Source organism: Bradyrhizobium sp. (genome assembly GCF_049519115.1).
Lineage (GTDB): Bacteria > Pseudomonadota > Alphaproteobacteria > Rhizobiales > Xanthobacteraceae > Bradyrhizobium.
On the sequence record NZ_JBEKRB010000012.1, the window covers coordinates 56,146 to 113,816 of the forward strand.

The 57,671-nt window shown below is 61.5% G+C and carries 44 protein-coding genes (2 of these 44 only partly in view); 18 read left to right on the top strand and 26 right to left on the bottom strand.

All coding sequences use genetic code 11. From position 1 onward, the window contains the following. The 6 genes from ABSE61_RS12190 to treS all read right to left on the bottom strand — a co-directional run. Window positions 1–52, bottom strand: the start of a protein-coding gene (locus tag ABSE61_RS12190) for a DUF3309 family protein (protein WP_423871361.1). 113 nt of this gene lie to the left of the window's left edge; only the first 52 of its 165 coding nucleotides appear in the window; its start codon is at window positions 50–52; the stop codon falls past the left edge of the window. A gap of 126 nt (window positions 53–178) precedes the next feature. Next, window positions 179–2,983: a malto-oligosyltrehalose synthase gene (gene treY, locus ABSE61_RS12195; RefSeq protein ID WP_423871362.1), complete on the bottom strand. Its 2,805-nt coding sequence runs from the start codon at window positions 2,981–2,983 to the stop codon at window positions 179–181. Beyond that, window positions 2,983–4,746: a malto-oligosyltrehalose trehalohydrolase gene (gene treZ, locus ABSE61_RS12200; protein WP_423871363.1), complete on the bottom strand. Its 1,764-nt coding sequence runs from the start codon at window positions 4,744–4,746 to the stop codon at window positions 2,983–2,985. Before treZ ends, treY begins: the two co-directional genes overlap by 1 nt. Further along, the gene (gene glgX, locus ABSE61_RS12205) at window positions 4,743–6,818 is read right to left on the bottom strand and encodes a glycogen debranching protein GlgX (protein WP_423871364.1); all 2,076 of its coding nucleotides are present in this window, start codon (window positions 6,816–6,818) and stop codon (window positions 4,743–4,745) included. The genes treZ and glgX overlap by 4 nt, the downstream gene beginning before the upstream one ends. A 165-nt stretch (window positions 6,819–6,983) precedes the next feature. Next, complete coding sequence (glgB, locus tag ABSE61_RS12210; RefSeq protein WP_423871365.1) at window positions 6,984–9,134, bottom strand: 1,4-alpha-glucan branching protein GlgB; 2,151 nt, start codon at window positions 9,132–9,134, stop codon at window positions 6,984–6,986. Next, the gene (treS, locus tag ABSE61_RS12215) at window positions 9,131–12,430 is read right to left on the bottom strand and encodes a maltose alpha-D-glucosyltransferase (protein ID WP_423871421.1); all 3,300 of its coding nucleotides are present in this window, start codon (window positions 12,428–12,430) and stop codon (window positions 9,131–9,133) included. Before treS ends, glgB begins: the two co-directional genes overlap by 4 nt. A 317-nt stretch (window positions 12,431–12,747) precedes the next feature. Between treS and malQ the strand changes: the two genes are divergently transcribed. Continuing rightward, window positions 12,748–14,721 (top strand): 4-alpha-glucanotransferase, encoded by a 1,974-nt coding sequence (gene malQ / locus ABSE61_RS12220; RefSeq protein ID WP_423871366.1) that lies wholly within the window; start codon window positions 12,748–12,750, stop codon window positions 14,719–14,721. Window positions 14,722–14,729: 8 nt separating this feature from the next. Next, complete coding sequence (locus ABSE61_RS12225; RefSeq protein WP_423871367.1) at window positions 14,730–16,529, top strand: glycoside hydrolase family 15 protein; 1,800 nt, start codon at window positions 14,730–14,732, stop codon at window positions 16,527–16,529. 46 nt (window positions 16,530–16,575) lie between these two features. On the opposite strand, the gene ABSE61_RS12230 is transcribed toward ABSE61_RS12225, so the two are convergent. Genes ABSE61_RS12230 through ABSE61_RS12255 form a run of 6 tightly spaced genes read right to left on the bottom strand, consistent with a single transcriptional unit; the run spans window position 16,576 to window position 24,012 of the window. After that, complete coding sequence (locus ABSE61_RS12230) at window positions 16,576–17,388, bottom strand: Cof-type HAD-IIB family hydrolase (protein ID WP_423871368.1); 813 nt, start codon at window positions 17,386–17,388, stop codon at window positions 16,576–16,578. Then, complete coding sequence (locus ABSE61_RS12235; RefSeq protein WP_423871422.1) at window positions 17,385–17,885, bottom strand: gluconokinase; 501 nt, start codon at window positions 17,883–17,885, stop codon at window positions 17,385–17,387. The genes ABSE61_RS12230 and ABSE61_RS12235 overlap by 4 nt, the downstream gene beginning before the upstream one ends. 38 nt (window positions 17,886–17,923) lie before the next feature. Then, window positions 17,924–18,664 carry a 6-phosphogluconolactonase gene (gene pgl, locus ABSE61_RS12240; protein WP_423871369.1) on the bottom strand — a complete coding sequence of 247 codons (741 nt, stop codon included), beginning with the start codon at window positions 18,662–18,664 and terminating at the stop codon, window positions 17,924–17,926. A gap of 5 nt (window positions 18,665–18,669) precedes the next feature. Then, the gene (gene zwf / locus ABSE61_RS12245; RefSeq protein WP_423871370.1) at window positions 18,670–20,181 is read right to left on the bottom strand and encodes a glucose-6-phosphate dehydrogenase; all 1,512 of its coding nucleotides are present in this window, start codon (window positions 20,179–20,181) and stop codon (window positions 18,670–18,672) included. Then, complete coding sequence (gene gnd, locus ABSE61_RS12250) at window positions 20,178–21,155, bottom strand: phosphogluconate dehydrogenase (NAD(+)-dependent, decarboxylating) (protein ID WP_423871371.1); 978 nt, start codon at window positions 21,153–21,155, stop codon at window positions 20,178–20,180. Before gnd ends, zwf begins: the two co-directional genes overlap by 4 nt. A 10-nt stretch (window positions 21,156–21,165) precedes the next feature. Then, the gene (locus ABSE61_RS12255) at window positions 21,166–24,012 is read right to left on the bottom strand and encodes a bifunctional transaldolase/phosoglucose isomerase (RefSeq protein WP_423871372.1); all 2,847 of its coding nucleotides are present in this window, start codon (window positions 24,010–24,012) and stop codon (window positions 21,166–21,168) included. Window positions 24,013–24,326: 314 nt separating this feature from the next. Between ABSE61_RS12255 and ABSE61_RS12260 the strand changes: the two genes are divergently transcribed. Beyond that, complete coding sequence (locus tag ABSE61_RS12260) at window positions 24,327–25,586, top strand: alpha-hydroxy acid oxidase (protein WP_423871373.1); 1,260 nt, start codon at window positions 24,327–24,329, stop codon at window positions 25,584–25,586. A gap of 147 nt (window positions 25,587–25,733) precedes the next feature. Here ABSE61_RS12260 and ABSE61_RS12265 read toward each other — a convergent pair whose 3' ends face one another. From ABSE61_RS12265 to pqqA, 10 genes are all read right to left on the bottom strand, one after another. Then, on the bottom strand, window positions 25,734–26,789 hold the full coding sequence (locus tag ABSE61_RS12265) for a 2-oxoacid:ferredoxin oxidoreductase subunit beta (RefSeq protein WP_423871374.1): 1,056 nt from the start codon (window positions 26,787–26,789) through the stop codon (window positions 25,734–25,736). Next, window positions 26,786–28,633, bottom strand: coding sequence for a 2-oxoacid:acceptor oxidoreductase subunit alpha (locus ABSE61_RS12270; protein ID WP_423871375.1), 1,848 nt, complete (start codon window positions 28,631–28,633; stop codon window positions 26,786–26,788). Before ABSE61_RS12270 ends, ABSE61_RS12265 begins: the two co-directional genes overlap by 4 nt. Then, window positions 28,603–30,402, bottom strand: coding sequence for an FAD-dependent oxidoreductase (locus ABSE61_RS12275; protein ID WP_423871376.1), 1,800 nt, complete (start codon window positions 30,400–30,402; stop codon window positions 28,603–28,605). Before ABSE61_RS12275 ends, ABSE61_RS12270 begins: the two co-directional genes overlap by 31 nt. A gap of 266 nt (window positions 30,403–30,668) precedes the next feature. Beyond that, complete coding sequence (locus ABSE61_RS12280; RefSeq protein ID WP_423871377.1) at window positions 30,669–31,349, bottom strand: hypothetical protein; 681 nt, start codon at window positions 31,347–31,349, stop codon at window positions 30,669–30,671. 157 nt (window positions 31,350–31,506) lie between these two features. Continuing rightward, window positions 31,507–32,499 (bottom strand): prolyl aminopeptidase, encoded by a 993-nt coding sequence (gene pip, locus ABSE61_RS12285; RefSeq protein ID WP_423871378.1) that lies wholly within the window; start codon window positions 32,497–32,499, stop codon window positions 31,507–31,509. Further along, the gene (pqqE, locus tag ABSE61_RS12290; protein ID WP_423871379.1) at window positions 32,489–33,691 is read right to left on the bottom strand and encodes a pyrroloquinoline quinone biosynthesis protein PqqE; all 1,203 of its coding nucleotides are present in this window, start codon (window positions 33,689–33,691) and stop codon (window positions 32,489–32,491) included. The genes pip and pqqE overlap by 11 nt, the downstream gene beginning before the upstream one ends. Beyond that, entirely contained in the window at window positions 33,688–33,999 is a 312-nt protein-coding gene (pqqD, locus tag ABSE61_RS12295; RefSeq protein ID WP_423871380.1) for a pyrroloquinoline quinone biosynthesis peptide chaperone PqqD, read from the bottom strand. Before pqqD ends, pqqE begins: the two co-directional genes overlap by 4 nt. Window positions 34,000–34,036: 37 nt before the next feature. Continuing rightward, window positions 34,037–34,792, bottom strand: a complete 756-nt coding sequence (pqqC, locus tag ABSE61_RS12300; RefSeq protein ID WP_423871424.1) for a pyrroloquinoline-quinone synthase PqqC — start codon at window positions 34,790–34,792, stop codon at window positions 34,037–34,039. Between the two features lie 20 nt (window positions 34,793–34,812). Further along, window positions 34,813–35,736 (bottom strand): pyrroloquinoline quinone biosynthesis protein PqqB, encoded by a 924-nt coding sequence (gene pqqB / locus ABSE61_RS12305; RefSeq protein WP_423871381.1) that lies wholly within the window; start codon window positions 35,734–35,736, stop codon window positions 34,813–34,815. 194 nt (window positions 35,737–35,930) lie between these two features. Beyond that, the gene (gene pqqA / locus ABSE61_RS12310; RefSeq protein ID WP_012029362.1) at window positions 35,931–36,011 is read right to left on the bottom strand and encodes a pyrroloquinoline quinone precursor peptide PqqA; all 81 of its coding nucleotides are present in this window, start codon (window positions 36,009–36,011) and stop codon (window positions 35,931–35,933) included. 308 nt (window positions 36,012–36,319) lie between these two features. On the opposite strand from pqqA, the gene ABSE61_RS12315 reads away from it, so the two are divergent. From ABSE61_RS12315 to ABSE61_RS12360, 10 genes are all read left to right on the top strand, one after another. Next, window positions 36,320–36,589: a DUF6894 family protein gene (locus ABSE61_RS12315; protein ID WP_423871382.1), complete on the top strand. Its 270-nt coding sequence runs from the start codon at window positions 36,320–36,322 to the stop codon at window positions 36,587–36,589. Window positions 36,590–36,795: 206 nt separating this feature from the next. Further along, window positions 36,796–38,064 carry a PQQ-dependent sugar dehydrogenase gene (locus ABSE61_RS12320; protein WP_423871383.1) on the top strand — a complete coding sequence of 423 codons (1,269 nt, stop codon included), beginning with the start codon at window positions 36,796–36,798 and terminating at the stop codon, window positions 38,062–38,064. 80 nt (window positions 38,065–38,144) lie between these two features. Continuing rightward, a complete protein-coding gene (locus tag ABSE61_RS12325; RefSeq protein WP_423871384.1) occupies window positions 38,145–38,720 on the top strand; it encodes a c-type cytochrome in 576 nt (191 codons plus the stop codon). Window positions 38,721–38,796: 76 nt separating this feature from the next. Continuing rightward, window positions 38,797–40,200: an amidase family protein gene (locus ABSE61_RS12330; RefSeq protein ID WP_423871385.1), complete on the top strand. Its 1,404-nt coding sequence runs from the start codon at window positions 38,797–38,799 to the stop codon at window positions 40,198–40,200. A 2-nt stretch (window positions 40,201–40,202) separates the two neighbouring features. Continuing rightward, a complete protein-coding gene (locus tag ABSE61_RS12335) occupies window positions 40,203–40,679 on the top strand; it encodes a glutathione peroxidase (protein ID WP_423871386.1) in 477 nt (158 codons plus the stop codon). Then, complete coding sequence (locus ABSE61_RS12340; RefSeq protein ID WP_423871387.1) at window positions 40,676–40,948, top strand: DUF3297 family protein; 273 nt, start codon at window positions 40,676–40,678, stop codon at window positions 40,946–40,948. The genes ABSE61_RS12335 and ABSE61_RS12340 overlap by 4 nt, the downstream gene beginning before the upstream one ends. A 118-nt stretch (window positions 40,949–41,066) precedes the next feature. Then, the gene (locus ABSE61_RS12345) at window positions 41,067–42,236 is read left to right on the top strand and encodes a mandelate racemase/muconate lactonizing enzyme family protein (protein WP_423871388.1); all 1,170 of its coding nucleotides are present in this window, start codon (window positions 41,067–41,069) and stop codon (window positions 42,234–42,236) included. Window positions 42,237–42,504: 268 nt separating this feature from the next. Next, window positions 42,505–42,744, top strand: coding sequence for a hypothetical protein (locus ABSE61_RS12350; protein ID WP_423871425.1), 240 nt, complete (start codon window positions 42,505–42,507; stop codon window positions 42,742–42,744). Between the two features lie 219 nt (window positions 42,745–42,963). After that, entirely contained in the window at window positions 42,964–45,552 is a 2,589-nt protein-coding gene (locus tag ABSE61_RS12355; protein ID WP_423871389.1) for a TonB-dependent receptor, read from the top strand. Window positions 45,553–45,561: 9 nt separating this feature from the next. After that, window positions 45,562–46,251, top strand: a complete 690-nt coding sequence (locus ABSE61_RS12360; RefSeq protein ID WP_423871390.1) for a Fe2+-dependent dioxygenase — start codon at window positions 45,562–45,564, stop codon at window positions 46,249–46,251. Between the two features lie 105 nt (window positions 46,252–46,356). On the opposite strand, the gene ABSE61_RS12365 is transcribed toward ABSE61_RS12360, so the two are convergent. Together ABSE61_RS12365 and ABSE61_RS12370 are read right to left on the bottom strand one after the other, a co-directional pair. After that, complete coding sequence (locus ABSE61_RS12365; RefSeq protein WP_423871391.1) at window positions 46,357–47,709, bottom strand: malonyl-CoA decarboxylase; 1,353 nt, start codon at window positions 47,707–47,709, stop codon at window positions 46,357–46,359. 225 nt (window positions 47,710–47,934) lie between these two features. Beyond that, the gene (locus ABSE61_RS12370; RefSeq protein WP_423871392.1) at window positions 47,935–48,735 is read right to left on the bottom strand and encodes an AraC family transcriptional regulator; all 801 of its coding nucleotides are present in this window, start codon (window positions 48,733–48,735) and stop codon (window positions 47,935–47,937) included. Between the two features lie 60 nt (window positions 48,736–48,795). On the opposite strand from ABSE61_RS12370, the gene ABSE61_RS12375 reads away from it, so the two are divergent. The 5 genes from ABSE61_RS12375 to ABSE61_RS12395 all read left to right on the top strand — a co-directional run bounded on the left by ABSE61_RS12375 (window position 48,796) and on the right by ABSE61_RS12395 (window position 55,138). Further along, window positions 48,796–49,974 carry an MFS transporter gene (locus ABSE61_RS12375; protein WP_423871393.1) on the top strand — a complete coding sequence of 393 codons (1,179 nt, stop codon included), beginning with the start codon at window positions 48,796–48,798 and terminating at the stop codon, window positions 49,972–49,974. 92 nt (window positions 49,975–50,066) lie between these two features. Beyond that, a complete protein-coding gene (locus tag ABSE61_RS12380; RefSeq protein WP_423871394.1) occupies window positions 50,067–52,049 on the top strand; it encodes a potassium transporter Kup in 1,983 nt (660 codons plus the stop codon). 226 nt (window positions 52,050–52,275) lie between these two features. Beyond that, a complete protein-coding gene (locus ABSE61_RS12385) occupies window positions 52,276–53,583 on the top strand; it encodes an MFS transporter (protein ID WP_423871395.1) in 1,308 nt (435 codons plus the stop codon). Window positions 53,584–53,590: 7 nt separating this feature from the next. After that, a complete protein-coding gene (locus ABSE61_RS12390) occupies window positions 53,591–54,229 on the top strand; it encodes a DJ-1/PfpI family protein (RefSeq protein ID WP_423871396.1) in 639 nt (212 codons plus the stop codon). A 120-nt stretch (window positions 54,230–54,349) separates the two neighbouring features. Continuing rightward, a complete protein-coding gene (locus tag ABSE61_RS12395) occupies window positions 54,350–55,138 on the top strand; it encodes a transporter substrate-binding domain-containing protein (RefSeq protein ID WP_423871397.1) in 789 nt (262 codons plus the stop codon). 198 nt (window positions 55,139–55,336) lie between these two features. Here ABSE61_RS12395 and ABSE61_RS12400 read toward each other — a convergent pair whose 3' ends face one another. After that, entirely contained in the window at window positions 55,337–56,122 is a 786-nt protein-coding gene (locus ABSE61_RS12400) for a substrate-binding domain-containing protein (protein WP_423871398.1), read from the bottom strand. 120 nt (window positions 56,123–56,242) lie between these two features. Continuing rightward, a protein-coding gene (locus ABSE61_RS12405) for a flavin-containing monooxygenase (protein ID WP_423871399.1) crosses the window boundary here: on the bottom strand, window positions 56,243–57,671 show its 3' portion. It continues 83 nt past the right edge of the window; 1,429 of the gene's 1,512 nt are visible here — the last part of the coding sequence; the start codon falls outside the window, past its right edge; it ends in the stop codon at window positions 56,243–56,245.

The window sequence follows — 57,671 nt, forward strand, 5'->3', positions numbered from 1 at the left end:
CACCAAGCAGGGCGATCACCAAGATAATCAGAATGATTGTACCAATGGACATCTACTTCTCCTCCAGCCGATCATGGGTGCCAGTCGCGTGTTCGTGCCAGCCAACACATGGGAACCGTGAAAGTTCCCGCATCTCGCACCGCAACCATGTCGGATACGAACCAAAAACGGATTTTGCTTATGCGAATTGCCGGCTTCCCTTTGCGGCCGGCTTTGCCGCGCCGACGTAGCTGGCTTTCAACGCCGCCACCGGAAGATGCTTGAACAGACTGGCCAACGGTACTCTGGATGGTTTCGCGTTGCCCGCACCTTCGAATGCGTAACCGTCGACATGAAGCTCGCCCTCGAAAACCTCGCCGTTCGGCCAGATCCGGCCTTGCTCCGTAAGCGGAGCATACCACCGCGCCACCGCCACAATCACGGCATGCCGGCCGCGGCGGCGGGCAAACGCGATGACATGGTCACGATGAAGTCCGCTGACCTCAAGCGGTTCATAGTCGCCAGACGCGAAAACGTCCGCGAGTTCTTGGCGAAGCCTGAGCAGATGCCGCGTCCACGCCAGCTTGACGTGGCCTTCTGCCCAATCGCGGGCGAGGGTTGGCCAATCGGGCCGCTCCACCTGCTTGAGAACATCGGCGCGCTCGGTGAAATCGACCGGGCGGCGGTTGTCGGGATCGACCAGCGACAAATCCCAGAACTCGGTCCCCTGATAGAAGTCCGGCACGCCCGGCATCATCGCCTTCAGCGTGATCTGGCTCAGCGAATTGAGTGCGCCCAACAGCGCGACGCGGCGGGCGAAGATCTGCAGCGACTCGAGAAACTCGGCAGAGGCCGAAGGGTCCAGTATCCGTTCGACGAAGGTGCCAAGGGCCGCTTCATAGCCTTCATCGGGATTGAGCCAACTCGTTTCTTGTTTGCCCTCGCGCGCCGCCTTTACGGCGTAGGCTTGCAGGCGTTCGGTCAGCGAGCGGTCGGGCGGCGTCGTGAGCGGCCAGACCCCGAGCAGGGTCTGGTACAACATGTATTCGAAGGTCGCCGAAGGCGCACGCATGCTGTCCTCGGTGATAATATGCGGCGCATTGAGCACTTTCCAGCGGGCCACCGCGCCGGTCCATTCGCCCGCCAACTCGCTGAGCGCGACCAGACGGGCGCGGGCGTCCTCGCCCCGCTTGGTGTCGTGCGTGGCGGTCGTGGTCATGGCGTGCGGCCAATTCTGGACGCGGGTTTGCATCATCGCGTGGAAGGCTGCGGGCGACAACGCCGATGCGGAAGGTTCGCCGCCGACTTCGTTCAGTGCAAGCAGGCGGTGGCTGCGGTAAAAGGTCGTGTCCTCCAGCGATTTCGCCATCAGGGGGCCGGTGAATTGCTGCACTTTTAGTGCAAACCGGCGTACCCGCGTTGTGCTGTGCAGTGCGGAGCCGGGCTTGGCGAGGTCCATCGTGAGCGCATCACGCAGGAAATCAAAGAGGCCTTCGTCGGCATCATACCATTCGCTGCGCGCTTTTTCGATCGTCTCCGATATCAGGGCACGGTCGTCGGCGGAAGCGCCGGCCGCAGTCAGATAGGTGCGGTAGATCGGAAAATTCAGTACATAGAGTTCGAGCGCCTGGCGAAGACTGTCGGCAGAGAAGTCGCGCGTCGAATAGTGACCCGCCGCGATGCGCCCGAGCAGGCGCGCCAGCACGGTGAACTCGCTGGTCAGCAGCGTTTCCAGCACGCGTTGCTTGGCGGCCTTGAGCACCGGCGCGAGCGCGGGCGGCATGTTGCTGATCTGCCGCCAGGTTTCATCGAGCGCGTCCAGGCCGCTTTGGCTGACCAGCACGCGGGTGATGGTGTTGAGCGTCTCGTATCCGGTCGTGCCTTCGACGCCGGCGAATGGACGCAAGCTTTCGTGTTCGCCGAGAATTTTCTCGACCACGATATAGAAGGATCGCGCGGCTTTTCCGCTCGATTGCCGGATCAGGCGGCTCAGCCGCTGAAAATATTGCGCGGGATCGCGCAGGCCGTCGATATGATCGAGCCTCAAACCTTGCAGCTTGCCTTCGGCGATCAACTTGCCGACCAGGCGATGGGCAACGTTGAAGGTCGTGGCATCTTCGACCCGCAATCCCGCCAGCGAATTGACGTCGAAGAAGCGACGATAATTGATGTCGCTGGAGGCGAGCCGCCAATGTCCGAGTTTGTAGTGCTGGCGCTCGAGCAAATGGTGCAGCGCCAGCGTCTGAACCGGCCGGTCTTGTCCCGCGCGATAGGCGGCAAGCCCGCGATTGATGATTGCATCGCCGCCCTCAATGGCTTTTAACACCGCCTTGAAGTCGGGTGCCTCCTTGCGGTTGGGATGGCGCAGGCCATGGTAACGCGAGGTGAGGTCGAGAATGCTTTTGCCCGCGGCGCTGTTTTCGGCGGTAGCCTCCTTGACGATCGCGTTCAGGATTTCGCCGTAGCGCTCCGGCGCGATCGGCAGCCGATGTTCGAAATACCAGGCGGAAAAACTTCCCTCGCCGGCGTCGTAGCGCAGCTCGATTTCGCCGTTCTCCAGCGCCTTGCCGTAGGACGAGCCGAGGATCGGCAACAGCACGCCGCCGCGCGCGCGATACGGCAACAGCTCCCAGTCGATATCGAAGGAGACCGCGTGTGGAGAAGCCTCGCCCCATTCCAGCACGTCGAGCCACCATGGATTGTCCGCGAAATGCACGCCGACATGGTTGGGCACGAAGTCGAGGATCAGGCCCAGGTCGTGCGCCTTGAGGGCCGCGTTCAGCCGCTCAAAACCCTCGTCGCCGCCGAGTTCGGGGTTGATGAGGGTATGATTGACGACGTCGTAGCCGTGGGTCGAACCCTTGCGCGCCTTTGTGAAAGGTGAGGCGTAGACGTGGCTGATCCCGAGCGCTTTCAGATAGGGAACGATTGCCGTAGCCGCGTCGAAATCGAAATTCGCGGTCAACTGCAAACGGTAGGTTGAGATGGGAGTGCCCGCTGGCATCAGCCGGCCTCCAGACACCAGCACACTGACCACGGCTTCATGGCGTCGCCCGGCGTGCCCCAGATCGGCGAGCCCCGAACCTCCCTCGATTGCACCGCGATCGTGCGGTCTGACGGATTGGCGGCGAGTGACAGTCTTGCAGCAGTGCCGAGGTGCCAGTTCGCGTTCAGCGTTCCATCGTCGGCCACCCGCGCCTCGCCGAAACGCGCGCCCGCGAGGCGAGGCGTGATGTGGCGCCGGCGTATCGCCAGCAGTTCGCGTACCAGCGCGAGCCGTTCGCGCCCGCTGCTGTCTGTCGTTTCCCAATCCAGGATAGCGGAGCGAAAGGTGGCTTCGCTCAAGGGATCAGGGACGTCGTCGCCATAGGTCGCGTAAGCCCAGGCATATTCGTCGCGGCGGCCTTTGCGGACGGCTTCGCCGAGATCGCCCTTGAAGTCGCAGAAGAACGGGAAGGGGGCTTTCGAGCCCCATTCCTCGCCCATGAACAGCATGGGGATCGTGGGCGCGAGCAGGGTGATCGCGAGTGCCGCTTCGATCGCTTCGGAATTTGCGTGGCTCTCTAGCCGGTCGCCGAAGGCGCGGTTGCCGATCTGATCGTGGTTTTGCAAAAAATTGACGAACGCCGTGGGCGGAAGGCCGCCACTGGCTTCACCGCGCAGTTGGCCGCCGCGATGTTCGGAAGCTTCGCCCTGATAGACGAAGCCCGAGCCGAGGCAGCGGGCGATATCGGAAAGCGGCGCGCGCTGATAGTCGCGGTAGTAGCCCTGCTTCTCAGCCGTCAGTTTCACATGCCAGGCGTGATGGTAATCGTCGTTCCATTGCGCGCGATATTTTCCGCACGGCGGATCTTGGACGGGATCGAGCAGGCTGACGCGGTTGTCGTCATTTTCAAGCAAGAGATGAATGTGCCGGCCGGTTTCGTCGGCGAGTTGACCGGCCGCCAGGCTTAGGTCGTTCAGCATCGGGATTTCGCCGAGCTCGGCGATCGCGTGTACGGCGTCCAGCCGCAGCCCGTCGAAGCGGTATTGGTCCAACCAATAAAGCGCGTTCTCGATCGCAAAGGCGCGCACCTGCGGCACGCGGTAGTCGATCGCGCTGCCCCATGGGGTTTGCGCTTCAGTAAAGAACGAAGGCGCATAGCGACCGAGATAATTCCCCTCGGGACCGAAATGATTATAGACCACGTCGAGAAACACCATCAGCCCGCGTAAGTGCGCTTCATCGACGAGTAGCTTCAAGTCTTCGGGGCGGCCATAGGCGCTGTCGGGCGCGTACCACAACACACCGTCATAGCCCCAGTTGCGCAGGCCTGCGAAATCCGCCAGCGGCAGCAACTCCAGCGCGGTGATGCCGGTATCGACGAGATGGTCGAGCTTGCCGATCATGGCGCGATAGGTGCCTTCTTGCGTGAAGGTGCCGACATGGGCTTCCAGCAGAACGGTTTCATGCCAGGGCCGTCCACGCCAATCTGTGGCGCGCCAAACGTAATTGGTGGGCTCGATCACCTCGCTCGGGCCGAACACGTCGTCGGGCTGAAAGGCGGAAGCCGGATCCGGCACGTCGATCTCGTCGTCGATCCGAAACTTGTAGCGCGTGCCGGCTTTGGCGGCCGGCACATCGGCTTCGAACCAGCCGTGCTTGCAAGACGCGAGCGGGTAACGTTGCTGTTCCAGCAAAACGTCGACGCGTTGGGCCGCCGGCGCCCACAACCGGAATGTGGTGCCTTCGGGATTTAGTCTTGCGCCGAAATGCCGTTCATTCATGCCGAACCTAAAAACACCAGTACCGAGCGGGGCGGTGCGGTCGTCTCGCCTCCCGAGGGGAAGTCCGCTGCCGACTGCTTAACGTCGGCGGTGTTCAATAGTTGCCGCCAGCTCCTGTATTCGGGCATTTTCGGCAGCGTGAACGTGATCTCTTCGGGCGCGGCATTGAGCACAATAAAGACCGGTGGCTCGCCTTTTTCGGTCGGGCCGAGCACATAAGCGAGAAAGCGGCCTTCCGGAAAATTCCAGTCCTGCTCTGTCATGTCGTCGGCGGCCGGCGTTAGCCACAGCACGCCATAGGAGCCGTCGGCGCGCCGGCCGTCGAGCCAGCGGCGGGCGCGGATCTGTGGGAAGCTGCGGCGGACTTCGCTCACGTGGGCAATAAAATCGATAAGGTCGCTGCCCTCGCGCCCCATGCCTTCCCAGCCGATCCAGCCGGTCTCGTTGTCCTGGCAATAGGCATTGTTGTTGCCGTTCTGGGTGTTGCTGACCTCGTCGCCCGCCAGGATCAAAGGCACGCCCTGCGCGAGCAGAAGACAGGCGAGCTGGTTCCTCCTTAGCTGGTTGCGCAGCGCATTGATGGCGGGATCGTCGGTCGGGCCCTCGTGGCCGCAATTGTTGCTGTGGTTGTCGTTGGCGCCGTCGCGATTGTCTTCGCCATTGGCCTCGTTGTGCTTGGCGTTGTAGCTGAAGAGATCGTTGAGCGTGAAACCGTCATGCACGGTGATGTGGTTGATGCCGGCGCGCTGGACGCGTCCGTCATGATTGAAGAGATCGGAAGAGCCGGTCATGCGGCTGGAGATTTCGCCGATCAGGCTGCCTTCGCCGCTCCAGTAGCGGCGCATCGCGCTGCGATATCGATCGTTCCACTCCGACCATTGCGAGGGAAAGCCGCCGACCTGGTAGCCGCCCATGCCGAGATCCCAGGGTTCGGCGACCAGCTTGACGGAGGCGAGAACCGGGTCCTGGCGAACGGCCGTCAGGAAAGAGGCATTGCGGTCGAATCCGTTCGGGCCGCGGCCGAGCGTCGTGGCAAGGTCGAACCGGAAGCCATCGACGTGACAGACCTCGACCCAGTAACGCAGCGAATCCATCACCATCTGCAACACGCGCGGATGGGTGAGGTTGACCGAATTACCGCAGCCGGTGAAATCGTCGTAGTAACGCGGGTTGTCGGGCTTGAGCCAGTAATAGGAGGCGTTGTCGATGCCGCGGAACGACAGCGTCGGGCCCATGTGGTTGCCCTCCGCGGTGTGGTTATAGACCACGTCGAGCATCACTTCGATGCCGGCATCGTGCAATCGCGCCACGGCCGTGCGAAAGGAGTCGAGCGAATTGTCCTGCGCGTAACGCGCCTCCGGCGCAAAGAACGCCAGCGTGTTGTAGCCCCAGTAGTTCGAGAGTTTCTTTTCGACCAGCAGGCGGTCGTCGACCAGGCCATGGATCGGCAGCAATTCGATGGTGGTGACGCCGAGCCGCTTGAGATGCGCGATCATCGCGGGCGAGGCGAGGCCACCATAGGTGCCGCGCAGATTGGGCGGTACGTCGTCGCGCTTTTGCGTGAGCCCCTTGACATGGGCTTCATAGATGACGGTGTCTTCCCAGGGAATGGCGGGCCTTAATTCGCGCCGGCCCCAGTTAAAGGCTTCATCGACCACGACAGCTTTCGGCATGCCGCGTGCGTTGTCGCGCCGGTCGAACGAAAGATCCTCGCGCGCACTGCCGGTGCGATAACCGAAATGCGCATCGCTCCACACCAGGCGTCCGGCGAGCCGCCTCGCATAGGGATCGAGCACAAGCTTGTTCGGGTTGAAACGGTGGCCGTGCTCGGGCGCATAGGGGCCGTGAACACGATAGCCGTAAAGCTGGCCGGGCGAGACGTCGTTCAGATAGCCATGCCAGACGTCTTCGGTGCGCTCGGGCAGTTCGATGCGCTCGATCTCGCGCCGGCCCTGGCCGTCGAAAAGACAGAGCTCGACCTTTTGCGCATTGGCGGAGAACAACGCGAAGTTGGTCCCGCGTCCGTCCCAGCTTGCACCGAGCCGAAAGGGCGATCCGGCCGATAGTCGCATGCGCTATTGCTCCGTTTCCGAAATTCGTCACTGTTGCGGCACCCCTTCACGAACTTCGGAAACGAAAGAGCACTAGCTGACATGATAATCTCTAGTGCCGCTTTCGATTTGAAGTTCCTGGCGCGGGCTCGCTGCAAGGTATGCAGGAACTTCAAATCGGCGGCGCTAGTTATTTTCCGGTACGAGAAAAATGGTCGCCAAGGGCGGAATGGTCAATCTCAGCTCCGGCCCGACGCCCTCGAGCGTGCGGACCTCTCCGACATTGCCGACATTGCTGCCGCCGTAATGCAATGAATCCGTATTGAGAACCTCGCGCCATGTGCCCGCGAGCGGCACGGAAACGATGTAGTTATCATAGACGTTCGGAGAAAAATTCGTGACGACAAGACACCGCGCGCGCTCGTCCCTGCCTTTGCGCATCCAGGCAAAGACGTTGCCGCTGGCGTCATCAGCCACCAGCCATTCGAAGCCGGAAGGGTCGCAGTCGAGCTCATGCAGCGCCGGCGTTTCGCGGTAGAGCCAGTTCAGGTCGCGGACCACCGACTGGATGCCGGCGTGACGGCCGTCCTGAAGCAGATGCCAGTCGAGCGAATGGTCGTGATCCCATTCCCGCACTTGCGCGAATTCGCAGCCCATGAACAAAAGCTTCTTGCCGGGGTGGCCGAACATGAAGCCGTAATAGGCGCGCAGGTTCGCAAAGCGTTGCCAGTCGTCGCCCGGCATTCGCCCGAGGATCGAGTGTTTGCCGTGAACCACCTCGTCATGCGACAGCGGCAGGATGAAATTTTCCGAAAACGCATAGTGCAGGCCGAACAGGATATCGCCGTGATGATATTGGCGATGGATCGGCTCCTTGCTGATATAATTCAGCGTGTCGTGCATCCAGCCCATGTTCCATTTGTAGCCGAAGCCGAGCCCGCCATATTCCACCGGGCGCGACACCTGCGGCCATGCGGTCGATTCTTCGGCCGCGGTGGTGGCGTGCGGGAATTGACCGAATACTTCGGTGTTGAAGCGGCGGAGGAAGTCGATGGCGTCGAGATTTTCCCGACCGCCAAATCGGTTGGGCACCCATTCGCCTGCCGGCCGGCTGTAGTCTAGATAAAGCATCGAGGCGACCGCATCGACGCGCAGGCCGTCAATGCCGTAACGCTCGAGCCAGAACAGCGCGTTGGAGACCAGGAAGTTGACGGTCTCGGTGCGCCCGTAATTATAGATCAGCGTGCCCCAATCGAGATGCCGGCCTTGCAGCGGATTGGCGTGCTCGTAGAGCGCGGTGCCGTCGAACCGGCCGAGCCCGTGAGGATCGTCGGGGAAATGGCCGGGCACCCAGTCGAGCCAGACGCCGATCCCCTCGCGGTGACACGCCTCAACCAGGGCTGCGAAATCCTCCGGGTTGCCAAAGCGACTTGTTGGCGCAAAAAGCCCGGTTGGCTGATAACCCCACGATCCGTCGAACGGATGTTCGCTGACGGGGAGAAACTCGACATGGGTAAAGCCCATGTCATGGACGTAGGCCGGCAACTGCTCGGCCAGTTCACGATAGGTCAGCCATTCGTTATGGCCCTTGCGTCGCCACGATCCGAGATGAACCTCGTAGATCGATACCGGCCCGTTCAACGAATTTATGTCGGCAGGTGCCGGTCGCGGACGCGGCAACCTTTCCTCGTCGAATATAACCGACGCCGTGCTCGGGCGGATTTCGGCGGCAAAGGCCAGCGGATCGGACTTCAGCGGCAAATGTTCGCCCTGCCGGCTGAAGATGTTGAATTTGTAACGATCGCCGACCGCGGCATGCGGGATGAACAGCTCCCAATAGCCGAGGCCGCGCACGCGCATCGGATGACGTAGCGGATTCCAGAAGTTGAAATCGCCGACCACGCTGACGCGTTGCGCGTTGGGTGCAAGCACGACGAACGCCACGCCGGGCACGCCCTCCAGCTCCATCGGATGGGCGCCGAGCTTTTCATAAAGCCGCTGGTGGGTGCCTTCGCCGAGCAGATAAAGATCGTAGTCGGTCAGAACCGGCGGAAAGCGGTAGGGGTCGTCGAGATCGACCACCTTCTCGCCGAACCGGGCGCGCAACTGATACGCGCTCGAGCCGTTGGGAAGAAAGCCGGCGAACAGGCCGGCGTCGTGAATGCGCGTCAGGGCCGCGGCCTCGCCATGCGGGGCGATCGCGTCCACCTTCTGCGCGTCGGGCAGGAAGGCGCGCACGACCGTTCTGCCGTTTTCGTGATGGGGTCCGAGATACTGAAAGGGATCGGAGTGTCGGCCTTCCAGGATCGCGTAGGCTTCGGCAGTCAGATCGGTCATGCGGCCTCGCGGGCAGGCTGAGACAAAATCCGCAAGATGCGGGCGATCGCCGCCGGCGCGGCTTCCAGTCGTTGGTGTAGTTCGGTTTCAAGCACGTCGAAAGCCTTTTCAAGCAGGAAAAAGTGCACCATAGACTGCATGGCGCGGGAATCGGCGGGCCAGATCGATGAAAAGGTCATGGGCTCGCGATAGGAGGTCATAAAAGCTCCGGTGGCACGCTCCACCCACTCTGTCAGCGCCTTGCCGAGCCGGCCATTCTCATCGGGCGCAAGGTAAGGGGCGCGTCCGCGCGCGGCATGGCTTGAAGCCTCGATCGACCAGATCATGCTGGCGACGTCACGGGCTGCTGGCGCCTTGCGCCGGCGCTCCTCAAGCGGCCGGCGGACGTCGCCTTCGAAGCCGGTGAAGAACACGTCGTCCTTGACGATCAGCACCCGTCCGAGATGGAAGTCGCCGTGCAGACGCATGTTGAGAGACGGTATTCCCGGCGGCATCAGCTCGTTCAGGCGGACATGCAATTTGTCCTGCTGTGCCAGCAATTCGTCGATCATGGCCCGGTCAGCTTCGCCGAACGAATTGCGGCGCTGCCTCAAGCCCTGAAAGACCCGATCGGCGCTTTGCACAATCGCTGTGGTCCAGCGCGCGATGTCATCCGGCCGAACCGGTTCAGCCGTCAAGTCGGGTCCGCTGGCGGACGCGAGCGCCAAATGCAGTTCGGCCGCACGCCGGCCGATCTGTGACAGGTGGCGGACATAAGCCGTCTGCTCATCGCCCTCCCGGTTCTCGTTATCGGCGGCAAGCAGATGCTGCTCCTCGATCAGGCGATCAAGATAGGCCGCGCTGACCGTCCAGGCATCGCCCTGATTGCCGACCTGAACGTGAACGATCGCAATCGCACTTCGCGTATCACCTTCGATCAATTCGGCGCTGCCGAGCATCGCCGGTGTATTGGCAAAGTCCGCAACGTCGGTCAGGTAACGGCCGATCTCGATGGCCGGATTGATGCCGCCTTCGAGTTTGCGGAACAGCTTCACCGTATAATCGGCATCAACCAGCACGGAGCTGGTGAGGGGCGCGCTTTCAAGCAAGCCGATGCGTTCGGGCTGCCGGACGGCTTTGCCGGAGAATTTGTTCGTCGGCCTGAATTCGAGCTTCAAGCCGTTTTCCTCGATCGTGAGCGTTTGCGCCAGATTACGCAGCAGAAGCCCGATGAAGATGGTGTCGGCGGCGACGTCGAGCAGCGTGCCTTCGCGGGCGCCCTGACGCACCGCCGCCAGCGCGTTCGGGTTATAGCGTTCGCGATCAAAGCGCACCCACTCGATCTGCATCGGCAGCACGTAGCGGGTTTTGGCCTCATCCTCGGTGGCTTCGAAGAATGCAAGCCATGGCCGGTTGTCGCCGATGTCGCAAAACGGGATCGCCGACGTCAACGTGGGATGGATAGCGGACGCGTCGTGGAGCGGATACCAGCGCGAGCGGGCAAGGTGCCCCGGCAGCACGTCGCATTCAAATAGGCTGCGGGTACGGGCGAGCGACACCCAGGTCGCGCCGACCGGCACCACCAGCGTTTCGAATTCCGGCACGATCGAAGGCGCGGCGGGCTCCGACTTGTCGCGGTGCTGAAGCTGGAACCAGTAGAACCCGTAAGGCGCCAGCGTGATCATGTAAGGCAGCTCGCCGATCGCCGGGAAATGCGTGCGCCCGAGCATTTCCAGCGGGATGCGATCCCTGAAAGCGGACAAATCCAGTTCGGTCGCTTGCGCCGAGCGGGAAAGGTTGGCCACGCAAAGAATCACCTCATCGCCGAGCTGGCGGACATAGGCCAGCACCGAGCGATTGGCCGGCCGGATGAAGGTCATGCTGCCGCGCCCGAACGCGAGCGTCGACTTGCGTACCCCGATCAGTTTCTTGGTGGCGCTGAGCAGCGACGACAGGCTGCGCGACTGCGCCTCGACGTTGACCGCCTCATACCCATAGACCGAGTCCATGATGATCGGCGCATAAAGCCGCGCGGGATCGGCGCGGGAGAAGCCGCCGTTGCGGTCCGGCGTCCACTGCATCGGCGTGCGCACGCCATTGCGGTCGCCGAGATAGATATTGTCGCCCATGCCGATTTCGTCGCCGTAATAGATGATCGGCGTGCCGGGAAACGACAGCAGCATGGAATTCATCAGTTCGATCTTGCGCCGGTCGTTGTCCATCAATGGTGCGAGGCGCCTGCGAATGCCGACATTGATCCGCGCGCGCGGATCGTTGGCATAGGTCGACCACAGATAGTCGCGCTCGACGTCGGTAACCATTTCCAAGGTCAGTTCGTCGTGGTTGCGCAGGAACAGCGCCCATTGGCAGTCGGCCGGAATGTCCGGCGTCTGGCGCAAAATATCCGTGATGGGAAAGCGGTCTTCCTGGGCGATCGCCATGTAGATGCGCGGCATCAGCGGGAAATGATACGCCATGTGGCATTCATCGCTGTTGCCGAAATAGTACTGCACGTCCTCCGGCCACTGATTGGCTTCCGCGAGCAGCACCTTGCCCTTAGCGTATTTATCCAGCTCGGCGCGCATCCGGCGGATGATGGCATGCGTCTCCGGCAGGTTTTCGTTGTTGGTGCCGTCGCGCTCGCACAGATAGGGGATAGCGTCGAGACGGAAGCCGTCGACCCCGGTATCGAGCCAGCGCTTCATCACCTGGACCAGGGCGTTGACGACGCGGGGATTATCGAAGTTCAGATCCGGCTGGTGCGAAAAAAACCGGTGCCAGTAGAACTGGCCGGCTTCCGGATCCCAGGTCCAGTTCGACTTCTCCGTATCGGTAAAGATGATACGCGTGCCCAGATATTTCTGGTCGGTGTCGCTCCACACATACCAATTGCGTGCACTCGATTTCGGATCGCTGCGCTTGGCGCGCTTGAACCAGTGGTGCTGGTCCGAAGTGTGGTTGATGACGAGCTCGATGATGACCCGCAGGCCGCGCCGCTTGGCTTCGACGATGAAGCGGCGAAATTCCTTCATGTTGCCGAAATCGGGATTGATGGAGCCGTAATCGGCGATGTCGTAGCCGTCGTCGCGTCCCGGCGAGGGATAGAACGGCAACAGCCACAGCGTCGTCACGCCGAGGTCTTGCAGATAATCGAGCTTGTCGGTCAGCCCCGCGAAATCGCCAATGCCGTCATTGTTGCTGTCGGCGAACGCCTTGACGTGCAGCTGGTAAATAATGGCGTCCTTGTACCACAGCTCGTCGCCGTCGAGCGCGGCAGCCGGCGTTTCCTGTGTATCGATGGATGACATCAGATTCATCGGGGCCGGGGCGTGAGCGGAGGCTGGATTATGGTACGGTCGAGGCTCTGCGTGGCGCGCCGAGCCTCCGGCGGTTTCGGTGATTTTGTTCACGATGATGCTGTGGCCATGGATCGGTCCCATTTCGTTGGCGCGAAAGGAGATGCTGGGGACTATATAGAAAGCCGCTTCCCACCCTTTGGTTCCCCGCGGAACGGCATGGCGGGCGAGAGCGTTAGCCACTTCTATCCTCTTCCCGAATCAGTAGAATTTAGGGCGACCTCCCTCAGAACCTCTTTCCCCCTCCCTGTTCTCTTTTTGTGCAAATGGCGTGCCGAATGGACGTTTATACCCAGGCCAAGCAATTGGGCATCCAGACCGAATTTGTGGACGGTCAGGGTCACCGCCATGTGACGGATGCCACAGCCCTCAAGATCATCCTTAACGCCCTGCCGGAGCGAATTCCCTTCCGGCTGCTCGACGGACCGGTTGTTATTCGCGCCGGGAGGACCTCGCGCACCGAATTGAGCCCGGCCGCAGCGCTTCCCGTGGCCTGGAAGGTCGTCGCCGGTGAAAAGATTGTCGCGCAAGGCGAAGCGAGCCAGCGCACGGTCGCATGGCCCAGCGATTGGCAACAGGGGATTTACCGGCTTCAACTCACCGATGCGACCTCCTTGAGCGAGGATGTCCCGTTGATCGTCTCGACGCCAAAGGCCTATGGCGGCGATTTTGATCGCGGCTGGCTGCTGGCGGTCCAGCTTTACGGCGTCCGCTCTGCGCGCAATTGGGGCATCGGGGACTTTACCGATCTCTCCGCCTTGCTTGAATTGGCCGCAAATCTTGGCGCCGACGGGGTCGGCCTCAATCCGCTGCACGCTTTGTTCGACGACAAGCCGGCCGATTGCAGTCCTTATTCGCCCAACAGCCGGCTGTTTCTCAACGCGCTCTATATCGATATCGAACAGATCCCGGAATTTGAAGCCGGCGGCAAGGCCGGCAAAGCCGCCGCGCGGCTGCGCGAAGGCCATATCATCGACTACAAGGGCGTCGCCCAGTTGAAATGGCGGGCGCTGCGTACGGCCTTCGACAAATTCAGGGCAAAGTCGGGCGCAGGGCGGAGAGAGGATTTCGATGCCTTCCGCGCCGAGCGCTCGCCGCTGTTGTCGCGTTTTGCCTGCTTCGAGGTGTTGCGGCACAGGTTCGACGAGCCGTGGTGGGAGTGGCCTGCAGATTGGCGCACGCCCAACGATGTCGCATGTGCCAAGTTGCGTGAAGAAGACGCCGTCGAGATCGAATTCGTCGAATTCGTGCAATGGACCGCCGACCGGCAGTTGCGCGCCTGCCGGGATCAGGCACGTCGCCTCGGCATGAAAGTCGGGCTCTATCTCGACGTGGCGGTCGGCGTGCAGTCCGGCGGCTTCGATGCCTGGAACGAACAGACCGCGATCTCGCGTCATTTGTCGGTTGGCGCGCCGCCGGATCCGCTCAATCTCGCCGGCCAGAACTGGGGTCTTGCCGGCTTCAATGCGGCCGGTCTTGAACTGCAATCTTTCGCGCCATACCGCGAGATGCTGGCGGCCTCGATGCGCTATGCCGGCGCGGTCAGGCTCGACCACGTCCTCGGCCTGAAGCGGCTTTATCTGGTGCCGCACGGCTTTGCCGCCGATAACGGCGCCTATGTGCAGATGCCGTTCGAGGCGCTGTTGGCGGCGACCGCGCAGGAAAGCGCTGCGCACGCCTGCATCGTGATCGGCGAGGATCTCGGCACCGTTCCGGAAGGCTTTCGCGACACCATGGCGGAATGGGGCATCTGGTCGTATCAAGTCATGATGTTCGAGCGCGACGATAGCGGCGCCTTTCGGGGTCCCGATCGCTATTTGCCGAATGCACTCGTTACCTTCAACACCCATGATCTTTCGACTTATGCCGGTTGGCGTTCGTTCGGCGATCTGAAGATCAAGCGCTCGCTCGGCATCGATCCTGGCGAGAGCGACGACGCCCGCTGGCACGCGCTGGCGATGCTCGACGATGTGCTGCGCCATCACGCCATCGACGACAACGATCTCTATGCGGTTGCGGCTTTCCTCTCCAAGACGAAGTCGCGCCTGCTCGCGATCTCGCTCGAGGATCTGCTTGGCGTCATCGACCAGCCGAATATTCCCGGCACGGTGAACGAACATCCGAACTGGCGGCAGCGGTTGCCGGTTTCCCTCAACGACATCGCGCATAAAGTCGATATCGAGGCGTTGCAGGACGCAACGAGGGAGAGGGCGAGCGGCCATCGTGTGAGCCGCGCCAAAGTCAGCCGGTAACAAACCAAGTGTCCAGGATAGAAGATTACGGCCTGATCGGGGACTGCGAAACCGCTGCACTCGTCGGCCGTGACGGCTCGATCGACTGGCTGTGCTGGCCGGCCTTCGATTCGGATGCGTGTTTTGCAGCACTCCTCGGTACGCCCAAGAACGGCCGCTGGCTGATCGCGCCGGCGGAGGAGGTGGTGAACACGTCGCGCCGCTACTGGGACAACACGCTGATCCTGGAGACGCAGTTCGAGACCAAAGACGGCACGGTGGCCGTCGTCGATTTCATGCCGCCGCGTGGGCACGCTTCCGACGTCGTCCGCCTGGTGCGCGGCGTCAAAGGCCACGTGAAGATGCGGATGGAGCTTGTGATCCGCTTCGGCATGGGCGCCGACATTCCGTGGGTCAAGCGTACCGAAGACGGCGCGCTGCTCGCGATCAGCGGACCGGACATGGCGGTGCTGCGGACGCCGGTGGAATTGCGCGGCGAGGATATGACGACGGTTGCCGACTTCGAGGTGACTGAAGGCAAGACGGTCCCGTTCGTTTTCACCTACGGCCCGTCCCATCTGGAACTGCCCGACCCGATCGATCCCGCACAGGCTTTACAGGATACCGAGGATTTTTGGCTCGATTGGTGTAGCCGCTGCACCTACGAAGGCGATTGCCGCGACCTCGTGATGCGTTCGCTGATCACGTTGAAGGCGCTGACCTACGAGCCGACCGGCGGCATCGTCGCGGCGCCCACCAGTTCGTTGCCGGAAAAACTTGGCGGCGCGCGGAATTGGGACTACCGCTATTGCTGGCTGCGCGATGCGACCTTCACGCTGCTGGCGCTGATGAACTCGGGCTATACCGAGGAAGCTTCCGACTGGCACAATTGGCTATTGCGCGCGGCGGCAGGCTCCCCCGGCAATATGCAGATCATGTACGGCATCAAGGGGCAGCGCCGCCTGCTCGAATGGGAAGCGGAATGGCTGCCCGGCTACGAAGGCGCGCAGCCGGTGCGGGTCGGCAACGCCGCCCACGCCCAGATGCAACTCGATGTCTATGGCGAGTTGATCGACGCCTTCCACCAGTCGCGCGTGACCAAGCTGAAGCTGGAAGACGGCACCTGGGACCTCGAATGCGCCGTGCTCGAACATCTCGAGGAAGTCTGGGATCAGCGAGACCACGGCATCTGGGAACGGCGCGACAACGGGCGGCATTACGTTTTTTCCAAAGTCATGGCGTGGGTGGCGTTCGATCGCGGCATCAAGAGCGCCGAAATGTTCGGCTTCAAGGCGCCGCTCGATCGCTGGAAGGGTTTGCGCGACACCATCCATCGTGACGTCTGCGAAAAGGGATTCGATTCCGGGCTGAATAGCTTTGTCGAATCCTACGGCGCGAAAGTGTTCGATGCCAGCCTCCTTCTGCTGCCAGCAGTAGGCTTCTTGCCGGGTTCGGACCCGCGCATCCGCGGCACCATTGCCGCGATCGACCGCTACATGATGCGGGACGGCTTTGTGCTGCGGCACGACCCCCGCGAGGTCACCTCCGAGATCCAGCCGATCGAGGGCGCCTTTCTGGCCTGCACGCTCTGGCTCGCGGATGCCTGCGTGCTGGCCGGCGATCTCGACAAGGCGCAAACGCTGTTCGATCGCGTGGTCGGCGTCGCCAACGATCTCGGGCTGCTGGCGGAGGAGTTCGATTCCGGCGCGGGCCGCCAGACCGGCAACTTTCCGCAGGCGCTGACCCATATCGCGCTGATCAACACCGCGCATAATCTGGGCGAAGCCAAACACGCCAACGACCAGCCGGCGATGCAAAGGTCGAAGTAGCTTAGCTGTCGTCCCCTCTCCCACAAGGGGAGAGGGGAAGGGCAGCTCAGCCTGCCGTATTCTCTTTCAGAATCGCCTCCATCGCCTTGGCAAAACCCTCTTCCTCGTTCGAAGAGGTGACATGCGTAGCCTGCCGTTTCACGTCGTCGGTGGCGTTGCCCATCGCGAATGACGTGCCGGTGACCCGAAACATCGCGAGATCGTTCTGCATGTCGCCGATGGTGACAACCGCATCGGTCGAGATGCCAAGACGATGCGCGATCGTCTGCACGAAGGTGCCTTTGTTGACTCCGGGTGGCGTGATGTCGAGGTAATAGCTCTGCGAGCGTATCGCGGTCGCCAGTGTACCGAGCGCTTCCTGCACCTCGGCTTCGCAGCGTTGCAAACCGGCCGTGTCGGCGCTGGCGCCGACGATCTTGCAGGCCGATGCCAGATAGGGCGAAAAATCCGCAACGATGGTCGGATCGGCGCGGATTGCGCGCTTTTCGTTCGGGACGTAGGCGCCGTTCGGATCGCGGGTCAGCCACTGATCGCTGTTGAACAGCCAGATTTCAGCGCCGAATTTCTCGAGCAGTTCGAGGGCGTGCCGCGTCGCCGCTTCAGGGATCAAATGCTGTTCGACCGGGTTCAGGTTGGCATCGACAATGCAACTGCCGTTGAAGGCGCCGATGGGAAGCGTAATGCCCAACGGCTCGATCAGGAATCGCATGCCCAGCGTCGGACGGCTCGAGGTGATCGTAAAGCCGATGCCGGCTTCGTGCAGTTTTTGCACGGCGCCGATGGCACGATCGGTCAGGAGCTTTTCCTTGGTCAGGAGCGTGCCGTCGACGTCGGAAACAACGAGTGCGGTCTTGGTCATGGGCGGGTTGTCCTGACTTCGGTAGTAACTTGAGCGGCAATGTTGTCGACGATGGCCTCGACCGGCGCGTCGATGGAGACGATGAACGGGCGCTCGTCGGCTTGCGGCGGCTCCAGCGTCTTGAACTGGCTGTCCAGCAATCCCGGCGGCATGAAATGCCCCTTTCGCCGGACAAGCCGGTCGGCGATCAGGGCCTGGCTGCCGTCCAGAAACACGATGCGGATATCGCTGCGCCCGTGCACCAGTATCTCGCGATAGGCGCGTTTCAGCGCTGAGCAGGCCATCACGACGTGGCCGCCGGCATCGCATACCCGGTCGATCTCATCGGCGATCGCCTGCAGCCAGGGCCAGCGATCTTCGTCGGTGAGCGGATGACCGGCGCTCATCTTGGCGACGTTGCTTGGGGGATGAAAACGGTCGCCGTCCTCAAAGGTCCACTCCAAACGCTCGGCGAGGGCGGCTGCGATCGTGCTCTTGCCCGAACCCGATACGCCCATCACGATTAAAGCGCAGGGCGCTATGTCTGGTCTGTCGTTCAAGCGGTTTTTTCACCTAGCGCTGCCTGATCCACCAGCAGAACAGTTTCGCCAAGGGAGCGCGCCCGGTTTGCCGGCAGGCTTTCGTCCGTCGAAAGCTTGGCGAGTATCGCATGTTTTTCGTGGCCTGCGAGTTCGAACAGCATTTCGCGGCAGGAGGCGAGTGCGGGCAAAGTGAGGCTGACGCGCGGCACGAAGGGGTCGACATGGGCCTGCGGCACGCCCACGACCCAGCGTTCGGTTTCATTCACTGCGGGATAGCCCGGAAAGAGCGAGGCGGTGTGGCCGTCGGGACCAATCCCCATCAGCACGAGGTCGAACAGCGGCCGTGTGGGATCAAGCTGATCGGCGTCATAGAAGGTTTGTAACTCGCGCTGATAGCGCTCGGCGGATTGGTCCGGCGTTGCCACATCCGTCAGAATGGGGTGAATGTGGTCTTTGGGCGCGAAGCGGTCGAGGAAAATCCCGCGCGCCATCGCCATATTGTTCAGGGGATCGGCAGGCGATACGAAACGCTCGTCACCGATGAACCAGTGCATGCGGTCCCAGGGAATCCGTTTCGAATAGGCCTCGCTGGCCAGCAATCGATAAAGCTGTTTCGGGCTCGACCCGCCGGTCAGGCAAATCGCGATGCGACCAGGGTTGGCCTCGATCCGCGCCATCAGGCGCTTTGCTGCGGCATCGGCGAGCGCAACCGGATCGGCGACGACGATCCGGTTGATGGGGGTGGGGGACGGCATCCGGGTTAAGCGAACTTGCGCCAGTTGCGGCCGTCGCGCTTGAGCAGTTCGTCGGCCGCATCCGGGCCTTCGCTGCCGGCCTTGTAAGTTTGCAGGCCATTGGCACCCGCTTTCTTCCAGGCGTCCAGAAATGGCTGAACCGCCTGCCAGCCGGCCTCGACGCTGTCGGCGCGCTGAAACAGGATGTTGTCGCCGATCATGCAGTCGTAGATCAGCGTTTCATAACCGGTAGTCGGTTCGACCTGGAAATAATCCTTGTAGCGAAATTTCATCTCGACGCCGTCGATGTTGATCGTCGGGCCCGGCACCTTGGTGTTGAACTGAAGCGTAATGCCCTCGGTCGGCTCGACCGCGATGACAAGATAATTCTGCGACAGTTTATCGACCGGCGTGTCGCGGAACATCGCAAACGGCGCCTGTTTGAACTTGATCGCGACTTCGGTACGCTTCATGCCGAGCGCCTTGCCGGTGCGCAGGTAAAACGGCACACCGGCCCAGCGCCAGTTGTCGATGGTCAGTTTCAGCGCGGCGTAGGTCTCGGTCGTGCTGTCGGGTTTGACGTCCTTGGTTTTGCGATAGTCCGGGATGTCGACGTCGCCGTTCTTGCCGGCCTGGTATTGACCGCGCACCGAATTGTTCAGAGCCTCTTGTTCGGTCTGGGTCTGGATCGCCGCCAGCACCTCGGCCTTTTCCGAGCGCACCGCATGGGCCTCGAATTTCGCCGGCGGCTCCATCGCTACGAGTGACAAAAGCTGGAACAGGTGGTTCGGCACCATATCGCGCAGCGCGCCGGTGGCGTCGTAGAAGCTGCCGCGATGACCGACGTCGAGTTTTTCGTCGACGGTGATTTGCACATGGTCGATGTGGTTGCGATTCCAGATCGGCTCGAACATGCCGTTGGCAAACCGCAGCACCAGAATGTTCTGGACCGTTTCCTTGCCGAGATAGTGGTCGATCCGGTAAATCTGCGGCTCGTCGGCGATCTTGAGCAACTCGTCGTTGAGTGCCTTGGCCGACGCCAGGCTCGTGCCGAACGGCTTTTCCACCACAAGCCGCCGCCACGAACCGTTTTCCTTCAGCATGCCGGAGCGGCCGAGTTGCTTGGCGATCGGCGCGAAGGCGGATGGCGGCGTCGCCAGGTAGAACAGACGATTACCGCCGGTCTCGCGCTTGGCCTCCAGTTTGTTCAATTGCTCGGCCATTGCATCGAACGAGGCCGGATCGCTCGGATCGGCTTCGATGCTGGTAACGCATTCGAGCAGACGTTTGGCGATCGCCTCATCGACGGGACGGGTTTTATACTGGTTCAATCCCTTGAGAAGGCTTTCGCGCATGTCGTCGTTCGACATGCCGTTGCGCGCGACGCCGACCACGCAGAATTTTTCAGGCAGCAGATCGGCCGCGGCGAGATTGTACAGCGCAGGCAGCACGAGCCGGTGGGTGAGGTCGCCGGTGGCGCCGAAAATCACGAATGAGCAGGGATCCGGCTTGCGTTTCTTCGAAGATGGTTCGGTCACGAATGCGGCTCCTTGTGGCCGCCAAATCCCTCGCGCATAGCGGAGAGAATTTTTTCCGCAAACGTATGTTCCTTGCGCGAACGGAAGCGCGCGAACAACGCCGCGGTCAGCACTTCGGCCGGGACGGCCTCGTCGATGGCGGCGTTCACGGTCCAGCGGCCTTCGCCGGAATCCTCGACAAAGCCGGAATAGGTTCCAAGCGTCGGGTTTTTCGCCAGTGCCGACGCCGTCAGATCGAGCAGCCAGGACGGGATGACGCTGCCGCGCCGCCAGACTTCGGCGATGTCGGCAATATCGAGTTCGAATCGATGATCTTGCGGCAGCGCGTCGATATTGGCGTTCTTCAGGATATCGAAGCCCTCGGCATAGGCCTGCATCAGGCCATATTCGATGCCGTTGTGGACCATCTTGACGAAATGCCCGGCGCCGATCGGGCCGGCATGCAGATAGCCTTGCTCGACGCGCGGATCGCGTCCCTCCCGTCCGTTCGTGCGCGGGATGTCGCCGAGGCCGGGCGCTAATGTTTTAAAGATCGGATCGAGACGTTCGACCACCGACTTGTCGCCGCCGATCATCATGCAATAACCACGCTCGATGCCCCAGACGCCGCCGGAAGTGCCAACATCAACATAATGGATGCCGCGTTCTCTGAGCGTCTTGCCGCGGCGGACGTCGTCCTGCCAGAACGTGTTGCCGCCATCGATGATGATGTCGCCGGCTTCCATCAGCTTGGCAAGCGTCTCGATGGTGGTTTCGGTGATGTGGCCCGCCGGCAGCATCACCCAGGCGGTGCGTGGCTTTTCCAGTCGGCTTACGAATTCTTCCAGCGTGCCGCTGCCTGCCGCGCCTTCCGTGGCAATCGCGGCTACGGCTTTGGCGTCTTTGTCGTAGACCACGGTCGAATGCCCGTGGCGCATCAGTCGGCGGACAATATTGCCGCCCATCCGTCCCAAGCCGATCATGCCGAGTTGCATCGTGAGGTCCTTAGTTGAGTGTCTGCCGGATCGCGTGATCGAGCATCTTCAAGCTGGATTTGAGGTCGCCCTTGAGATGCACGCGCAACGCGCGCCGGCCACGTTCGGTCAGCACGCCGAAATCGCCGCGCGCTTGCGCTGCCTTGATCACGCCAAAGCTCGCCTTCTGGCCCGGCACCGGCAAATCCTTGGCATCGTCGGCGGTGATCTGAAGGAACACGCCAGAGTCCGGGCCGCCTTTGTAAGCTTGCCCAGTCGAGTGCAGGAAGCGCGGGCCAAATTCCGCGCAGGTGGCGACATGGCGCTGATCGCGAACCGCGAGGCGCGCGGCCTGCAATATATCGATATGCTCGGCGTTGCGCTCGATATAGGCAAGCAGCGCAACGTAGTCGCCGGAATCGATGCGAGAGAAGTGCGCTTTCAGCCAGGATTCGAGAGTCCCGTTCGCGCCGGCTTCACGCAGCTCGCTCGCATTGGCCTTGTCGGTATAGAGATCGGCCTCATTGATTGAAATCACCGGCTGCTCTTCCGGCAGCGTGCCGGATTTTTCGAAAGCCGCCGTCAGTTCGCGGGTCTTGATCTTGGCGGCCTCGACGTCCGGCTGGTTGAACGGGTTGATGCCGAGGATGGCGCCCGCCACGGCAGTCGCCATTTCGAAGCGGAAGAATTCCTGCCCGATGTGTTCGATTGATTTGATGACGATGCGAACGACGGGATGGCCGGCCTGTTCCAGCGCGTCGAGCTTTTCGTCATGGCTTGCGTCGTTTTCGCTCGCGGTGCGCAGATCGATGAAGAAGCGGTCGTTGCCGTAGACCGAGGCGTCGCCGAGTGTTTCGCCATCAATCGGAACGAGGCCTTTGCCTTCCTTGCCAGTGGATTCGGCGATCAGCTGCTCGGCCCAGGCGCCAAAGTCGGCAATTTTTTTCGACGAGAAGATCGTCACCTTGTCGCGGCCTTCGAGCCCTGCAAGCCCCATCGCGAGCCCGAGTTGAACGCCGGGATTTTCATGCGGCGGCACATCGGCACCGCAGGAGCGCACCATGGCGAGCGTATGATGGATCAGGCTCTTCACATCGATCCCGGCCGTCGCGGCAGGCACAAGACCGAACGGCGACAGTACCGAATAGCGGCCGCCGATCGTGGGATCGCCGTAGAAGGTGCGTGCGAAATCCTGTTTTGTTGCGACCTTCTCAAGCGAAGACCCAGGGTCAGTGACGGCGATGAAGCGATGTCCGGCCTTGTCCGCGCCGATGGCTTTCGAGACCTTGGCGAAGAAGTAGTCCTTCATCACGTTCGGCTCGGTGGTGCCGCCGGATTTGCTCGAGACGATGAACACGGTCTTCTTGAGATCGACCGCCTTTTCCATCGCGCGGACCTGCGCGGGGTCGGTGGAATCGAGCACGTGCAATTTCGGAAAGCCGGATTTTTTCGGGAATGTTTCCGCCAGGACTTCCGGCCCGAGGCTCGATCCGCCCATGCCGAGCACGACCGCATCCGAAAAATTCTGTCCCTTAACCCGCCGCGCATAGTCTTCGTAGTCGGCGATGTCGGCTTTGGCCGCGCTGTCGAGCCAGCCCAACCATTTGTTCTCGTCATCATTGGTCCAGATAGATTTATCCTTGTGCCAGAGCTTTCGGATCCTGGCCGAGGCGCGCCATTCCTCGGTGCTCTTCTCTACCGATTTTTCAAGACCGGGGCTGAGCGCCAGCTTCTGCGCGCCGATGGCGGCGCCGAGCACGGTGGCGCGCTTGTGGGCGACCGCGCCGTAGAGCTTGTCGGCGGCGTCCGCGAACAGTTTGACGCCATCCTTGACCAGATCTTTCGTGATCGCATCGAGCGAGATGCCGGATTTGTCGAGCTCAGCGAGGACGTGCTTGGCTTCCTCGACATTTTCCTCAAGGCTGTCGCGCGGCTTGCCGTGATCGCGGAAAGCATCGAGCGTCGCCGGCGGGACGGTATTGACCGTGTTCGGGCCGATCAACTCCTCGACATAGACGACGTCGCTATAGTCCTTGTTCTTGGCGCCGGTCGAGGCCCATAACAGCCGCTGCGGCTTGGCGCCCTTGGCGGCGAGCTTTTCCCAGCGCGCGCCGGAAAACAGCTCCTTGTATTCCTGATATGCGAGTTTCGCGTTGGCGATCGCGACCTTGCCCTTCAGGGCGGCCAACCGTTCCTTCTCGTGCGGGTCGTTGGCGCGCGCGATCTTCTCGTCCAGCTGCTTGTCGACCGCGCTGTCGATGCGGCTGACGAAGAAACTCGCGACGCTGGCGACATGGGTGGGATCGCCGCCGTTGGCGACGAGCTTTTCAAGGCCCGCGATATAGGCTTTCGCGACCTCGATATAGACCTGTTGCGAGAACAACAGCGTGATGTTGATGCTGATGCCTTCGCCGATCAGATGCTCGATCGCGGGCAGGCCCTCCGGCGTTGCCGGCACCTTCACCATCAGATTCTTGCGATGGACGGCCTTCCAGAGATGCTCGGCCTCCGCGATCGTGCCCTTGGTGTCCATCGCCAGATAAGGCGAGACTTCCAGGCTGACGAAGCCGTCATTGCCTTTATAGTGGTCATAGACCGGACGCAGCACGTCGGCGGCGTGCTGGATGTCCTCGACCGCGAGGTGTTCAAACAGGTCGGCGACGGGGCGGTCGCCCTTTTTCAGGGCGCTACCGATCGGGCCGTCATATTCGTCCGAACTGCCGATCGCTTTTTCAAAGATCGACGGATTGGAGGTCACGCCCTTGACGCCGTCGGTGTCGATCAGCTTCTTCAGCTCACCCTTGGCGACGAAGCCGCGTGCTAAAAAATCCAGCCAGACGGCCTGGCCATGGTTTTCGAGTGCTTTGACTGGATTCATGATGCCCTGTTTCGGTTCGAGCGGAGGTGGGTTCGGGGACATTAACCAGAGGCCTTGTCATCAACAATCCTTAGGCTTTGCTAGTGACCGGATTATGGGTGTCCCCGACCCATAACGCCGCGAGGAGGAGATCGATCCTCCCGATATCTCCGTAACCTGCCGCCTCCTATCACTTTTTAGATTTGTGACGGGTCAGACATGCCACCCGGTTCTCCCAATCTGCATGTCTGGCCTGCCGTGGCCAAAGCCTTCCGAGCCTTCTTTGTCGCTGCTATCGTACCTCCACAAAAACAAGTGCAGGGGAGGATACTTACATGCTGCCTGAGGACATCCGTGCCACCAGCCGCCGCCGTTTCTTGCAATATTGCGCGGCCTCACCGCTGCTGGCTTCCGGCGCATTCGCCGCCAAGGCCCTGGAAGCGCCGTCAAAACTGCCCGACCCCATGACCTGGGCGCCGCCGGGCAGCATCGATCTGATCAAAACTCCGAAAGAGGCGATCAACGTGTTCGATTTCGAGCCGGTCGCCCGCCAGAACGTGCCGCCGGCCCATTTCGGCTATATGGCCTCCGGGATCGACGACGAGGTCACGCTGCGCGCCAATCGCGACGATTTCAAACGATTTCAGTTGATGCCGCATCGCCTCAACGACGTCTCCAAGGTCGATACCTCGATCGAGCTGTTTGGAGTGAAATACGACTCGCCGATTTTCGTGTGTCCGACCGGCGCCAATCAGTTCTTCCATCCCGATGGCGAACTGGCGGTGGCGAGGGCCGCCAAGGCCGGCAATCACCTGCAGATGCTTTCGACCTCATCCAACTTCTCGGTCGACGACGTCACCAAGGCGCGCGGGGCGCCGGTCTGGTTTCAGCTCTACGCTTCGCCGAGCTTTGAAGTCGCAAAGGCCTTGATCAAGCGAGCCGACGGCGCCGGCTCTCCGGTGCTGATGGTAACTGTGGACCGGATCGCCGGCCGTAATCAGGAGACGCTGTTCCGGCTGATGAAGTCCGACACCCGCGAATGCTCGGGATGTCATGACCGTTCGAGTTTTGCTGCGCGGGCGCTGCGGCGGCACAACTACGACGGCATCGATTTGAGCGGCATCAAGGGCGCCGGCGAATCGTCCAATCTCGATTGGGACACCGTCAAGCGCATGCGCGACGTGACCAAGATGAAAATCATGCTCAAGGGCATCATCACCGCCGACGATGCCGAACTGGCCGTGCAGAACGGCATCGACGGCATCCTGGTGTCCAACCATGGCGGCCGCGGCGAGGACAATGGCCGCTCGACCATCGACGCGCTGCCCGAGATCATCGCCGCCGTGAAGGGACGCATGCCCGTGATCGTCGACTCCGGCTTCCGCCGCGGCACCGACGCGGTGAAGGCGCTGGCAATGGGCGCGCAGGCGGTAGGGGTCGGCCGTCCCTATTTGTGGGGGCTCGGCGCCTTCGGCCAGGAGGGCGTGGAGCGCGTGCTCGAACTCGTGCGCGTCGAAACCAGGGCCGCCATGCAGCAATGCGGCGCGAAGTCGGTGAAAGAGCTCAATGCGAGCTACGTGCGCCGGGTGACGTGAGGTGTTTCTTCACCTCTCCCCGGTGGGGAGAGGTCGGATCGCGTATGCGCGATCCAGGTGAGGGGGCGCTGCTCTCGTGATAAACCGTAACCCTTCACCCCAACCCTCTCCCAATGGGAGAGGGAGCGCAGTTTCTTTGCGGCAAGTCTACCGTAAACTGGCGTTGATCTTTTCCAGCGCGGCCGTGCCGGGGCAAAGCACATCGGCCTCCAGACGATTCAGCGGCTGCTCCACCGTGTTGAGGTGGGCATGCAGATCTTCCGCCTCGGGATCGACGTAAAGCAGTCCCGTGACGATCTGGCCCTTGGCGGCGTGTTTTTGCAAGAACGCCATCGCGCCGACGCGGTCGTGCGCGTCGTAATCGGCGTCGATCTTGCGGAGCGCAATCTTGCTGCCGTCGTGCTGTTCGACCACCTGCACCGTGCCCGGCGCGTAATCGACTGAAATGGGCTCGCGGCCGGTCAGCACGTCGAGGCGATTGACCGCATCGTTGTGCTCGCGCACGTAGTCGAAACTCTTGGTCGAGCCGGCGTGATTGTTGAACGCAATGCAAGGGCTGATGATGTCGATGAACGCCGCGCCCTTGTGCTCGATCGCGGCCGCAATCAGCGGCACCAGCTGGGTCTTGTCGCCTGAGAAGCTGCGCGCCACGAAGCTTGCGCCCAACTGAAGCGCAATGGCGACGAGGTCGACCGCGTTGTCGGTGTTGGTCACACCTTTTTTCGACTTCGAGCCGCGGTCGGCGGTTGCCGAGAACTGGCCCTTGGTGAGACCATACACGCCGTTGTTCTCGACAATGTAGGTCATGTTGACGCCACGCCGGATCGAATGCGCAAACTGGCCGAAGCCGATCGAGGCGGAATCGCCATCGCCGGAGACGCCGAGATAGATCAGGTCGCGGTTGGCGAGGTTGGCGCCGGTCAAAACCGACGGCATGCGGCCGTGCACCGTATTGAAGCCGTGGGAGTTGCCGAGGAAATAATCGGGCGTTTTCGAGGAGCAGCCGATGCCGGAAATCTTGGCGACAAGATGCGGTTCGATCGAAAGTTCGTAGCAAGCCTCGATGATGGAAGCGGTGATCGAGTCATGACCGCAGCCAGCACACAGCGTCGAAATCTTGCCTTCGTAATCGCGGTGGGTGTAGCCGAGACGATTCTTGGTCAGGCCCGGATGGTGGAATTTGGGCTTGGCGATATAGGTCATGACTTTACCTTGCGTAGCGGGGTGAGCTTCAGCTGGTCCTGATGTTCACCGATGGCATTGGCGATGAAACGAGCGGTGATCGGCGTGCCGTCGTAATGGCGGATCGGCACCAGCCGTACCGGGTCGATGCCGTTCTCGTTGACGATCAGCGAGCGAAGCTGGGCGTCGCGATTCTGCTCGACCACGTACACAAAGTCATGGTCGGCAATGAAACTTGCGACCGACGAATGGAACGGGAAGGCGCGAATGCGCATACGATCAAGCGCGTGGCCTTTCGCTTCCAGAAGCTGGATAGCCTCGTCCATCGCGGGTGCGGTCGAGCCGAAATAGAGCACGCCGTATTTGGTTGGCTTCGCCGCATTGGCCTGTAGCGGCCGCGGCACCATGTCCTGCGCGGTTTCGAACTTCCGCACCAGGCGCTGCATGTTGTCGGCATAGACCGCGCCTTCTTCCGAGTACCGCGCGTAGCGGTCGCGCGACGTGCCGCGAGTGAAGTAAGAGCCTTTGGTGGGGTGGGTGCCGGGATAGGTGCGATAGGGAATGCCGTCGCCGTCGACATCGAGGTAGCGGCCGAAGTCCCGGCCGTCGTCGAGCATCTCCGCCGTCATCACCTTGCCGCGGTCATACTGACGGGCATCGTCCCACTTCAAGGGCCGGCAGAGCCGGTGATTCATGCCGATGTCGAGATCGAGCATCACGAAAATCGTGGTCTGGAGCCGCTCGGCGAGATCGAAGGCCTGCGCTGCGAACTCAAAAGCTTCGGCCGGGTCTTCCGGGAACAGCAGCACGTGCTTGGTGTCGCCATGGGACGCGTAAGCGCAGGCAATGATGTCGCATTGCTGGGTGCGGGTCGGCATGCCCGTGGACGGGCCGGCGCGCTGCACGTTCATGATCACGGCCGGGATCTCGGCAAAGTATGAGAGCCCGATGAACTCGGTCATCAGCGAGATGCCGGGACCGGAGGTCGCAGTGAAAGCGCGCGCGCCGTTCCACGAGGCGCCGATCACGATGCCGATCGAGGCGAGTTCATCTTCGCCTTGCACGATCGCGTAGTTCGCTTTGCCGGTCGCGGGATCGTGCCTCAGCTTCTTGCAGTGGCTCGCAAAGGCGTCCGCCAGCGACGACGACGGCGTGATCGGATACCAGGCGCAGACGGTGGCGCCGCCATAGACCGCGCCCAACGCCGCCGCGCTGTTGCCTTCGATGAAGATGCGGTCGCCGACCCTGTCGGTCTTTTTCACGCGCAGACCAGTCGGGCATTTTAGGTTTTGCAACGCCCAGTCGCGGCCGAGATGCAGCGCGTGGACGTTCGAGGACAAGAGCTTTTCCTTGCCCTTGTACTGTTCGCCGATCAATTGCTCGATCAGCTTCGGGTCCATCTCGAGCAGCGCACAGAGCGCGCCGAGATAGATGATGTTCTTGAAGAGCTGGCGCTGGCGCGGATCGGTATAGGTCGAATTGGTGATCGCCGTCAGCGGCACCCCGATCACGGTGATGTCCGAGCGGAATTTCGACGTCGGCATCGGCTTGGTCGAATCGTAGAACAGATAGCCGCCCGGCTCGATGGAAGCGACGTCCTTGTCCCAGGTCTGCGGATTCATCGCCACCATCATGTCGACGCCGCCGCGTGCGCCAAGGTGGCCTTCTTCCGTCACCCGCACTTCATACCAGGTCGGCAGGCCCTGAATGTTGGACGGGAAGATGTTGCGTGGGCTAACCGGCACACCGTGGCGCAGGATGGCGCGGGCGAACAGTTCGTTGGCGCTCGCCGAACCCGAGCCATTGACATTGGCAAAGCGGACGACGAAGTCGTTTACGCTGCTGATCGGGCTTTGGTCGGACATGATGTTCCTGCTTGGGTCATATCGATGAGATATTTCTGCATATCCCAGGCGCCGGTGGGGCAGCGCTCGGCGCACAGCCCGCAATGCAGGCAGACGTCCTCGTCCTTGATCATGACGCGTCCGGTCTTGAGGTCGCTCGAGACGTAGAGGTCTTGATCCAGATGCGGCGACGGCGCCTTCAGCCGTTTGCGCAAATCCGCCTCGTCGCCATTCTCCGTGAAGGTGATGCAATCCATCGGGCAGATGTCGACGCAGGCATCGCACTCGATGCAGAGCGAGGTCGAGAACACCGTCTGCACATCGCAGTTGAGGCAGCGCTGCGCCTCGCCGAGCGCGAGCTTGACGTCATAGCCGAGCTCCACTTCGGCGCGGATGTCCTTCAGCGCGATCACCTTGTCGCGATGCGGCACCTTGAAGCGCTTGTCGTCGGAAACGTCGTTGTCGTAGCTCCACTCGTGGATGCCCATCTTCTGCGAAGAGATATGCACCTCCGGCAGCGGCCGTTCGTGGACATCTTCGCCGGAAACAAGCTTGTGGATCGAAAGCGCAGCGTCATGGCCGTGCGCGACCGCCCAGATGATGTTCTTCGGCCCAAATGCCGCGTCGCCGCCGAAGAACACCTTCGGATGCGTTGTACCCATGGTCTTGGGGTCGACCTTCGGCATGTCCCACTTGTCGAACTCGATGCCGCAATCGCGCTCGATCCAGGGAAACGCATTTTCCTGGCCGACCGCGACCAGCACGTCGTCGCAGGCAATGGTCTGGTCGGGCTCGCCTGTCGGCACCAGGTTGCGTTTACCCTCGGCGTCGCGTTCGGCCTTCACCTTCTGGAAGGTGACGCCGGTGAGCTTGCCTTTGTCATGGGTGAAGGCGATCGGGACCATGAAGTTGAGGATTGGAATATCCTCATGCATGGCGTCTTCTTTTTCCCAGGGGCTCGCCTTCATCTCCTCGAAGCCCGAGCGCACGATCACCTGGACTTTCTCGCCGCCGAGCCGGCGCGCGGTGCGGCAGCAATCCATCGCGGTGTTGCCGCCGCCGAGCACGATCACGCGCTTACCGATCGTGGTCGTATGGCCGAACGACACGTTGGAGAGCCAATCGATGCCGATATGAATGTTGCTTGCTGCTTCCTTGCGTCCGGGGATGTCGAGCTCGCGGCCGCGCGGCGCACCGGAGCCGACGAAGATCGCATCATAATTTTCGCCAATCAGCTTCTTCAGGCTGTCGATGCGAGTGCCTGCCTTGAACTCGATGCCGAGATTGAGGATGTAATCGGTCTCTTCGTCGACGACCGAATCCGGCAGACGGAATTTCGGAATTTGCGTTCGCATCATGCCGCCGGCCTTGGGGTCGGAATCGAACACGGTGCAGTGGTAGCCGAGCGGAGCAAGGTCGCGCGCCACCGTCAGTGAAGCCGGACCACCGCCGACAATCGCGATGCGCTTGCCGTTCTTGGCGCCTGCGCGCGGCATGCGTCCCTTGACGTCGTCCTTGAAGTCGGCGGCGACGCGCTTGAGGCGGCAGATCGCGACCGGAGTTTCCTCAACCCGGCCACGACGGCAGGCGGGCTCGCACGGGCGGTCGCAAGTGCGGCCCAAAATTCCCGGGAACACATTCGATTTCCAATTGATCATGTAGGCGTCGCTGTAGCGGCCTTCGGCGATCAAGCGGATATATTCCGGGACGGGTGTGTGCGCGGGGCAGGCCCATTGGCAGTCGACCACTTTATGGAAGTAGTCCGGCGCCGAGATATCAGTCGGTTTCATTCCCACCTTATCCGCGCACCAAACTTTATCGTAACTGGCGCGGCCTTATTTTGCTTGCGAACGCTCGGATGGTGGCGTTCTTTTCGGTTCTTGAATGGTATCATTAGCTTTTTGCATTAAAGCCCCAATCACGCTGATCTCCAAAGCCAATTTTGCTTGATCTTCAGCTTTCTTGCTGTTGCAACGTGTAACGCACTGCATAAAAACAAATTTATGTGGCGGTGCAGCATGTGGAGGTGCCGCAGCCGATGCGAAAATGTTTCTGCCTATGAAATTTCGGCTGAAATGTCCGCCTTGGCGATGTCCCACAGCAGGCGATAGACGCCGCTCGAAACCACCAGAGGCTTGAACGCGATGTTGTCGGTCAAGCGCATCACAGCGTCGCGTGCCGCCGCGATTTCAGTCGCATCGATCAAGACAAACCAGTCGCCGGCGCCGAGATCGGAATCCGATGCTTTATCGGTGAGCGGCTTGGACAGCACGGGATCGTTCTCGATGACGTGCATCGAGATGACGCCGTCAGTCGCCTGCGGATTAAGCACGGCGCGCAAGGCTTCGCGCAATTTGTTATACCCGCCGTTAGCAGGACGAACGCGAATTATACCGAGCACGGCGCCGCGGCCCGTACCTTTGCTAATCGTGATGCGCGCCACGCAGCGGATCATGTTCTTGAAGCGCGCGATATTTTCTCTTGACCACGCGGTCTGACTGGCGAGCACCTTGCGATAGGCGGGACTGTCGAGCACTTCGAAGGTCTCGGTGGAATAAGGGCTCAGATATTTCGGCATCGAACCCTCGATGGCGATGTAGCGCCGGGCCTCGACGAAGCCTGGTATAGCGACGCGCTCCTCCAGGTGTTCGCGGTCGTACCAGCGGTTGAAGTCGGCTTCGTGCGCGGCGTCGACATCCATCGACGTCAGCAACATACCTTGTCCTGCGATCGGCATTTGTTTTCTCCCGTCTCGTTTTCGTCATGGCCGGGCATAGCCGTTCGAAGAACGGCGTCGCTTCCGCTCGCCTATGCCCGGCCATCCAAGTATTCCTTACCGTTGCCAGCAAAGGCGTGGATGCCCGGCACAAGGCCGGGCATGACAGACTGTTGGGCTAGCCCGAAACCTTCGACGCCATGTCCGCGATTGCCTTCATCACGGCATTGCGCACGCCGGGATCATACAGCGTATGTCCCGCGCCCTGCACGATGCGAAGTTCGGCCTCCAGCCATCGGCTGGCGAGCGCGTGTGAGTTTGCGGGCGGGCACAGGAGGTCGTAACGTCCCTGGACGATGATGCCAGCAATGCCCTTGAGTTTCTCGGCGTCGTCCAGAAGCTGGTTGGGCCTCATGAAGCAATCATTGGCAAAGTAATGCGCTTCCATGAACGGCGTGGCGGGTAGCGCTCCGCCGCTTGATTTCAGTGCGACGAGATCGAGCCGCGTGCGCGAGGGCGCGTGCTCCGACAATATCCGCTCGGTGTCGTGCCAGGCGCGGGCGAAGGGCGAATGCGCCGCGACGTCGGAATCGAGGATGCGCCGCCAATAGGCCTCCAGCGGCTGTCCACGCTCGGCCTCGGGGACACGCTTAATGAAATCCTCGCTGAGCTCTGGATAGAAACGCGGTAATGTCTCCAGAAAGGCCGCATCAAGCTCGCGGCGGGTGCCGAGAAACGTCGCGCGCAACACGAGGCCCGAGACGCGGTCGGGATGGGCTTGCGCATAGGCCAGCGCCAGCGTGGCGCCCCAGGAGCCGCCGACCACCATCCATTTTTCAAAACCGAATTTCTCGCGGATCTTTTCCATGTCCGCGATCAGCTGCGGCAGCGTGTTGTGCTCGCGGCGGCCCTTCGGGCGGCTGCGCCCCGAGCCCCGCTGATCGAACAGCACCGCGTGGAAACGTTCGGGATCGAACAGCCGCCGATGATCGGGCTGGCATCCGCTGCCGGGCCCGCCATGCAGATAGACCGCAGGAATGCCGCCTTCGCGGCCGACGCTTTCGACATGGATGTCGTGACCATCGCCAACCGGCAGTAGTTCGGATGTCAGCGGTACGAACGGGTCCGCGCGTTGCGCAACCGGTTTGCCGGCATCCGCATCAGGTGGCACTTTCGCTCTCCAGCGTGCCGCCTGCGAAATTGCGATAGATGAAACGGTTGTGGTTGCCGGCCGCTTCCTCGGCCGCGACTTTGAAAATCCGATCGTGATGCGGCGACAGCGTGCAGGCCGGGTCGGTATTGCCGGCGTCGCCGGTCAGCGCAGAGGCCTGACAGCGGCAGCCGCCGAAATCGACTTCCTTGAACTCGCAGCTCTTGCAGGGCTCAGGCATCCAGCCGGTGCCGCGATAGCGGTTGAAGGCCTCGGAATTCTGCCAGATCCAGGCGATCGAATGATTGGAACGCACGGATTCGAATTCGAGCCCGGTGATGCTTTCCGCGGCATGGCAGGGCAAAATCTTGCCGGCGGGTGAGATGTTGAAGAATTGCCGTCCCCAGCCGCCCATGCATTTCTTCGGCCGCAGCGCGTAATAGTCCGGCACGACATAGTCGATGGCGAGAATGCCCTTCAGCCGCGCTTGCGCGTCCTCGACAATGCGGCTCGTCTCCTCGATCTGCGCCAGCGTCGGCATCAAAGCGGCGCGGTTCTTCAGCGCCCAGCCGTAATATTGCACGTTGGCGACTTCAAGCCGGTCGGCGTCGAGATCGACCGCCATCTGGATGATATCGGGCAGTTGATGCAGGTTCTGCCGGTGCATCACCGCGTTCACGGTCAGCGGCAGTTCAAGCTCGCGCGTCCAACTCGCGACTTCGAGCTTCTTGGCATGACCGCCTTTGAAGCCGCCAACGCGGTCGGCGACCGCGGGCTCATTGCCCTGAAAACTGATCTGCACATGGCAGAGGCCGGCATCGGCCAGCGTGGATAATTTTTCGCGGGTGAGCAAGACGGCGGAGGTGATCAGGTTGGAATAGAGCCCGACGTCGCTCGCATGCTGAACCAGTTCGACCAGGTCCTTGCGCGCGGTCGGCTCCCCGCCGGAAAAATGAATCTGCAATACGCCGATCTCGGCGAGCTCCGACAAAACCTTCTTCCATTCGGCCGTCGTCAGTTCGCTGGCGCCGCGGTCGAGCTCGACGGGGTTCGAACAATACGGGCATTGTAGCGGGCAGCGATGGGTTACTTCAGCCAGCACCGCCAACGGAATTCCGTGGGTCTCCGCGGTCGAACGTGTCCCCTCCAGCGCCGTAAGACTGTCCTTGGGATCGGTCGCAATCGGGCTCGCATCAGTCAGCGTGGGGCTCATGGCGTCTTCTCCCGCGCTTCGGTGAGAAAGCCCTTGTCGGCGAGGTCTTGCAGCATCGCGACCACGTCGGTCGCGATCGCCTCGCGAGGTGCGGCATATTTGGCGGCGAGTTGATCGATCATTTCGGCGACGCTGCGCGCGCCGTCGCAGAGGTGCAGAACTTCTACTGCGATCTCGTCCGGCGCGAGCACGCGTTCGGGCGCCAGGATCACCCAGACCTGTCGCGTCTCGTCGAATTTCAGCTTGGCGTGGCGCGGCAGTTTCGGCCGGCTCTCTTCGCTGACGCTGATGTTGCGGCCTGATGGCATGGTTTCTCGGCTTCTTCGGATCTAACTTGCCTTAGATCTAATTCGACTTGGGCACAAAGGCTCCGGGCGGGATATGGCCTTCGACATAGCCATGATACAGCGCATCGAGCTGAACCCATAGCACGTTGGTCTTGAAGATCAGCGCGTTGCAGACCGCTTCGCGCTGTTCCGGTGTCGTGGCATGGGCCTTGACGTAATCGAGCGCGAAACCGGCGTCGCGTGGCGCCTGGGTCAGGCGACGACTGAAATAGCTCATGATGTCCGGATTGACGAAATCATAGTGCGCCAGCATGCCGGAGATGCGTTCTTCGTGCAGGTTCGGTGCGAACAGTTCCGTCAGTGAAGAGGCGATGGCCTCCAGCGGGCTCTTGTCGCGCACAAAGTGCACGTAGGCTTCCACGGCAAAGCGCGTCGCCGGCAAAATGCCTTCGGTGGATTCGACATAAGTCGTGTCCAGGCCCAGTCCTTCAGTCAGCTTCAGCCAGCGCTCGATGCCGCCCTCGGCGCCGGGATCGCCGTCATGGTCTTCGATCCGGTGCCGCCACTCCATGCGGATGTTGCGGTCGCGAAAGCGCGAGATCACCACCGCATCCTTGATCGGGATCGTGCTCTGGTAATAGTAGCGGTTGAGCGCCCAGGCCTGCACCTGTCCCTTGTTGAGCTTGCCGCCGTGCAGCAGCCGGTGAAAGGGATGCAGACTGTGATAGCGCGTCTCGCCGATGTAACGGAGCGCGGCTTCCAGCTCAGTAACGCTGTTCAGCACGGTTTTGCCGCCGAGCGAAAACGCGGTCATCCCTTCCAGTTTCACGGCACTCAAAGCGTAATCTCCGTTCCATCGGCAGGAATATGCCATCCCGCCCGCATAACGGCCTCGCGTTCCTCGGAATCGTGCAGCAGGGCCGGGTTCGAATTGTTGATATGCAAGAATATCTTTCGCTCGATGCCGAGGTTTTCAAGGGCCGCGATCGCACCGGTTTCGCCCGACATCGAGATATGTCCCATGCTTCGCCCGGTCTTGGTGGAAAGGCCGGCCGCGATCAATTCGTCATCCCGCCACACCGTCCCGTCGAAGAACACCAGGCTAGCACCCTTCAGCCTTGATTTGAGATCGTTGGTCACCTCGGCGCAAGCGGCAACGAAATAGAAGACTTTGCCCGTGGCCTTATCGCAGATGCGAAGGCCAAGCGTGTCGCCGGCGGCTGCTTTCCCCTCGCGCCGCTCGCCTTCGAGATACCACGCGCCCTTGCCGGTAACCTCGAAGGGCAGGATCTCAATGCCGGAGGGCGATCCGTCCGGCAGTTTCGGTTCGAACGCCTGATCGGCCTCGACGGCCTGACGCTTGACGTCTCCGTTGAGCACGTTGAAGACGCTGTTGGACTTCAATGTCGCGAGCACTCTGGCGTGGGCGTAGATCGTAAATGGCGATCCCTCGCGCATCGACAATAGCCCCGTGATCGCGTCGATTTCGCCGTTGGTCAGGACCACGCCCGATATCGGCGAGTGACGAAGTTTGCCGGCGGCGGGATGAAGCTGCGGCGTCGCGATCAATTGCTGGCGCAGATCCGGCGAGGCATTGATCAGGAACCAGTGGTGCCCGTCGGCGCTGACGGCGAGCGAGGCCTGCGTGCTCTGAAGTTCTGGATTTCTGGTTCGCGCGGCCTGACATATCGGACAGCCGCAATTCCACTGTGGAACGCCACCACCTGCCGCCGCGCCCAGGACGACGACGCGCAACATGATCCGTCTCCCGGAATCTCTGAAAGCTGAATTTTAGGACGCTTGGAATTCTGGAAGCCGTCTTCGAAAACTGTCGCTTCGAAAATCTCGTCTTCCAAAAAATTCAAAGGTGGAAGCGGGTATGACGGACGCTCCCGAAAGGGCGCGTCACCCCGGCAATCCACCTTGGCTAGAATGTTGCTGTCTGCTGCCGCTTACTTGCGGGCGGCGCAGGCATACATGTTGATTTCCATGCCGACCGGCACTTCGACGATCTTCGGTGCTTTCCAGGCCATTTTGGCTCTCCTTAAAGTGAAACCGGACGAACTCCGCCCTTCCGACAAGGTAATACGGAACGAAAAGTTCGCCAGCGGAATCTTTTCTCCTGACAAGAGATTAAAAATGCTGCAATGCACAATCCTTTCCTCCCTGGCCTCCCGCTTTTCCGTCAAATCAATGACGCATCAATAGGTTCTTCTGAACACCGTCCCCAATGCGGGGATCGGCTGGACCGCTCCGGCCAATCCCCGATAAACCAACTGTGAAAAAATAGCCGGCGGTCCCCTGTCGGCATCGGATATTCAAAGCCGAAACAGGTTCGACCATGCCGCGATACTTTTTCAATACGCGAATCGGCAACGAGGTGATCTCCGATCCGGAAGGCGAAGAGCTGCGCAACCCGGATCGCGCCTGGGAGGTTGCCCGGGCTATGATCCATGAGCTTTTGAGGATCGAGGGGATGGAGGACCTGATGCGGGCGGTCCTCGAAGTGACGGATGACGAGGGCGAGATCGTCCTCGAATTTCCTTTTGCCGAGGCCATTCTCGAAGGCACCGATGAGGATGACGCCGATGCATCCGTCACGAAGCATTGATAGGCCGCGATTAACCAGAACGATCGAAGCCGGATAAAGTAGCAGCGTGGCGGTGCGCCCGCGAGGCGCTTTCGCCGCAACCGCTTGAAGATGTTTCCGATTGCGCACGGGCGCAAAAATATTCAAGAGTGTGGCCGCGAAGTCCGCCGTCACGGGCAGGGGTTAGCCCCGCACGGATCGAAGGCTTCCACAAAAGGGAGAAGATTATGAGGATCAGTTCATCGATGCCGCGCGGCCTCTTGCTGGCCGGCGCCTTCATTGGGGTTTTGAGTTACGGTGCGGCCGCGCAGACGGCCTCCCCGCCGGCCGCGGCGCCCGCCGCCGCCCCGGCACTTCCGCCGGGTTCGCCGCTGATCGGCCGTCCCGACAGTGAAGCCGCGCAAAAGATCGCGCCCGTCGTAGGTCCGCCGATCGCAACGGCGGCCGACAAGCTGCCCCTGGACAAGCTCAAGGCAGCAAGCGGCTTCAACGTCGAGGTTTACGCAGCCGGGATGCCGAATGCCCGTTCGATGGCGCTCGGCGACAAGGGCACGGTCTTCGTCGGCAGCCGTACCGTCGACAAGGTCTATGCCATCGTCAACAAGGACGGCAAACGCGAGGTCAAGATCATCGCCACCGGTCTCTACCGGCCGAATGGCGTCGCCTTCAAGGACGGCACGCTCTATATCGCCGAACTCTCGAAGGTGTCGAAGATCGAAAAGATCGAAGACAATCTCGACAATCCGCCGAAGCCCACTGTGATTTACGACAACCTGCCGAAGGACGAAGCCCACGGCTGGAAGTTCATCGCGATCGGTCCGGACAACAAGCTCTATGTCCCGGTCGGCCAGCCCGGCAACAACGTGCTGCATGACAAGGATCACGGTCAGATCCGCCGCATCAACCTCGACGGCTCGGGCGCGGAAGTGGTCGCCGTTGGCGTCCGCAACACGGTCGGCTTCGACTGGAATCCGGAAACCAAGCAGCTCTACTTCACCGACAACAGCCGCGACTGGTTTTCGGAAGACCTTCCGAACGACGAACTCAACCGCGTAACCAAGATCGGCGAGCATTTCGGCGCCCCTTATTGCTGGCAGGGCAACATTCCCGATACCGAATTCGGCTGGGGTCATACCTGCAGCGAGTTCACGCCGCCGGTCGGCCTGATGGGTCCGCACGCAGCCTCGCTCGGCATGCGGTTCTATACCGGCAAGATGTTCCCGGCGGCCTACAAGAACCAGATCATCGTCGCGCGTCATGGTTCGTGGAATCGGACCATCAAGTTCGGTGGTGACGTCGTCGTCGCTCATCTCAACAAGGACGGCACGGTCAAAAACATCGAGCCGATTCTCACCGGCTTCCTGCAGGACAACAAGTATGTCGGCCGCCCGGTCGACGTCATGCAGCTGAAGGACGGGTCGGTCCTCGTCTCCGACGATTGGAACGGCGCCGTCTGGCGCATCAGCTACGGCAAGCAAAAGGTCGCCGCGCAGTAAGCGCCGGGATCGTAATCGGGGGCGACCTTCGCGGTTCGCCCCCGATTTTCATTTTGGGAATGGGTGTCGAGGTCCGATCGATGCGGAAAACAACAATGATGGCGCTGTTCATGGCCGCATCGCTGGCGGGCTCGGTCAAAGCGGCAGACACCATCGAGCAGCGGGCGGTGACTTGCTTTGCCTGCCACGGCGAACAAGGCCAGTCCGAGATGGACAATACGCCCTCGCTCGGCGGCCAGCAGTCGGCGTACGCCCTGATCCAGTTGTTCATGTTTCGCGAAAAGCTCCGCACCTTCGATCCGATGAACGAGATGACGAAATCGTTCACCGATGACGACCTGCAGAAGTTTTCCGATTTCATCGCCAAATTGCCAAAGCCGCAGCCGCCCACTGAAGTTGGCGATCCCGCACGGATGCAAAAGGGGCTGGCGCTCGCGCAACAACACCGTTGCAACAGCTGCCACAACGCTGACTTTTCCGGCAAGGACAACATTCCGCGGCTTGCCAATCAGCGCGAGGATTATCTCAACAAAACGCTCGGCGAATACAAGGACAACAGCCGCCACGGCTACGACGGCACCATGGCGGACGTGATGGGCGAGGTGCCGAAGGAGCAGATCGCGGACCTCGCTTATTACATCTCGCACTATCGCTAGGCCTTAAGATCGCTGAAGCCGCTAGCATGGTGGTTCGGCTGGCGCTACAAACCTCTGGCGACAAAGGGGGCTGCACATGAAAGACATCTGGCGCCTGCCGGCGCAGGAACTGGCCGGGCTAATCAGGTCGAAGAAGGTTTCGGCCAAGGAAGCCGCGACGTCGGCGCTGGCGCGGCTCGATGCCGTCAATCCCGCGATCAACGCCGTGGTGGACCATCGCCCCGACGATGTGTTGTCGCAGGCGGCCGCGGTCGATGCGGCGATCGCGCGCGGCGAGGATGTCGGCGTGCTGGCGGGCGTGCCGGTCACGATCAAGGCGAATATCGACCAGGCGGGCTTTGCCAACACTAACGGCCTGAAGATGCAAGCCGACCTGATCGCAAAGGACAACAGTCCGGTGGTGGACAATCTGCGCAAGGCCGGCGCGGTCATCCTCGGGCGCACCAATTGTCCGGCGTTTTCCTATCGCTGGTTCACCACCAACCTCGTTCACGGCAACACCAAGAACCCGCGCGATCCGTCGATCACGCCGGGCGGCTCGTCCGGTGGCGCGGGAGCGGCGGTCGCAGCCGGCATCGGCCATATCGCCCACGGCACCGATATCGCGGGCTCTATCCGCTATCCCGCCTATGTCAACGGCGTGCACGGCCTGAGGACCACGACCGGCCGGATCGCGGCTTTCAATGCGGCGCTGCCCGAGCGCACGATCGGTCCGCAAATCGCGGCGGTCTCGGGTCCCCTGGCGCGCACCATCGGCGATCTGCGGATATCGCTCGCGGCGCTGTCGGCATACGATGTTCGCGATCCCTGGTGGGTGCCGGCGCCGCTCGAAGGCCCGCCAATGCCAAAGCGCGCGGCTCTGTGCGTCAATCCTGACGGACTTGATCCCGTGCCTGAGGTGAAAGCTGCGGTGATCGATGCCGCCAAGCGCCTGGAGCGCGACGGCTGGACCGTCGAAGAAGTCACGTCACTGCCGCCGCTGAAGGAAGCGGCCGAGCTTCAGACCAAACTCTGGCTCGGCGACAACTATGAAGGCCAGCTTGCGGCCGCCGAGCGCGAGGGCGATCCCGGCGCGCTCGCGTGTCTGCGCGGCAACAAGTCGAAGGTATTTCCGTTCGACGCGCTGACGCTGTCGAAGATTTTGACGCGGCGCGCGACGCTGGTTCGCGACTGGTCGTTGTTCCTGGACAAATATCCGGTGCTGCTGATGCCGGTGTCCGGCGAATTGCCGTTCCCCGATCAGCTCGACACCAAGGACGATGCGTCCTTTGCACGTGTTTGGCGCGCGCAGCTGCCGCAGATCGCGATCCCCTTCATGGGGCTGCCGGGCCTGACGGTGTCGACGGGACTGGTCGGGCGCGTGCCGGTCGGCGTTCATCTCGTCGCCGGTCGCTACCGCGAGGATCTTTGTTTGTTGGCGGGCGAGGCGATCGAGGCCGGCGGCACGCCGCCTTCGCCGATCGATCCGTTTCAGGGGTGAACATGGCTTCGATCTACGATTTCAATGCCACATCGCTCACGGGTGAGGACACCCCGCTCAAACGCTTTGAGGGCAAAGTGCTCCTGATCGTCAACACCGCAAGCGCTTGCGGATTCACGCCGCAATATAAAGGCCTCGAGGTCTTGCAGCAGAAATACGCCGCGCGCGGCTTTTCGGTACTCGGCTTCCCCTGCAACCAGTTCGGGCGCCAGGAGCCGGGCAGCGCAGCCGAGATCGGGCAGTTCTGTTCCTCGAACTACGCCGTCAGCTTTCCGATGTTCGACAAAATCGACGTCAACGGCGACAACGCCCATCCTCTGTATCAGTATCTCAAGAACGAAAAATCCGGGCTGCTCGGTTCGTCGATCAAATGGAATTTCACCAAATTCCTGATCGACCGTTCGGGAAAAGTGGTCGGGCGTCATGCGCCGACCACGACGCCGGAAGCGCTCACCAAGGATATCGAGGCATTGCTGTGAACGAGAAAAACGAATCTGGCACACCGGTCGAGTTTCCGGACCGCCTGTCCATCGATCCCCATAGCCCCTATTACAACGAGGCGATTTTGTCGCGCGACGTCGGCATTCGCTTCAAGGGCGTCGAGAAAAACAATGTCGAGGAATATTGCATCAGCGAGGGCTGGATTCGCGTTACGGCCGGCAATGCCAAGGACCGTTACGGAAACCCCTTGACCATCAAGGTGCATGGTCCGGTCGAACCTTACTTCCGGGATAAGCCGAAGACCTGACCATCGTCATGGCCGGGCTTGACCCGGCCATCCACGACTTTTCGTGGACAGATATTGAAGACGTGGATGCCCGGCACAAGGCCGGGCATGACAAGCAAAGCAAAAAGCTGAGAACAAAATGTCCGTTCGCATTCTCGACATCCAGGAAATCACCAAGCCGATCTCCTCGCCGATCCGCAACGCCTATATCGACTTCACCAAGATGACGACGAGCCTGGTCGCCGTCGTCACCGATGTCGTTCGCGACGGCAAGCGCGTGGTTGGCTACGGCTTCAATTCGAACGGCCGTTACGGGCAGGGCGGGCTGATCCGCGAGCGTTTTGCTGCGCGCATCAAGGAAGCCGATCCCAAGACGCTTCTCAACGAAGCCGGCGACAATCTCGATCCCGACAAGGTGTGGGCAACGCTGATGTCGAACGAGAAGCCCGGCGGGCACGGCGAGCGCTCGGTCGCCGTCGGCACCATCGACATGGCGGTGTGGGACGCGGTGGCGAAAGTCGCGAACAAGCCGCTGTTTTGCCTGCTCGCCGAGCGTCACAGCGTCAAGGCCAATCCGCGCGTCTTTGTCTATGCCGCCGGCGGCTATTATTATCCCGGCAAGGATATCTCGATGCTGCGGGCGGAGATGCGCGGCTATCTAGATCGCGGCTACAACGTCGTGAAGATGAAGATCGGCGGCGCATCAATCGAAGAGGATAGCGCGCGGATCGAGGCGGTGCTGAAGGAGATCGGCAAGGACGCGCAGTTGGCGGTCGATGCCAACGGCCGCTTCGATCTGGAGACCGCAATCGCCTACGCCAGGATGCTGCGCGACTATCCGCTGTTCTGGTACGAGGAAGCCGGCGATCCGCTCGACTTCCAGCTTCAGGCGGCGCTCGCCGAATTCTATCCCGCGCCGATGGCGACTGGTGAAAATCTCTTCAGCCATCAGGACGCGCGCAATCTGCTGCGCTATGGCGGCATGCGGGCCGACCGGGACTGGCTACAATTCGATTGCGCGTTGTCTTACGGGCTGTGCGAATATCAGCGCACGCTCGAGGTGCTTAAAGTGGCGGGCTGGTCGCCGAGCCGCTGCATCCCGCATGGCGGACATCAGATGTCGCTCAATATCGCCGCGGGTCTCGGGCTCGGCGGTAACGAGAGCTATCCCGACCTGTTCCAGCCCTATGGCGGTTTCCCGGACGGCGTGCGCGTGGAAAATGGGCACATCACGATGCCAGATCTTCCCGGTATCGGCTTTGAAGGAAAATCCGATCTCTACCGTGACATGAAGGCGCTCGCGGCGTAGGACGCGCGATTTCTCCGTCATTGCGAGCGCCAGCCAAAGAGTCGCGCGAATGCGCGCCGGCCGACAGGCTCCGCAATCCGGAAGACTTTCATATGCTGAAAGCTGGATTGCTTCGTCTCTTTCGCTCCTCGCAATGACGAAAACCTTTTCCGGTCGCCTTCTTAGAATCTCTCGAAGAAAACCCGCTCCCCCATGGCGCTCCCCATCCTCAATGGTCTAAGGCGGGCCACGCGAGATGTTGCGTAACATGGATCGAAATCGGCACGCGATGGATGAGCTGAACGGACGCATGATTGCTTGCCAGCTCCTGATTGCGGGCTTGATTGCGCGCGTCGCCAATGATTCTGCCGATCCCTTGCGGTTTCTCACCGATTTTCGCGACGAGATCAGAGCCGTCGTCGCTGGCGTGAACATCGCCGGAAGTGGAAATGCCGAGCGTGCGCGCGAGGCCGCCAAGCAAACCGTCGACGAATTGTTCTCGCTGATGAAGCCGCCGAGCAGCGATTGAGTCGCATGCTGAACACGCGTGAATGGTTGTCAGCTACCTGAAATTAGAACGGTTCAAATTGTCGTTTCAAATTCAAAATTAGAATCGATTTGATTTAGGAATATTCAAAGTGTCCCGGTGTTGACCGAAATTTTTTCGCTCGATACGAAACTCACCGGGGCTCGATATGGGTGTGGGACTTGATCGCCCCGAGTGAAGTTTGAAGTTGGGGCAAAAACAATGAGCCGGGTTAAGGCGCCGAAGTCGCTGCGTGTGAACGCAGTCCGCAATTCCCTTGACGAAAAACTGGATGGTTATTCCACCCGCAAGGTGTCCGCCGTGGCCAGCCTCGTTGCGGTCGCGTCGTTTTCCGGCGGTGCTGAAGCGCAGCAGTCGAATCTGCCGCCGGTTAGCGTTGATGCCCCGGTCGCGCGTGCGAAGCCGGCGAGCGCGCCGACACCGGATCAGGTGAGAGCGCGCAACGCGCTGCGCCGCGCCGCCAAGCGTCAGCAACAACAGGAAAAGCCTGCGCCGGCCGTGGCTACTCCGGCTTTGGCGCCGGATCGCGATCGCTATGCCGATCCGGCCGCGCCCTACAAGGGCGACCGCGTCCAGGCCTCGGGCAAATTCCCCGAACCGCTTCTGAACACGCCGAAGACGGTGACGGTGCTGACCAAGGACATCATCGAGGACAAGAACGCCACCACGCTCAAGCAGGCGATCCTGAGCACCGCGGGCGTCACGCTTGGAAGCGGCGAGGGCGGCAACGCGTTCGGCGACCGCTTTTTCATCCGCGGCTTCGACGCCCGCAACGACGTCTTCATCGACGGCGTGCGCGATTCGGGCGTCAGCGTTCGCGAGAATTTCTTCACCGAGCAGATCGAAATCCTGCGCGGGCCGATGTCGTCCTTTGCCGGCCGCGGCACCACTGGTGGTGCGATCAATATCGTCACCAAGGAAGCGCAGACCGACAAGAGCTTCTACAATATGGATACGACGTTCGGCACCGACGCGACCAAGCGGATCGTACTTGACGTCAACCAGGTGGTGAATCCGACGTTTGCGATTCGTGCCGGCGGCATGTTCCAGGACGCAGGTATAGCCGGCCGCAATGACGTCACCGACGACCGCAATGGCGCATTCCTCGCGACCAAGTGGACGCCTTCCGATGCGGTCAAGATCACCACGGATTACGTTCACACCGACCTGCACGGCATTCCCGATTTCGGTGTGCCGTACTACCGGCCTGGAGCGACCGGTTCGAGCAGCCAGCAGTTCACCTCGACAGCAGGCGGCCCGTTTCCGCTCTACGGCTCCAATCGCGACGAGTTCTATGGCTTCGTCAACCGTGACTTCTTCCATGTTCAGCAGGACATCGGCACGTTCAATACCGAGATCCATATCACGCCGGATCTCGTCGTCAGCGAAAAGATCCGCGACTCGCAGTCGCTCAACAATTACATCGGAACGCTGGCGGAAACTGCGATCCCGGCCACACCGTTGTCGTCGTCCACGTTCACGGCCAATCCGCAAAGCCGCTACCAAACCACCAACGTGCTCGCCAGCCAGTCGGAAGCGACCTACAAGTTCGATACCGGTGCCTTCAGGCACACGCTGACAGGCGGCGTCGAAGTCTCGCAGGAGACTTCCTCGATCGACAAATATACCGGTTTAACTTCGGAGTTGGTGACCGGGACGCCGTTCACGGGCAGCGGTTCTCTCTCCGGGGTGAGCGTTTTCAGTCCGCAATTTACCGGTCTTCCCTTCACCGGCACGCCGACGCTGACGGGCATGCCGACCAATATCCTGATCGATACGACCAGCACCTATGTGCTGGACTCGGTCAACTACCGCGACTTTCTCATCCTCAACGGCGGCATCCGTTACGACGACTACAAGATCAATACCTCCGGCTGGGGCACCGTTGGGGGCGGCGCCCCCAACACTTTCAACAGGCAAGCCGCGGAATTCGGTATGCCGAACTTCAACGTCGGCATCACGGTCAAGCCGCTGCCATACGCCAGCGTCTATGCGGCCTTTGCGACCTCGTCCGATCCGGTTGGCTCCGAATTTGACGGCACCAGCACCGCCTATGGCGGCCTCGCGCCGGTGGTGTCGGGCCAAGCAAACCAGATTTTCGGACCGGAAAAGAACAAGGCGTATGAAGTCGGCACCAAGTGGGAATTGTTCAATCGCCATCTGTTGCTGACGGGCGCGCTGTTCGAGACCACCAAGGACAACGCCCGCGAGGCCTTCAACGTCACCAGCACGGCGAACCAGACCGCCTCATGTCCCTATACGGTCACGAGTGGCAGCATTTCCTGCATTATCGCCGGGTCCGCCTATTATGTGCGCGGCATTGACCTGGAGGCCGCCGGCAAGATCACGGATAAATGGAGCGTGTTCGGCGGCATCGTGCTGATGCAGTCGCAGGTAACCAAGTCGAACGTGCCGACCGCGAACATGCCGCAGCCGCTGCTGTACACGACCGACGTCGGACTGCCGCTCGCCAACGTCGCGCATCAGTCCTTCAGCCTGTTGAGCAAGTACCAGCTCACCGATATTTGGGAACTCGGCGGCCAGGCGGTTTTCCGGTCGAAGGTCTATGGCGGCACGCTGCTCGCCGCCAATGAAGGCACTTCGATCCCGAGCTACTGGCGCTTCGATGCGTTCGCGGAGGCCAAGATCGACAAGAACTGGCGGCTCAAGCTCTACGTCAACAACATCTTCAACAAGCTCTATTACGACGCGCTCTATCAGAGCAACGCACCGTTTGCGCTGGAGGCGCCGGGTCGCGCCGCCTACCTGGTGCTGTCAGCGAGGTATTGATCCAACACGATGCTGACTTGCATTCCCAACGTGCTGAGCAAGGATGAAGTGGCGGATTTCCGCCGCATCATGGATGCCAGCACGTGGGAAGATGGCCGCTCGACCGCCGGCGCGCAATCGGCGCTGGTCAAAAGCAATGAGCAGTTGCCGCCCGACAGCGAGATCGCGCGCAAACTCGGCAACCGCATCGTCTCGCTGCTGACGTCCAATCCGCGGTTTATTTCCGCGGCGATCCCGCTGCATATCTTTCCGCCGCTGTTCAATCGCTACAACGCGGCGGAGGGGCATCATTTCGGCATCCACGTCGACAATGCCGTGCGCGGCGACCGTTTGACGGGATTGCGGATCCGCACCGATTTGTCGGTGACGCTGTTTCTGTCGGAGCCGGACGAATATGACGGCGGCGAATTGGTGGTCGAGGATCTCTGTGGCTCGCAGGAGATCAAGCTGCCGGCGGGCGATCTCGTGGTGTATCCGGCCTCCAGCCTCCACATGGTCACGCCGGTGACACGTGGTGCGCGCGTCGGCTCGTTTTTCTGGCTGCAAAGCATGATCCGCGACGCCCATGCGCGGAGTTTGATTTTCGATCTCGACGTCTCGATCCAGGCTCTGGTAGAGCGGCTTGGCCGCGACGATCCCGAGACGGTCAGGCTGACCGGCGTGTACCACAACCTGATCCGCGTCTGGGCGGAGGTGTAATCATCGCGCCGTCATTGCGAGCGATAGCGAAGCAATCCAGTTGGGGTCGCGAAACAAGTCTGGATTGCTTCGTCGCTTGCGCTCCTCGCAATGACGAGCGGGGAATCACCCCAGCCGCATGTCGAGCAGCCGGCGGCCTTCGCCCTTGAGCAGTTTCTTCACCGCATTGGACGCGACCACGGTGCCGTCATTGGCATAGGCTTCGTGGTTCTTCTCGATGTCGTCGAGACGATAGAGGTAGTTGACCATGATGCCGGCGGACTCGCGCTGGCCCTTGGCCGAAGTATCGCCGAGCCAGTTGATCCGCTCCAGCCGCGCACCGTTGCCGAGATGGAATCTCGCCACCGAATCGATCAGGCGGCCTTTGGAAGTGCGTGCCTTCAGGAAATAATGCGCAGCGAGCGGCTCGACGACAGCGCGCAATTGGCCTTCGAGTTCGGCATTCCTCCACCAGTCCGGCTCGTCCAGATGGCTGAGCAGCGACTTCTCCTCGTCGGACACCGGCAGGTCGCTGGCCGTTTTTAGCCATGACATGAAGCCCGGCACCGGCGACAGCGTCACGAAATCTTCCAGCTTCGGCAATTCGCGGCGCAATTCCTCCACCACCTGTTTGATCAGGAAGCTGCCAAAGGAAATGCCGCCGAGACCGCGCTGGGTGTTGGAGATCGAATAGAACACCGCAACGCGCGCCCGCTCGACCGCAACCGCCTGGCGATCTTCGGCCAGCAGCGGCGCGATCGCGCCAGGAATGGTTTCCGTCAGCGCCACCTCGACAAAGATCAAGGGCTCGTCGACCAGCGCGGGATGAAAGAAGGCGTAGCAGCGCCGGTCGACGGGATCGATGCGGCGGCGGAGATCGTCCCAGTCGCGAATCTCGTGCACGGCCTCATAGCGGATGATTTTTTCCAGAATGTTCGCTGGCGTCGACCAGTCAATCCTGCGCAGCACGAGAAATCCCCGATTGAACCATGAAGACAATAGATGCACGACGTCGCGGTCGAGCGCTCCAAGGGTCTTGTTGGCTTTCATCAGATCCAGCAGATCGGCGCGCATCGCCACCAGATCGCCGGTGCCGCCGGGCGCGCGGTTCAGCCTGCGGATCAATTCCTGCCGCCGCGGCTCGGAAGCAAAATGCAGGTCGCTCGCATCGGCGTTGTTCGGCTGCGTACGCCAGGCCCTGATGGCTTTCGCGAGCTTTTCGCGCTCCGGCCCGTAACTGGAAGAAAGTGTCTGGAAGAAGGAAAGCCGCTCGGTCTCATTGAGGTGACCGTAGCGATCGAGCACCTCGCGCGCCATCGCCGTGCCCGATGCTTCGCCCCGGCCCGAGAGCAGGGCTTCGCAGAGCTCGATCAGGCCGGCGGCGTCCGGCTTTTCCTCCGATGATCCCACACGGCGGAGCAGGGTGCGGCCGCGTTCGGAAATCGAGGTGAGGAGATCGGAAAAAAATGCGTTGTTCATGGAATGTCGGAATCGGCTTTTTGAGGCGGCTTCCGCTACTTTACACGAATTTATGGCTGAGGTGGTCACAATCAAGCGCGTGACATTCAGCCCGACTTGTCCGGTAACTTTCTTTTTTAAGGCTTTCCGGTGGACCGGTGCATGAGGCCCGCGTGTGACGGCCATGGGTATATGACGGTCACGGATATATAGAGTGTCCAGCCGCTGTTCGGTCAGGGACCGGACCTATTGCCGGTCGGTAAATTCGGTGGGTGTCTTGCCGGTCACCTGGCGGAACGCATGCGAGAAGGCCGGCACGCTGGCATAGCCGAACTCCCGGGCGATCTGCTTGACCGAGACGCCGGCTTTGGTGGACAACTTTTCGATGGCCGCCGCGATGCGTGCGCGCTGGCACCAGCTTTTGAAACTCAGTTGCGTTTCCGACGAAAACAGCCGCGACAAGGTTCGCGCCGACGCGCCGACCTTGCGTGCCAGGGTCTCGATTTCATGTGAAGAAGCGGGATCGCCGAGCACGATCTCGGCTGCGCGACGGCAGCGCGGCTCCTGGGGCAGCGGGATAAAGGTTGCCGAATCCTCGGCACGATGCAGTTCGAGCACGGCGAGCCGGATCAGAAGCGCAGTGCGCTCGGCGTCATTGCGCTCGTCGAACAAAGCGAGGATCGACTCGTGCAATAGACCGGACACGCGCACCACGAATTCGGAATCCAGGCTTGAAAGGAGTTTCTTGCGGCCGAGCCACTTCAGGTCGAAATACAGTGTGCGCATGTCGATGTCGGCGAGCACATCGATCGCGTGTTCGAGCCGGGCCGGCACCCATACCGCGCGATCCGGCGGCACCAGCCAGCGTCCCCTCGGGGTCGTGACCTGCATCGTGCCTTTAGCGGCGTACACAAGCTGCGCCTCGCGGTGCATGTGGGTGTCGAGCCGCACGCCCTTCTTGTAGTGGTTTGCAATCAAATGAACGCCGTCGCCGGTCGAGGTCCGGCGTCCCCGGATCGCAGCAATTGGCTTTTCGGCGATATTCATTGGCCGCATCCCGTCAGCGCATGTCCGTATAACCTATTTCGGTTATTGCAGGAATCATCCATGAACAACCCCACTCGCGTTATCGGCTTTGTCAACGCCGGCCATTTCATCGACCATTATTCGATGCTGATTTTCGCCGCCGCCGTCATCATCATGGGGCCGGCGCTCGGCATGGCCTATTCCGAACTGCTGCCGTATGCCACGCCGGGTTTCGTCGCCTTTGGCGCGGGCTCGCTGTTGACCGGATGGCTCGGCGACCGCTGGAGCCGCCGCCACATGATGGCGATCTTCTTTGTCGGCATCGGCGCCTCGATGATATCAGTCGGCTTCGTCCAGACGCCGCTCGAACTCGGCGCCGCTTTGTTGGCGATCGGTCTGTTCGCCTCGATCTATCACCCCGTCGGCACCGCGATGATCGTCTCCTATGCCGAGGCGCTCGGCCGCGAGATGGGTATCAACGGCGTGTGGGGCAATCTCGGCGTGGCGTCGTCGGCGCTGGTCACCGGCGTTGTCGGTCAGTATCTCGGCTGGCGCTGGGCCTTCATCCTGCCGGGTATCGTCACGATCGGAATCGGGCTTTGCTTCATGGCGATGGTGCGTCACGAAGACCGCAGTAATGTGAAGCAGGCGGCAGCGCAGGCCCGCGTCGCCAAGAAAGATATGTGGCGGGTGATCGTGGCGCTTTTGATCGTGGTGATCGCAATCTCCACCACCTTCAACGCGGTGACGGTGGCGCTGCCGAAACTGTTCGCCGAGCGACTGAATGGCCTCACCCAAAGCCCGGCGCTGTTGGGCGTGATCGCGGCCTGTGTCTATGTGTTCGGCGCGATGACGCAATACACGATCGGAAAATTAATCGACCGCTATTCGCTGAAAGCGGTGTCGCTGCCGCTGTCATTCGTGCTGGCGCCGTTTCTGTACGTCGCGGCCGAGCTGTCGAACTTGCCGCTCATCATCGCCGCGATCGGCATCGTGATGGGCGCGTTCGGCCAGGTCACCGTCAACGACGCCATGGTCGGCAAATACACCAGCGAGGAATGGCGCTCGCGCGCCTATGCCGTGCGCTATTTCGTCGGCTTTACCGCCGCCGGTGTTTCGGTCGGCCTGGTGGCGTGGCTCTACCAGCAGGGCGGATTCGTCACCATGCTGCACGCCTTTGCCGGCCTGTGTCTCCTGATCGTTGCGGCTGCGATCATTCTGCCGGTCGAGATCAGGACACAGGCTGCTAGAGCGAATTGAAGGTACGCCGGCGACATGGGCGGGAAATATGGCCTGATTCTTGAATAACGAACTCACGGGCTCAGACAGCGTCGTCGTGTCGTGAGGTTCTTATGGATATGCCATCGAGTGCCCCGGACGGCGGCCTGATCGATCGTGCGGTATCTCATCTCGATCTCGGCCAGGCGGGATCGATCCAAGAAACAATCCAAGACCAGGCGAAATTCCTTCATGCCGGCAGTCCATGGTTCCTGGCGCTGACCGCGCTTGGCGTCGTGTTCGGCGATATCGGTACCAGTCCCCTTTACGCATTTCAGGTCGCGCTGACAGGACTGGGCCATCCGGCTCCGACCGCGGCGGAGGTCATGGGCCTGGTCTCGCTCATTCTTTGGGCACTGATGGTGATGGTGTCGCTCAAATACGTGGTCTTCGTGCTGCGGGCCGACAATGACGGCGAGGGCGGAATCCTGGCGCTGCTGTCGCTGGTTGCTTCCGACCAGATCGCCAAGGGCGCCAGGCTTTCCGTGCTGGTGCTGCTGGGCGTAATCGGCGCCTCGCTGCTTTACGGCGACGGCGTCATTACGCCGGCGATCTCGGTGTTGTCGGCGATGGAGGGCCTCAAGCTGGTGGCGCCGGCCTTCGAGCATTTCATTCTGCCGGCCACGATTGCGGTGCTGGTCGGTTTGTTCGTCATCCAGCGGCATGGCACCGAGCGCATCGGCAAACTATTCGGACCGATCATGGTGGTGTGGTTCGTCGTGATCGGCGCACTCGGCGCGGCCAATATCTTCGCGGCGCCGGCCATTCTCGGCGCCGTCAATCCGCTTGAGGCCGCGCGCTTCCTCGCCGCCGATCCCAAGGTTTCCTTCGTCGTGATCGGCGCGGTGTTCCTCGCGCTCACCGGCGGCGAGGCGCTCTATGCCGACATGGGTCATGTCGGCGCTAGCGCCATTCGCCGCGCCTGGTTCGGATTGGTGTTGCCGGCGCTGTTGTTGAATTATTTCGGGCAAGGCGCGCTGATCCTCGCCGATCCCAGTGCCATCGACAATCCGTTCTACAAACTGGCGCCCGGCTGGGCGTTGATCCCGATGCTGGTGCTGGCGACGGCCGCGACCATCATTGCATCGCAGGCGCTGGTATCGGGCGTATTTTCGCTGACGCGTCAGGCGATGCAGATGGGACTGTGTCCGCGCGCGCGGATCGTTCCGACCTCGGCCGACGAAGCCGGGCAAATCTACGTTCCCGCCGCCAACTGGCTGTTGATGACGGGCACGCTGCTGACGGTCGTGCTGTTCAGATCGTCCGACAGCCTTGCCGCCGCCTACGGCATCGCCGTGTCCGGCACCATGCTGATCACGACGATCCTGCTTTATCGGGTGGCGGTCGCACGATGGAAATGGCCGCCCGGCATCGCCATTCCCGTGATCGCGATCTTCGGCGCGATCGACGCGACCTTCCTGGTTTCGAACTCCATCAAGATCGTCGAAGGCGGATGGTTTCCGCTGATCGTCGGCACGCTGATCGCGACGCTGATGCTGAGCTGGCGCAAGGGTTCGTCGGAAGTCCGAAACCGGCTTCACGACATGTCGATGCCGCTGAAGGAGTTTCTCCCTTATGCCGACAAGACGGTGATCGGCCGCGCGGCGGGCATGGGGGTGTGGCTGACCAAGGTCGATCACGGCGCATCGCCGATGCTGCTGCGCCATATCGAACACAACCGTGTGCTGCATGAGACCGTGGTGCTGTTGACGTTCCTGCCCGACCGCAGGCCGCGGGTGCCGTTTCACGAGCGGCATTCGGTGCACCGTCTCGGTCACGGCTTCTACCGGATCCAGGTCCGGCTCGGCTTCATGCAGACGCCGGATATTCCGCTGAGCCTGATCAACTGCAACAAGCTTGGGTTCGAAGCCGACCTCGACCACAAGAATTACTACATCGCGCACGAGACCATCGTGCGCCGCGAAGCGAGTTCGGCGATGGACCCGATCTCCTTTGCGATCTTCTCGTTCCTCAACCGGATCGCGAGCCGGGCGCCAGATTTTTTCAAGATTCCCCAGGACGCCATCATCGAGGTGGGCTTCCGCGTCGAAATCTGACCAGCGGTCGCCGCTCTTGCTCGGCAGACACAGGCCGCACAGTCGGGCTAGGCTTGAGGCCCCAACGGCCGATTCGCTGCCGGAAAATCCAGGCGCTTCAGCGGTATTGGCAGCGGGAATTGTCCCAAACCGGGCCTTTGGCCCGGCATGCTGTTTGCATTCTTTTTAGCCAATGTCCCCATTTGCCATATTTTTGCGGGGGAACTTGCCAACGAGCGGAGGCCCAATGACCATTGCAACCACAGTACCGATGGCCGGCGTTGAACGTTCGAGCATGAACTCCATCGTGTTTGCGAGCTGCTTTGGCACCATCATCGAATGGTACGACTTTCTGATCTACGCCACCGCGGCGGCGCTGGTGTTCAACAAGGCCTTCTTCCCGACCTTCGATCCGCTCGCCGGCACATTGGCCGCGCTCGGCAGTTACGCGGTTGGATTTCTAGCCCGCCCGCTGGGCGGCGCGCTGTTCGGCCATTTCGGCGATCGGCTTGGCCGCAAATCCATGCTGGTGCTGACGCTGTTCATCATGGGTCTGAGCACCTTTTTCATCGGCCTGTTGCCGACCTACGCCTCGATCGGGGTGTTTGCGCCGATGCTTCTGATCCTGCTGCGCGTCATCCAGGGCATCGGGCTTGGCGGCGAATGGGGCGGCGCCTCGCTGATGGTGCTCGAGCACGCGCCGGCCGACAAGCGCGGCCTCTACACGAGCTTCGTCCAGATCGGGTTTCCGATCGGGCTGGTGCTGGCCTCGCTGGTGTTCAGACTTGTCACCAAATTGCCAGAAGCGGATTTTGGCAGCTATGGCTGGCGCATTCCGTTCCTCATTAGCATCGTCCTGCTTGGCGTCGGCACTTTTGTCCGCTCGCGGGTACCGGAGACGCCGGTATTCGAGGGCATGAAGCAGCGTGACGGTCTTTCCAAAAATCCGGTGGGCGAAGCCGTCGGCAAGAATGCCAGATCCTTCCTGATTGCCGTCGGCCTGAAACTCTCCGAGGTGTCGTGGGTTTATATGCTGACGGTGTTCGTCGTCGGCTACGCCACGACGAAACTCGGTCTTGCCAAATCGCTGATGCTCGACGCGGTGATGTACGCCGCGCTGCTCGAACTCGTGAGCCTGCCGCTGTTCGGCTGGCTGTCGGACAAGTTCGGGCGCCGGCCGTTTTATATTCTTGGCGCGCTGTTCACGATCGTCTTTGCATTCCCGTTGTTCTGGATGGTGGAGAGCAAGAGCACGGTGCTGATCTTCACCGGCATCATGATCGCGATGAATTTCGGCCACGGCATGATGTTTGGCCTGGAATCCTGCTACTTCCCGGAACTGTTCGGCCCCCGCGTGCGCTACAGCGGCGCGTCGTTCGGCTTTCAGGTTTCGGCGGCGATCGGCGGCGGCTTCGCACCGATCCTCGCCACCGCGCTCGCCGGCTATTTCGGGGGCACCGGCGGCGTCGCAATCATGATGATCATTCTCGCGCTGATTACATTGGCTGCCGCCTTTGCGGCCCGCGAAACCCGCGGCGGCTCGCTGACGGATTAATCCTTCCATGCGCTTCGGCATCTTCATCTATGACGGTGTCGAACCGATCGATCTCGCCACCTTCGGCGTGCTGTCGATGGCGCGCCGGATTGCGCCGGAAATTTCGATCTGCACCATCGCGCCCCGCGCAGGTCTCGTCGCGCTTGCCAACGGCCTGAGTGTTTCGGCCGACTACGGCATTGACGATGCGCCCGCGTGCGACGTCGTCATCGTCACCGGCGGTCCCGGCTGGACCGTGCAGGCGAAGGCGCCCGCGACGCTCGATTATATCCGCCATGTCCATGCCGCAGGCCGTATCGCCTCGGTCTGCACCGGCGGCATGATCCTCGCCGCCAGCGGCGTACTGGACGGCGGGGCTGCTACGACCAAACGCGAGGTGGTGCCGCCGGAGACGTCACCGGTCGAGGTAATGCGGAAAACCTATGCCGCCATCGATGTGCGCGAGGCGATGCTGGTCGAGCGCCCCGACCGCGTCGTGACCGGCGGCGGCGTGACGCTCTGCATCGACACCACGCTGCATCTGCTCGCTACCATGCTCGGTGAGCGCGTCGCCGATGAGACCGCGCGGATCATGGAATACAGCCGCGCCTGGCGAGCCAACCGCGAGGCGTTCGCGCCGGTGCTTTCCGCCAAGCGCACGAGCTGAGACGAATAGCTGCCTCACCGAATTTTCATTCAAAGCATGGTGTTGCGGCCTGCGCTGATCGGCCATAATGAACGGGCTTAAGGCCCGAAGTTCAACAACGGGCCGGTGGGAGAAGGATTCATGCGTCATGTGTTTTTCGGCGGTCTCATTCTGGGCGTCTCGATCATGCTGACCGGTGTTGCCAATGCCGACGGCCTGAAAGATGAAATCGCGCCGACCGGCAAGCTGCGGGTCGCGATCGGGATTAGTGCTGCCGGCGGCGCGTACTGGTCGACGAAAACCGAAAACGGTTATGCCGGCGTGCCGGTCGACCTCGGCAAGGCGATGGCGGATCAGCTGGGCCTGCGGATCGAATATGTCGCTTTCCCGAATTCGGGGCAGATCACGGACGCGGCCGCCAAGGGCGCCTGGGACGTGAGTTTTCTGCCCGAGGATCCCGAGCGCGCCAAGAAGATCGCGTTCGGCCCGATCTACGAGGTGGCCGAGGCGACCTACATCGTCAAAGCAGGTTCGACGATCAAGAATTTCGCCGATCTCGATCAGCCCGGCGTCAAGGTCGTGGCGGTCAACGACACCACCACCATGCGCGGCGCGGAGGCGCATCTGAAGCAGGCCAAGGTCAGCGGTTATCAGACGTTTGACGAAATCTTCAGCCTGCTCAAAAATGGCGAAGTCGATGCGTTTGCGCTGTCGCGCGACCAGCTCAATGCGCTTTCGAAAAAGCTTCCGGGCACGCGCGTGCTCGATGAAACCTTCAGGCAGACGGTGACGGCGGTGGCCGTTCCGCTCAATCATCCTCTGTCGCTCGAATACGCCAGCAAGTTCATGACCGAGGCCAAGGCCAACGGCCTGTTGCGCAAGGCGTTCGACAATAACGGGCTGAAGGACACCCCGCTGCGGGCGAAGTGACCACTTCGCTGGGCCTAATGGTTCCCCTGGCGATGCAACGCATCGTCCGGTGACGCGCGACGTTTTATGCGCTGTTCGCTGACGGCCTCGCTTTCGCTCTGCCTGCTCGGGCGCGCCGCGCTCCTCACCATGAGGGTTTAGCCCCTCATCCTGAGGAGCGGCCACTTGGCCGCGTCTCCGAGGATGAGCCCGAACGAGTTACTTCCCGCTCTCAATCGGCTCAAGCCCGCTGTTGACGATGGTCTCCCGCGCCGCCGGCGAGGCGAGGAACCTGATCAGCGCCTTGGCGGCTTCCGGCTCCTTCGACACGGCAGCGACGCCGGCGGAGAACACCGTGACCTTCTGCAGGGCGTCCGGCAGCGGGCCGACGATGTCGATTCCCGGGACCGGCTTCAATTCGCTGATCTGCTGCATGCCAATCTCGGCATCGCCGCGCGCCACGATTTCAGCCACCGGAGTTGCGGGAATTTTCCGCGCCTTGTCCTTCATCTCGGCCGCGATGCCGAGCTTGTCGAACATCTCGGTCGAGATGTAGACGCCGCTGGCGCTGTCGGAATAGGCGACCGTCTTCGCCGCCAGCAGCGCGCGCTTGACCGCGTCCACGGAAGAGATGTCGGGCTTCGGGCTGCCTGCCTTGACCGCAACGCCGATCTTGGAGTTGACGAGGTCGACGCGGTCGCTGGCCTTGCCTTTCTTGATCAGGTCGTCGAGCGCGTAGCCGACCAAAATCAGGACGTCGGCGGGTTCGCCGCGCTCCAGCCGCACCGGAATCGCATTCACCGTCGTGCCCATCGACGGGCCATAGGCCGTGATCACCTTGTTGCCGGTCGCCTTCTCGAATTCCGGCACCAGCGTGTTGTAGGCCGCCGACAAACCGCCCGAGATCATCACGTGCACCTCGGCCGCGCTCGCAGCAGCGGGGAGCAGCAGCAGGATCGCAACGCCGGCGAACAGGCTGCGGAATTGGGCGGTCAACGGCTTCATGATCATTCCTCCCGGAGGCGCTCTTCTGTACGGCCCTCTTATCTTGCACGAGCCTACAAGGCAATGCGGAGGGGTCATATCAGGAAGTCACCTGCGAGGAGCGCGCGGCTTCGGCTTGCGCTAGGAAGTCTGCGCAAGCACGGGCGGCGCCGCCTGGTAGTCGGGTGCCGAGGCGAGGAATTGCGCATAGGCGGCCGCATCGGGCGGCGTGAACTTTTCCTTCAGGGCATTGCGGCGGCGCTGCGTTGTGCCGATGTCGGCCAGCAGCTCGTCGAAATGCTTGAAGTGATAAGGCGCGACGCACAGCCCGCCATAGACGCCTGCAGCCGGCCGCTCGACGCGCTTGAAATGCAGCATCATCTCGATGTTGTCGCGCATCGCTTGCGCGCTTGGCTGACGTGACAGCTGGCCGTCGGCATAGCGCACCAGCCAGTGCGCGGCCATGTCGGCGCAGAGCACGGTGCAGAAGCTGGAGTTGAAGCCGACAAAGCCGAGCTCCGGCAGATCCGGATTGGCGATCAGCCGATAGAGGCGATACTGGCCATCGGGCTCGACCAGTTTGCTGCGGTATTCCTCGGGCAGGAACGGCACCCCCAATCTGTAGCCAATCGCCAGCACCGCGATGTCGCAGCCTGCGCGCGCGCCATTGCTCATGACGATCTGGTCGCCTTCATAACGATCGAAGGTGCCGCGGATTGCCTTGATGCGGCCGTCTGCAACCATCGGGTAGAAGCCGGGGGTTGCGATCGGCACCGAGCAATTGACGCCGTCCTCGATCCTGGTCTCCGGGACCATTTTGCATTTGGCGAGCTTGAGCTGCGCCTTCAAAAGGCTCTCCAGCCCACGCCAGTTCGCCCACACGAATGGCTTTGCGATTTGATGCGCAAGCCGCGCCATCGGACCGATGCCCCAGCTCGCAAACATCTCCTCCTGCGCGCGGATGTAGAGGATGCGCTTGAAGTTGACGAGGCCGCCGATAAAATAGGGGATGCGCCAGACCGGCTCGCGGTAGACGATGGTGACCTCGCGCGCGCCGGAATTGACCGCGTTCACTGCGATGTCGGTCGCGGATTTCGAGCCGCCGAGCACCACGACCCGGCGTCCCTTGGCGAGCGACGCATCGCCATAATGCGACGAGTGTAGGATCTGGCCGCCTTGCGCCTTGAACGCGTCCTCGCCGGGAAGGCGCAAGTCTTGCGGATCGTTGAACTGGCCGGTGCAGATCGCGACGAAGTCGAAGTCTTCGCGGCTGGTCTGGTCCGGCGTCGTCAATTCCAGGGTCCAGCCGGGCTTGCCGTCGGCGCGGCGGCTCATGGCGGCGACCGCGGTGTTGAAGCGGATCAAGCGGTCGAGGCCGTGGCCTGATGCGTAGTCCTTGAGATAGGCGTGCACCTGAGGCCCCTTCGGCCATTCCGGATAGGAGTCCGGCATGGCCTTGTCGGTGTAGCGATAGAGGTCCTTGGGGCTTTGGGTCTGGACATCGGGATAGGTCCGCGAGGGATCCCAGACACCGCCCAGATTGGTGCTTTTCTCGACAATCGTAACCGTG

Coding starts and splice junctions, on each gene's coding strand:
- gnd (WP_423871371.1), bottom strand. CDS start 21,155: ATGCAACTCGGCATGATCGGCTTGGGACGGATGGGCGGCAATATTGTC.
- glgB (WP_423871365.1), bottom strand. CDS start 9,134: ATGACCGATCTGACTGCCGAAGCCTACGCGATCCTGGAAGGCCGACAC.
- pqqC (WP_423871424.1), bottom strand. CDS start 34,792: ATGACCGCGTTTTCGCTCGGCGGCAAAACCGTGCTGAACAGCGTTACT.
- ABSE61_RS12400 (WP_423871398.1), bottom strand. CDS start 56,122: ATGAAGCCGTTGACCGCCCAATTCCGCAGCCTGTTCGCCGGCGTTGCG.
- ABSE61_RS12275 (WP_423871376.1), bottom strand. CDS start 30,402: ATGAAACCGACTGATATCTCGGCGCCGGACTACTTCCATAAAGTGGTC.
- ABSE61_RS12380 (WP_423871394.1), top strand. CDS start 50,067: ATGGATATGCCATCGAGTGCCCCGGACGGCGGCCTGATCGATCGTGCG.
- pqqA (WP_012029362.1), bottom strand. CDS start 36,011: ATGGCCTGGAAAGCACCGAAGATCGTCGAAGTGCCGGTCGGCATGGAA.
- ABSE61_RS12350 (WP_423871425.1), top strand. CDS start 42,505: ATGGATGAGCTGAACGGACGCATGATTGCTTGCCAGCTCCTGATTGCG.
- ABSE61_RS12330 (WP_423871385.1), top strand. CDS start 38,797: ATGAAAGACATCTGGCGCCTGCCGGCGCAGGAACTGGCCGGGCTAATC.
- ABSE61_RS12360 (WP_423871390.1), top strand. CDS start 45,562: ATGCTGACTTGCATTCCCAACGTGCTGAGCAAGGATGAAGTGGCGGAT.
- ABSE61_RS12315 (WP_423871382.1), top strand. CDS start 36,320: ATGCCGCGATACTTTTTCAATACGCGAATCGGCAACGAGGTGATCTCC.
- treS (WP_423871421.1), bottom strand. CDS start 12,430: ATGAATCTGATGTCATCCATCGATACACAGGAAACGCCGGCTGCCGCG.
- pgl (WP_423871369.1), bottom strand. CDS start 18,664: ATGCCGTCCCCCACCCCCATCAACCGGATCGTCGTCGCCGATCCGGTT.
- ABSE61_RS12395 (WP_423871397.1), top strand. CDS start 54,350: ATGCGTCATGTGTTTTTCGGCGGTCTCATTCTGGGCGTCTCGATCATG.
- ABSE61_RS12260 (WP_423871373.1), top strand. CDS start 24,327: ATGCTGCCTGAGGACATCCGTGCCACCAGCCGCCGCCGTTTCTTGCAA.
- treZ (WP_423871363.1), bottom strand. CDS start 4,746: ATGAATGAACGGCATTTCGGCGCAAGACTAAATCCCGAAGGCACCACA.
- glgX (WP_423871364.1), bottom strand. CDS start 6,818: ATGCGACTATCGGCCGGATCGCCCTTTCGGCTCGGTGCAAGCTGGGAC.
- ABSE61_RS12325 (WP_423871384.1), top strand. CDS start 38,145: ATGCGGAAAACAACAATGATGGCGCTGTTCATGGCCGCATCGCTGGCG.
- pqqB (WP_423871381.1), bottom strand. CDS start 35,736: ATGTTGCGCGTCGTCGTCCTGGGCGCGGCGGCAGGTGGTGGCGTTCCA.
- ABSE61_RS12385 (WP_423871395.1), top strand. CDS start 52,276: ATGACCATTGCAACCACAGTACCGATGGCCGGCGTTGAACGTTCGAGC.
- ABSE61_RS12390 (WP_423871396.1), top strand. CDS start 53,591: ATGCGCTTCGGCATCTTCATCTATGACGGTGTCGAACCGATCGATCTC.
- treY (WP_423871362.1), bottom strand. CDS start 2,983: ATGCCAGCGGGCACTCCCATCTCAACCTACCGTTTGCAGTTGACCGCG.
- ABSE61_RS12230 (WP_423871368.1), bottom strand. CDS start 17,388: ATGACCAAGACCGCACTCGTTGTTTCCGACGTCGACGGCACGCTCCTG.
- ABSE61_RS12270 (WP_423871375.1), bottom strand. CDS start 28,633: ATGTCCGACCAAAGCCCGATCAGCAGCGTAAACGACTTCGTCGTCCGC.
- ABSE61_RS12355 (WP_423871389.1), top strand. CDS start 42,964: ATGAGCCGGGTTAAGGCGCCGAAGTCGCTGCGTGTGAACGCAGTCCGC.
- ABSE61_RS12280 (WP_423871377.1), bottom strand. CDS start 31,349: ATGCCGATCGCAGGACAAGGTATGTTGCTGACGTCGATGGATGTCGAC.
- ABSE61_RS12235 (WP_423871422.1), bottom strand. CDS start 17,885: ATGGGCGTATCGGGTTCGGGCAAGAGCACGATCGCAGCCGCCCTCGCC.
- malQ (WP_423871366.1), top strand. CDS start 12,748: ATGGACGTTTATACCCAGGCCAAGCAATTGGGCATCCAGACCGAATTT.
- ABSE61_RS12370 (WP_423871392.1), bottom strand. CDS start 48,735: ATGAATATCGCCGAAAAGCCAATTGCTGCGATCCGGGGACGCCGGACC.
- pqqD (WP_423871380.1), bottom strand. CDS start 33,999: ATGCCATCAGGCCGCAACATCAGCGTCAGCGAAGAGAGCCGGCCGAAA.
- ABSE61_RS12365 (WP_423871391.1), bottom strand. CDS start 47,709: ATGAACAACGCATTTTTTTCCGATCTCCTCACCTCGATTTCCGAACGC.
- ABSE61_RS12255 (WP_423871372.1), bottom strand. CDS start 24,012: ATGAATCCAGTCAAAGCACTCGAAAACCATGGCCAGGCCGTCTGGCTG.
- ABSE61_RS12345 (WP_423871388.1), top strand. CDS start 41,067: ATGTCCGTTCGCATTCTCGACATCCAGGAAATCACCAAGCCGATCTCC.
- ABSE61_RS12375 (WP_423871393.1), top strand. CDS start 48,796: ATGAACAACCCCACTCGCGTTATCGGCTTTGTCAACGCCGGCCATTTC.
- ABSE61_RS12320 (WP_423871383.1), top strand. CDS start 36,796: ATGAGGATCAGTTCATCGATGCCGCGCGGCCTCTTGCTGGCCGGCGCC.
- ABSE61_RS12265 (WP_423871374.1), bottom strand. CDS start 26,789: ATGACCTATATCGCCAAGCCCAAATTCCACCATCCGGGCCTGACCAAG.
- ABSE61_RS12335 (WP_423871386.1), top strand. CDS start 40,203: ATGGCTTCGATCTACGATTTCAATGCCACATCGCTCACGGGTGAGGAC.
- pqqE (WP_423871379.1), bottom strand. CDS start 33,691: ATGAGCCCCACGCTGACTGATGCGAGCCCGATTGCGACCGATCCCAAG.